The following is a 40,996-nucleotide window of genomic DNA, read 5'->3' on the forward strand; positions in this document are numbered from 1 at the left end:
TCATCCTCCAGCCATTTGTCCACCGTGCGCTCAATGCGCGCCAGGGCCGCCTGGATGGCTGCGTCGTACTGCGCATCGGTCAGGCCCGAGGGGGTATCGAGGGGGGACATGGTGACTTCCTTAGAATGAGAACATGATTCAAGAACCTCAAATTCTAGGCAGTACCGCCAAGACCGCGCGACTTGCTGGGCCATCTGGCCCGACAATGGGTGGGCGTTCGTTGCGCCAGACCCTCGCCCGGAGCCTGATGGGCGCCGCCGTGTGCGCATTTCTCAGCGCTTGCGGCCAGAAAGGCCCGCTCTACCTGCCCACGCCGGCCCAGGCCGCCTCAACCCCTTCTTCCAGCGTTTCAAAATGACCTTGCCCGGCTCTCCCTATCTGGCCTACAAAGAGGCCGATCTGTACATGGACAACGTCTCATTGCGAGACCTCGTTCGCCAGCATGGCAGCCCGCTGTATGTGTATTCACGCCCAGCCATGCTGGCTGCGTTGGCGCCTTATCAACGTGCGCTGAAGGGCCGCCAGCACCTGGTGTGCTACGCGGTCAAAGCCAACTCCAACCTGGCTGTGCTGCAGACATTTGCACAGGCCGGTTGCGGCTTTGACATCGTGTCCGCAGGTGAACTGGCGCGCGTGCTGGCCGCTGGCGGCGATGCTGGCAAGGTGGTGTTTTCCGGCGTGGGCAAGACCCGCGCCGAGATGAAATTGGCCATCGAAACCGGCGTGCGCTGCTTCAACGTGGAGAGCACAGCCGAACTCGAAGTGCTGTCGGAAGTAGCGGCTGGCCTGGGACAGCGTGCGCGCGTCAGTTTGCGCGTCAACCCCGATGTGGATGCAGGCACCCACCCCTACATCTCGACAGGCCTCAAAGGCAACAAGTTCGGCGTGGCACACGAGTTGGCGGTGAACACCTACAAGCGTGCGGCCGCCTTGCCCGGCATCGACGTGGTGGGCATCGACTGCCACATCGGTTCGCAGATCACCGAGGTGTCGCCTTATCTGGATGCGCTGGACCGCGTGCTGGATCTGGTTGAGGCCATCGAAGCAGGCGGCGTCCAGATCCACCATCTGGATTTGGGTGGCGGCCTGGGCATCACCTACACGGACGAAACGCCCCCCGGCGCCGACGAACTGATCGCGCAACTGCTGGCGAAGATCGACGCACGCGGCCATGGGCATCGCGAACTGGTGTTCGAGCCCGGCCGTTCGCTGGTGGGCAATGCCGGTGTGCTGCTGACCGAGGTGATGTACCTCAAGCCCGGCGAGAAGAAGAACTTCTGCATCGTGGACGCCGCCATGAACGACCTCATGCGCCCAGCGCTGTACGAGGCCTATATGGGCATCGTCAACACGCAGCAGCGCGACGGCGCCACGCAAACCTGGGATGTGGTGGGCCCGGTGTGCGAGTCGGGTGACTGGCTGGGGCGTGACCGCGCGCTGAATGTGCAGGCCGGCGACGTGCTGGCGGTGCTGTCGGCGGGCGCGTATGGCATGACCATGGCCAGCAACTACAACACCCGCGGCCGTGCGGCCGAGTTGATGGTGGATGGCGACCAGGTCTGGGTCGTGCGTGAACGCGAGGCTTTGGCCGACTTGTTCAAGCTGGAGAAGCTGCTGCCCGCTTGACGATCTGCCAACCACAAAGCAAGGCCCCGAAACAAAAAACCGCCCGAAGGCGGTTTTTTGTTGATTGCGTAGCAATCAGAACTGGTGACGGATACCCACAGCCACGACACGCGTGGTGGCATCGATGTTGGCGCCGGCAGCCGAGAAGAACGGCGTTTCCAGCGAGCCCAAGCCCGTCAGCAGAGGCAACGGGCCACCGGCAATGGGCTGACCCGCGCCCGTGGTAGCCAGCTGACCACGCTCATCCTTGGCATAACCCGCACGCAGATAGACCTTGGTGCGCTTGGAGAAGTTGTAGTCACCCATCAGCATCAGGGACGTGTCCTTGCCCTTGGTGAAATTGGCGAACTTCGAGTAGGCGTATTCAGCACCCACGGCAAACTGGCCAATCGGGTGCTTCACACCCAGTGCGATGGTGTTGATCTTGGGGCCCGCAGCATCACCTGGGTCGTTCTTGAACTCACCGCGATGGAAGATGGCAGCCAGTTGCGTGCCTGCACCGGGCACGGTGTACTTGGTACCCAGCGAATAAGCCAAATAATTGCGCAGATTAGCCAGCACAGTACCCGACGTACCAGAAACCAGCTGCGCATTGCCAAAACGGTTGGCGTGAACCGAGCCGTTGACCATCAAGGCGGGGTCCACCATGTAGTTCAGGTACAGACCAGCCGATTGCCCACGATTTTGCGTGTTGGCTGCTTCCGTACCGGCCGATGCACCACCCACGATCTGGCCGTTGGTGGTCCCAAAGGGCGAACCTGTCCGGTTCGAACTGATCTTCTGGTCAACACCAGCATTGGGCGAGTAGGACAAAGAACCGGTCAGGTCCCCCGCCTTCAGCCAATAACTGATCTGGTTGTCCTGGCGAACCTGCAGGTTGTTGACGATCAGGCCGGAGCCCATGATGTCAGCACCACCCAGTGCTTCAACCGTGGCGGTTGCGAAGGCGTAGAACATGGGGGCATATTGGCGACCCAGGCGAACTTCGCCGTAGGGCGTGGTCAGGCTGACAAAAGCTTGACGGCCCCACATGCGACTGTCCTGGCCGCTTTGTGCACCGGTATCCAACTGGAACTGACCTTCGAGTACGAAGCCACCCTTGTAGCCACCGCCGATGTCTTCAGTGCCTTTGAAACCCAGCGCGTTCACCGAGGAAATACTTGATGTGAGGCGGGTGACCGTGCTGGGAGCCGTCACCGCGGCGAGCGTAGTAGGAGAGGCCGCATACAGGGTGCCGGAGGCATCACCTTGCCCCTTGTGGACATTGTCAACTGCCACGTCGAGGTTGCCGTAGATGGTCAGGCTGGATTGAGCGAACGCGGCACCGACGCCGAAAGTGGCCAGAGCAACCGCGACGGCTTTGGTCAGGACGGTTTTTTGCATCATGAATCTCCTTGATTACCCCCTGAACCGGGGGGCGCAAGGAATTGTTGCTGAAAGCGCTTCAAAGGTCTGCAAGGTTTCTGCTATGTGTCGCCTATTGACGACAAAGAAATGCGCACCCCAGAAACGAAAAAAAGGGGCCGAAGCCCCTTTTGGAATCACGAGTCTGACCGAGATCAGAAAGCGTGACGGATACCAACGGCGATGCCGTGGGTGGTCTTGTCGGCAACGGAAACAGTGGGGCCGCCAGACACGCCGTACAAGGTACCGGTGTCGTTGTTCACGTTGGTGAACATGCCGTACACAGCGGTGCGCTTGGACAGGTCATAGATCGCCTTGATGGTGGTGATCTGGACGTTGTCGTCGCCAGCAGCGCTGCCTTCGGTGTTGCGAGCCGTCGACAGGCCAGCGATCACGGTGAAGTTAGGCGCGACAGGCACTGCAACCTTGGCACCCAGCAGCGTGAAACGCTTGCTGTTGAGGCCAGTCGTTTCAGCGTCGTAGTAACCGGTGACCTTGGCAGCGCCGAAGTCGTAGCCAGCGTACACCAGGGTGGCGTTAGCCTTGTCCTTGACAGCCGTGCCAGTGGATTCGTCCTTGGCGTTCAGGTAGCCCAGGCCGGCCGACAGGGGGCCAGCGGCGTACTTGACGCTCAGGCCGTAGGCCTTGCCTTCGCTGGAGCCAGCGACTTCACCAGCGGGGGTAGCAGAGCCACCAGTGCCGGTCGAGTACTGCAGCTGAGCGCTCAGGCCAGGAACCAGTGTTGGCAGCAGGTAGGTCACGGCGTTGCTGACGCGACGATAGCTGTCACCACCACGGGTGCCCAGGAGCTTCAGGTCGTCGTAGGCTTGTGCGCTCAGCACGTTGCCAGCGATGTCACCGATCGACGAATCGGTACGGCCCAGACGCAGTTCACCGAAACCGCCACCGATACCAACCCAAGCTTGGCGATCCCAGAAGGTCGAACCAGCAGCGCCGGTGTCCACGGTCACGGGAGCTTCCAGGTTGAAAGTGGCCTTCATGCCGCTACCCAGATCTTCGGTGCCCTTGAAACCCAGGCGCGAAGTGGCCAGGTTGCCAGAGGTCACGCGGGTGACAGTCTTGTCGCCCTTGACGCTTTCCAGCGAGGCGTCGACCACGCCGTACAGGGTCACGGAAGATTGAGCGAAAGAGGCAGAAGATGCGGCGATGGCAGCCAGAGCCAGCAGAGTCTTTTTCATTGACTTCTCCAAAGTTGAACCAGAGGCTTCAGCGGCTTGTTGTGTTGGCACGGATGTAAACAACTCGTGCTGCCTGACGACCCGGAAGTCGTTTGGCTCCCGCTGAAACTAGATGGCATTGCAGCAGACTTTTTCAGTTTTCGTGGTGACAGGGTTGTCATAAACCCCAATCCAAAAGGATTAACGTTGCCGCTACGCAACAACGCCTGGGGCGGGATAATCGCGACATGAGCATCCAGACCGACGACTTCAGCCCACCTCGCCGAAGCAAGAGCACCCCGGCGGCCTCTCCGTTCGAGGCCCCTGCGCGCATGGTCGAGCCCTCCGTGAGTTCGCCCAATGAAGACGCGATCGAGCGGGCGCTGCGACCCAAGGATCTGGATGAGTACGTCGGGCAGGCCAAGGCGCGCGAGCAGCTCGAAATCTTCATTGGTGCGGCGCGCAAGCGAGGCGAAGCGCTGGATCACGTGCTGCTGTTCGGCCCCCCGGGGCTGGGCAAGACAACGCTAAGTCACATCATCGCCACCGAACTGGGCGTCAACCTGCGGCAAACCTCGGGGCCGGTGCTGGAAAAACCCAAGGACCTGGCCGCCATCCTGACCAATCTGGAGCGGCACGATGTGCTGTTCATCGATGAAATCCACCGGCTCAGCCCCGTGGTGGAGGAGATCCTCTACCCGGCGCTGGAGGACTATCAGATCGACATCATGATTGGCGAAGGGCCGGCTGCGCGCTCGATCAAGCTGGATCTGCAGCCCTTTACGCTGGTGGGCGCGACAACACGCGCCGGCATGCTGACCAACCCGCTGCGCGACCGGTTCGGCATCGTGGCGCGGCTGGAGTTCTACTCGGCCGAGGAGTTGCAGCGCATCGTGACGAGGTCGGCCGGCCTGCTGGGTGCCCCCATTGATGCGGCAGGGGCGATGGAGGTGGCCAGGCGCTCGCGTGGTACACCACGCATTGCCAACCGGCTGCTGCGCCGGGTGCGGGACTATGCCGAGGTCAAGGGCGATGGCCGCATCACGCGCGAGATGGCCGACAAGGCCCTGGCCATGCTGGATGTGGACCCGCTGGGCTTCGATGTGATGGACCGCAAGCTGCTGGAGGCAATCCTGCACCGCTTCGATGGCGGCCCTGTCGGGCTGGACAACCTGGCTGCGGCCATTGGTGAAGAACGCGAGACCATCGAGGACGTGATCGAGCCTTATCTGATTCAGCAAGGCTTCCTGCAGCGCACGCCGCGTGGGCGCATTGCCACGGCGGCAGCGTTCAAGCACCTGGGTTTGCAGGCGCCGCAAGGCGGCGATTTGCTCGACTGACTGAGCCTCAGCGGCGGCGAAGCAGGTGGACGTATTCGTCGCGGCCTGCCACTTGCTGAGCTTGCTGATCAACCAGATCGTTGCCGGTCTGGCGGGCAAAGGCCTGGAAATCGCGCACCGAGCCTGGATCGGTGGCCAGCACCTTGAGCACCTCGCCGCTGTGCATGTCGGACAAAGCCTTCTTGGCCTTGAGGATGGGCAAAGGGCAAGTCAGGCCGCGGGCGTCGAGTTCTTTGTGGATGTCCATGGCAAGGTCCGTATCAAGGTCAGGCGGGGAAGACACCCGTCGACAGGTAACGATCGCCCCGGTCGCAAACGATGAAGACGATCGTGGCATGGCTGAGATTCTGCGCCAGTTGCAGCGCCGCCCAGCAAGCACCTGCCGCAGAGATGCCACAGAACAGGCCTTCTTCACGGGCCAGGCGACGCGCCATTTCCTCGGCATCGGTCTGGCTGACGTAGATGAGCTCGTCGACCCGGTTGGGCTCGTAGATCTTGGGCATGTAGGCTTCGGGCCACTTGCGGATACCCGGGATGCGGGAGCCTTCCTGAGGCTGGGCACCGACGATGCGCACCTCGCTGTTCTGCTCTTTCAGAAAGCGCGAGACGCCGGTGATGGTGCCGGTGGTGCCCATGGCGCTCACGAAGTGCGTGATCCGCCCTTGTGTGTCGACCCAGATCTCGGGGCCGGTGGTGTCGTAGTGAACCGCCGGGTTGTCGGGGTTGGCGAACTGGTCAAGCACGACGCCCTTGCCTTCGCGCACCATCTGGTCGGCCAGGTCGCGTGCGTACTCCATGCCGCCGCTCTTGGGCGTGAGGATGAGTTCGGCGCCGAAAGCCTTCATGGTTTGCGCCCGCTCGATGCTGAGGTCCTCCGGCATGATGAGGACCATGCGGTAGCCGCGGATGGCCGCCGCCATCGCCAAGGCAATGCCGGTGTTGCCGGACGTGGCCTCGATGAGCGTGTCGCCGGGTTTGATCTGGCCGCGCTCTTCGGCACGACGGATCATGTTGATGGCGGGGCGGTCCTTGACGGAGCCGGCGGGGTTGTTGCCTTCGAGCTTGGCCAGGATGACGTTGCCACGGGCATCGTTGTCCGCCCCGGGCACGCGTTGGAGTCGAACGAGCGGGGTCTTGCCGATGGCGTCTTCGAGCGTGGGGTAGTTCATGGCGGATATTGTCGCAGGCAGACAAAGACCAAACGCAGCCCAATGCTTTACAGCCGGGCTGGCTAGAACGTGCTGGGAAGGATAACAAGCGGGAACAGAACGTTCGCTTGTGTGGTGCCCCGGGCCGGACTCGAACCGGCACTCCTTGCGGAACCGGATTTTGAATCCGGCGCGTCTACCAATTTCACCACCAGGGCGTCCAGTGTGAAGACCGAAAGCATAGCACAGGCGCGCCAGGCACCAACAAGCCGGGCCGATGGCCGTTGCATGGTGCAAACGCGCGCCCACCACGGCCTCGATCACCTGAAAACAGGCTGATTTCCGGCCACTTCCGCCTGGGAAGGGTTTTATGTCAGGGGGGACACATGTCTACACATCAGCGCTACAGCCACTTCGAAGAATGGCCCTGACCTGCCGCGATGGGGTGGCAGGCGGCACCGCGGATCGCGATCAACAGATTGCTCACCTCCGTGGACAGACATGTGGTCAATGAAAGGAATCAACCATGACGACCATATCCAGTGGTATCTCAGGCATGAGCAATTGGGGCGGCATGCAGCCGTCTCGCATGGAAGGCCGGGGCGGGGGCAAGCCCTCGTTCTCCAGCATCGACACGGATGGCAGCGGCGGCCTGGACAAGACCGAACTGCAGGCCATGATCGACAAGGGGCCTCGTGGGGCACAGCGCGCACAACAGAGCACGCAAGGCAGCGAGAGCACCAGCAGCACCAGTGGCGTGTCGACGGACGACCTGTTCAGCAAGCTCGACAGCGATGGTGACGGCACCATCAGCCAGACCGAGCTGGACACGGGCATGAAGCCGCCCGGGCAGGACAGCCAGAGCAGCCAGAACGCCTTTGGTGGCATGGGCATGGACACGCAGGGCTTTGCGGCCATGATGGGCGCCGGGATGGGGGGGATGATGGGCGGCATGCCCCCTCCCCCACCGCCGGACGATGGCGACAGCTTCTCGCTGAGCCAGCTCGACAGCGATCAGGATGGCAGCATCACCAAGGCGGAGTTTGGCCTCAGTAGCTCGACCTCGTCGAGCAGCACATCGTCCAGCAGTTCAACGTCCGCCACGGATGAAACGCAGCAGGCGCTGTTCGACATGATCGACAGCGACAAGAGCGGTGACATCAGCAAGGCCGAAGCCAGCAGCTTCCAGGACAAGATGAAAGCCTTGTTCGAGACGATGCAGCAGATGGGCGCCCAGCAGTTTGACAGCAGCTCAAGCAGCCTGAGCGTGACAGCCTGATTCGCTGACGGCAGGGAAGGCGGCCATCACGCACCAGCCTGGCTTGCTGTCACAAGCTCCAGGCAATGGTGGATGGCCGCTGCGGCAGGTTCAGCGTGGCCACGGTTGGGGGCGTGCGCGCGATGACCTGACCGCGCCTGACCACCGCCAGCCGGGTGGCACGCAGGCGAATCGCTTCAACGGGATCGCGTGCTTGCAGGAGCACGAAGTCGGCGTGGCAACCGACGTCCAGCCCATACCCCTCCAGCCCGAGGATGCGCGCGGGTGTGGTGGTCACGGCCTCAAAGCACTGGCGCATGGCCGCTTGGCCCGTCATCTGGGCCACGTGCAGGCCCATGTGGGCCACTTCCAGCATGTCGCCGCTGCCCAGGCTGTACCAGGGGTCCATGACGCAGTCGTGCCCGAAGGCCACGTCGATGCCGGCCGCCAGCATCTCGGGCACGCGGGTCATGCCGCGCCGTTTGGGATAGGTGTCGTGGCGACCTTGCAAGGTGATGTTGATCAAGGGGTTGGCGATGGCCGCCACGCCGGCCTCCTTGATCAAGGGCAGCAGCTTGCTGACGTAGTAGTTGTCCATGCTGTGCATGGAAGTCAGGTGCGAGCCGGCAACGCGGCCGTGCAGGCCCAGGCGATGGCTCTGGCTGGCCAGGGTCTCGATGTGGCGAGACAAGGGGTCGTCGGATTCATCGCAATGCATGTCGACCCGCAGGCCGCGCTCCGCAGCCAGCTCGCACAGGATGCGCACCGACTCGGCGCCATCGGCCATGGTCCGCTCGAAATGCGGGATGCCACCCACGACGTCTACGCCCATGTCGAGTGCACGTGTCAACTGGGCCAGGGCACCGGGGCTACGCAACACGCCGTCTTGCGGGAAGGCGACCAGCTGCAGATCCAGATAGGGCTTGACCTGTTGTTTGACCTGCAATAGGGCCTCGACGGCCAGCAGGCGCGGATCACACACGTCCACATGCGAGCGGATGGCCAGCAGGCCTTTGGCCACGGCCCAGTCGCAATAGCGCAGCGCGCGCTCGATGATCGCGTCCTGGGTCAGGTGGGGCTTGAGCTCGCCCCACAGGGCAATGCCCTCCAGCAAGGTACCGGACTGGTTGACACGAGGCTGGCCGTAGCTGAGCGTCGAGTCCATGTGGAAGTGCGCGTCCACAAAGGGCGGGCTGACGAGGTGCCCGGCAGCGTCGATCTCTTGCGCCGCCGTGCCCGCGATGGCGGGATGCAGCGCGGTGATGCGGCCCTTGCTGATGCCGATGTCCTGATGGCTGCGGCCATCAGGCAAGGTGCAATGTCGAACAATGAGATCAAACAAGGCAGGCTCCTGGCAGTCCTGGCAGCGGCGCCCATGCGCCACGGTCAGCAGACTAGCAGGGATCAGACCAGATCAGACGGTGCCGAAGATGCGGTCACCGGCATCACCCAGGCCGGGCACGATGTAACCATGCTCGTTGAGGTGGCTGTCGAGCGAAGCGGTCACGATGTGCACGTCAGGGTGGTGCTTGAGCATATTGGCCACGCCCTCCGGTGCGGCCAGCAGGCTGATGAGCTTGATGCTGGCGCAGCCCGCTTCCTTGATGCGGTCGATGGCGGCCACGGCCGAATTGCCCGTGGCCAGCATGGGGTCGACCACGATGACCTGCCGCTCGGCGATGTCGGCCGGGACCTTGAAGTAGTACTCGACGGGCTCCAGCGTTTCAGGGTCGCGGTACAGGCCGATGTGGCCCACGCGCGCCAGCGGCAAGACGGCCAGGATGCCGTCGAGCATGCCGTTGCCCGCACGCAGGATGGAGACCAGGCACAGCTTCTTGCCACTGATCACCGGCGAGTCCATGGTGGTGATGGGCGTGGTGATGGCCTGCAGCTCGGTGGGCAGATCTCGCGTGGCCTCGTAGACCAGCATCTGGCTGACCTCACGCAAGAGGTTGCGGAAGCTGTCCGTGTTGGTGTCCGTGCTGCGCAACCAGGTGAGCTTGTGCTGCACCAGGGGGTGATGGACCACGGTGAGGTTGGGGAAATCTGCCGTCATCTTGTCTTCCTGTTGTCAAAACACGGTGCCGTCGCTGTCCAGGTGCATGGGGGGCGGGCCACCCGGGCGCTTGGCCAGGGCAATCTGCCGCCCGGCAGCCCAGCTGCCGCCTTCCAGCACACGGGCCAGCGGGAACTGCTCCTGGGTCAATCCGAGTTCACTCCGCACGGCCTCGGCCAGATGATCCAAGATGGCCACGGTCAGTGCACGCCATTCAACAATGGGCTCGGCATCCACGGCCCAACGTGTGGTGTGAAAGGCACGATCGCGCGCCTGCAACAAGCCCAGGTCCAGCAGCAGGCCACCATTGCGGTACTCCGGCAGGCCCGTGAGCTCATCGAGCCCGATCACGCTCAGGCCCGCGTCCTCCAGGGGTTCCAGCAACGAGTACGTCATCCACTGGCTGAGCTTGTGGAAGGGCAACCAGCCATCCGGCGCATCCGGATGCGGCCAGCAATCGCCCAGCGGCACACCACCGAGTTCATGCCGACCCGGCCAGATGTGGCCCAGCGTGTGCAGCAGCAGCGACAGCACATGGGCCGCACGCACCTGCCCTGTGGGCGACTGACGGAACAAGGTATCGATCAGGTGCCCGGGCCTGAGCAAGCCGGGCTCGTCCGGGCGACTGAAGACATCGGGGTGGGCCTTGAGGGCCAGCGCCAGTTGCCGCAGCAAATTGGCGCGCCCCTCCAGGCCGACGAGCGGGTTGTTGTCCGACACCTGAAAGGCCAGCGCCAGATCGGCTGTTTGCACGCGCTCGAGGCCTTTGGCGTCGGCCCGACAGGGCTGGTGGGGATCGCTTGAGAGCCCGCCATCGGCCCACCACCTGAGGCTGGCCACGCCCAGGCCTTCTGAGCGACTGAGCGTCTGCTTGCTGGGCACGTCCTTGTAGTGCCATGACGGGCCGGCACCGGCATCCAGCAGCACACTGGTGATGGCCAGGTCCACACGCGCACGAGCCCGCTCCAGCCTCGCGGGCATCGCATCCAGCCCGTGTTCATGGGCCACCGCCGACCAGCGGTCCACACCACCTGCCTCGAAATGCCGCCAGCGGCTGTGATACGGCACCTTGAGATCCGGGTAGCGCTGACGGATCACATTGCTCACATAGGCCGACACCACGGCCATGCGCTCGGGGTGCCAGGTGAAATGGCGCGCACGACCGGCCTGCGCCAGGGCCATGATCGCGGCGCTGTGCTGCCGAACGGCGCAGGCGCTCAACAGCTTGTCCGCCAGACTCGGTACAGGGGCATGCAGGGCGCTCATTCCATCAACCCCCGGCCCTTGGCCTGTGCCAGCTCGCTCGCGTCGGGCGTGTAGGTCGAGAAATAGCCCGCCGCCTTCTTGGCGTCCATTTCGACCTGGGCGTCTGCGGGGATCAGTGCATCCGGGATCGGCACGCGCTCGACCACCTCGATGCCTTGCTCGACCAGGGCCCCGTGCTTCATGTTGCTCATCGACGCCCAACGGTCGATGCGCTTGATGCCCAGCCAGTGGAAGACATCGGGCATGAGTTGCTGAAAGCGCATGTCCTGCACGCCGGCCACGCACTCGGTGCGCTCGAAATAGGTCTCGGCGCGGTCGCCCCCGTTCTGGCGCTTGCGGGCGTTGTAGACGAGGAACTTGGTGACCTCACCCAGCGCGCGCCCTTCCTTGCGGTTGTAGATGCACAGGCCCACGCCGCCTTGCTGCGCCATCTCGATGCACACCTCGATGCCATGGGCCAGATAGGGGCGGCAGGTGCAGATGTCGGAGCCAAACACATCGGAGCCATTGCATTCGTCGTGCACGCGGCAGGCGACCTTGGTCTCGGGCTTGCCCAACTGGCTGACGTCACCAAAGAAGTACAAGGTCATGCCCCCGATGGGCGGCAGAAACACCTTGAGATCAGGTCTGGTCACCAGCTCGGGGAACATGCCGGCGGTCTGCTCGAACAGGTGGCGCCGCAATGCGCTTTCCTTGATGCCGAAACGCTCGGCCAGGCCCGGCAGGTACCAGACCGGGTCGATGGCCGCCTTGGTGACCTTGACATCGCCATTGGCGTTGAGGATGTCGCCATCGGGCTTGAGCCGGCCGCTGGCGATGGCTGCCACCAGCTCGGGCATGTTGATGTGCGCTTTGGTGATCGCGATCGTGGGGCGCAGGTCGATGCCGGCATCCAGTTGGGTCTTGAATTCGCTGGCCACCAGGTGGCCCCATGGGTCCAGCGAGACGATCTTGCCCGGGTCCGCCCATTGTGGGTGCGGCCCGATGACCTCGGCGGGCATGGTGTTGGTGAGATCAGGCTTGTGATCGCGGTGCAGGGCCCCTGAGGCCACGGCCAGGGCGCGGTAGACGGAATAGGCTCCAGAGTGCGTGCCGATGACGTTGCGCACGCCAGGATTGGCCACACTGGCGACAAGCGGGCCGCGCTGTGCCGCGGTGGCCGCGCCCCACTGGATGCCCTGATGGGCCTCATCGCTCTTTTTTCGAGCAGGGTGCGACGTCAATACGATGTGGGCTGACATGGTCAAAGACCTCCGTCTCCAAAGTGCCCGCCGATCTGTCGCCAGGCTTGTCAACACATTAGCGAGTTGCGTGCCAACCTGCTGTGACGGATCACCGGAGATAGGCGGAATCAAAGGGTCTGTCCCGAGGACCAGGGCGCCATGGGGGCTTCCTCCCGGCCCTTATGATGTGCGCCTACCTCCACTGCTTATTTCAGAAAGCATGCCGCCGCTTCCCCCCATTACCCAGGCACTGATTCTGATCAACGTCGCCATGTTCTGCCTGGACGATGCCTTGAGTGGCGGTGCATTGCGGTTCTACCTTGAACTGTGGCCGCTGCAAAGTGGCCACTTCCTGCCCTGGCAGTTGGTGAGCTATGCCTTCCTGCATGGCTCGATCGGACACCTGTTCTTCAACATGCTGGCGCTGTGGATGTTCGGTGGTGAGCTGGAGCGCGTCTGGGGCACCCGGCGCTACCTGGAGTTCCTGCTGGCCAGTGTGGTGGCCGCGGGCGCAACCCAGTTGCTGATGTCCGCCCTGGGTGGTTGGGGTCACCCCATGGTGGGCGCCTCTGGCGGCATCTACGGCCTGCTGCTGGCCTACGCCATGATGTTCCCCAACCGGATCATCATGCCGCTGTTCCCGCCCATCCCCATGAAGGTCAAGTACTACGTGCTGGGCTTCGGTTTGCTGGAGTTGTTCCTGAGCTGGCAGGACACCACCTCGGGCATCGCGCACTTCGCGCACCTGGGCGGCATGCTGGGAGGCTGGCTGATGATCCGCTATTGGCGCGGGCAGCCCCCGTTCAAGTCGCGCCGGGGCCCTGGCCGCCGCTTTTGACCCTGGACGAGATGGCAATGCCCGCGGTGATCAGCACCAGGGCAATGGGGTGATACCACTGAGGATGCTGACCCAGCAGCAAGGCCGACCACAAGGCCGCAAAGATGGCTGTGAGGTTGCCAAAGAAGGCCGCCATGGTGGGGCCCACGGCCTGCACGCCCAAACCCCAGCAGCGATAAGCCAGGATGGACGGCCCGATGGCAATGAAGACCATCGCGCCCCAGGCCTGCCAGCTTGAAGGCCACAAGGGCGCCTGCCCAGGCCCTGACAGCCAGGCCTCTACCGCCGTGCAAGCCCCGGCCCACAGCAGACCGAACAAGACCTGAATCTGCAAGAAGGCCGCCCAGTCCCAGTCTGGTCGCTGCTGCCCCAGCATATTGGTTGGCGGTCTGGCCAGCATCCAGCTGTAAAACGCCCAGGCGAGGCTGGCCAGCAGCATCAACAGGTCGCCGGGCACGAGGCGCACATGCCGGAGCACCTCCCACTGGCCTTGTGCGATCACCAGCACCACACCCAGGGCAGACAGCAGCGCACCCAGCAGTTGCCGCGCATGCAGGCGCTGCCCATAAGCCAGCCAGCCAACCAGCATCATCCAGATGGGCACGCTGGAGCCGATCAGGGTGACGTTCAAGGGCGTCGAGGTCTGCAGTGCCAGGTACTGCATCGCGTTGTAGGTGCCCACCCCCAGCACGCCGATGGCGGCAAGGTAAACCCAGCGCTGGCGTATGGCCGCCATGTCCCGCCAGACGCGGGTCGACAAGGGCATCAGCATCAGCGCGACCATCAGCCAACGCAAGGCGTTCATCGCCACAGGCGGCAAGGTCCCGACCATGAGGCGGCCGACCACGGCATTGCCTGCCCACATCATGGGCGGCAACATCAGCAGGATGAGGATGCGGGGCTGAAGGTAGGCAGGACGCGTCAAGACAGGCTCAGGCAGGTGGTCGATCACCTGCCATTAGAACAGCCTGACCAGGGTGCGGATGCGGCGGGGGATGAGCGCGCAAACAAGCGTTCAGCGAGGCGCTCAGTCACGCGCCATGGTGGCCGCACGGTAGGCGTGCCACGACGCATGCCCCACCACCGGACCAACCACCAGCAAGCCCAGAAAGCCCGGCAGCATGGCCATGACGATGGCCAGCGTGATCAAGGCGCCCCACAGCAGCATGACGCCCGTCTGCGTGGTGACCAGGCGCATGCTGGCCAATGCGGCCGAGATCGCATCGGTGGATTTGTCCAGCATCATGGGCATGGAGATGACGCTGAAGGCAAAGATCAGGCCCGCAAACAAGGCCCCGACCGCCATGTAGGCGGCAAAGAAGATCAGGTACTCCTCGGTCATCATCGAGGACAGCGGGGCATTGAAATCCGGCACGCCATCAAAGCTGATCGCAAAGACGATCATGGCCGAGCGCCCCCACAGCATCTCCAGCACCAGCAGCACGCAGGCAAAGATGGCCAGCTGGCCACTGCTGATGCGCCAGGCAGTCAGCGAAGACCACATGCTGATCGGCTCGCCGCGACCCAGGCGCCGGCTGACCTCGTACAGGCCCAGGCACAGGAAAGGCCCCAGCAACAGGAAACCGGCAGACAGGGCCAGCGTGTACTCCGGTGCCTGATGGAAACAGGCCAACAGCAACCAGCCCATGAGGACGAAGCAGGCACCGTAGAACAGGCCGATCAGCGGGGCGCGCGTGAAGTCATGCCAGCCCAGCGACAGCCACTCGAAAGGGTCGCGCCAGCTCAGTTGGGCCAGCGGCATGTCCAGCACGCTGTTGCGACGTGCAGCCTCTGCCGGATCGGCATCGATGATCGAGGCCACATCGACCTGCCCTGGCGCAGACGCCAGCTTCATGCCAGGTGCCAGAGGCGCCTCGGCAATCGGCGTCAGGAAACGCGATGCCAGCTCAAGCTGGGACGATGGGGCGTCTTGTTGTGAGGGCTGCGAAGGCCACAGATGGGCCCTGCGCAGCGTCGGGCGACGACGGTGCGTACGGCGACGAGAAACCAGGACATGATGTGTCAGACGACCAGCCGTACCCATGCGTTCTCCTTCGAAGAACCTTCGATAGGAGAAAAGTACGCCTGGAATTGATCTGAGTCACTGGTGGAAACACGGGGAAAACAGACACCCCGGTGTGAACCACCCGCCTTTTTGTCGCCAAATGTATTTAACCGCGACGAACGCGCCGCAGTTCATCCAGGATCAGCAAACCGGCACCGATGGTGATGCCGCAATCGGCCACGTTGAAGGCCGGAAAGTGCCCGCCCGGGAACATGGGTGCCAGGAAGCCCCAGTGGAAATCCAGGAAGTCCACCACGTAGCCGTGCACCAGGCGGTCGATGACGTTGCCGATGGCGCCGCCCAGGATCAGTGCCATCGCCCAGGCAAACAGCTTCTGGCCACTGTGCTGGCGCAGCATGTAGATGATGAAGCCGGTCGCCACAAAGGCCAGGCCGACGAAGAACCAGCGCTGCCAGCCGCCGGCGTGGGCCAGGAAGGAGAAGGCCGCACCGCTGTTGTGCACGCGCACGACATTGAAGAAGGACAGCACGTGACGGCCATCCCCCAGCTGGAACATGCCCAGGATCAGCACCTTGGTGAACTGGTCCAGCAAGATGAGGATGAAGGCGATGCCCAACCAGGGCAGCAAACCCTGGTTGGCGCCCGAAGCGGACTTTCTGGTGGCCATGCGGGTACTCAGGCGTGTTCGCGGTGTTCACCTTCGCCATGCAGGTTGCTGTCGCAACGGCCGCAGATGGTGGGGTGCTCGGGGTTGATGCCGACGTCGTCGCGGTAGTGCCAGCAGCGCTCGCACTTCACGGCCTTGGACGGGTTGACTTCGATTTGCGTGGAGTGGCCTTCTGCCAGCTCGACGCTGGAGACGATCAGCACGAACTTGAGGTCATCGCCCAGGCTGCGCAGGTCGGCCAGCAGGCGCTGGTCATCGGCGCTGATGGTGACGAACAGATTGGCCTGCAGCGAGGCACCGACCTCACCGCGCGTGCGCACTTCTTCGATCTGGCGGTTGCACTCTTCGCGCAAAGCGCGGATGCGTGACCACTTGGCCAGCAGCTCGGTGTCCTTGTCGGCTTCGTGGAAGTCCCAGTAGGTTTCGGTGAAGATCGTGTCGCCCTTGTTCTGGCCACCGTTGAACACCTTCCAGGCCTCTTCGGCCGTGAAGCTCAGGAACGGCGCCATCCAGCGCAGCATGCCGTTCGTGATGTGCCACAGCGCGGTCTGCGCGGCGCGGCGGGCGTGGCTCTTGGCTGCCGAGGTGTAGAGGCGGTCCTTGAGCACGTCCAGATAGAACGCGCCCAGGTCTTCCGAGCAGTAGACCTGCAGCTTGGCCACCACCGGGTGGAACTCATAGCGCTCGTAGTGCGCCAGGATGTCTTCCTGCAGCTGCGAGGCGCGGGCCAGGGCGTAGCGGTCGATCTCCAGCAGCTCGGTGAGCGGCACGGCGTCCGTCTCCGGGTTGAAGTCGGAGGTGTTGGCCAGCAGGAAGCGCAAGGTGTTGCGGATGCGGCGGTAGCCGTCCACCACGCGGGCGAGGATCTTGTCGTCGATGCCCAGGTCACCGGAGTAGTCGGTCGACGCGGCCCACAGGCGGATGATCTCGGCACCCATCTTGGTACTGATCTCTTGCGGCGCCACCGTGTTGCCCACGGACTTGGACATCTTGCGGCCCTGGCCGTCCACGGTGAAGCCGTGCGTCAGCAGGCCCTTGTAAGGCGCGCGGCCATAGATGGCGCAAGCGGCCAGCAGCGAGCTGTGGAACCAGCCGCGGTGCTGGTCATGGCCTTCCAGGTAGAGGTCGGCTTCGTGCAGTTCGTCGTGGCCGGCATCGGGGTGGCTGCCTTGCGCCGGGTTGAGCACGTGGAAGAAGGAGGTGCCAGAGTCGAACCACACATCCAGGATGTCGGTGGACTTGCTGTACTCGGCGGCCTCGGCACCCAGCCACTCGGTGGGGTCCAGCTTCGACCAGGCTTCCACGCCACCGGCTTCGACCAGGTCAGCGGCCTTGTCCATGAAGGCCATGGTCTGCGGGTGCAACTCGCCCGTCACCTTGTGCAGGAAGAATGGCAGCGGCACGCCCCAGTTGCGCTGGCGGCTGATGCACCAGTCAGGGCGGTTGGCGATCATGTCGCGCAGGCGGGTGCGGCCGTTCTCGGGGTAGAAGGTGGTGTGGTCGATGGCGTCCAACGCGGTCTGGCGCAGGGTCTTGGCGGGCTTCTCGGTCGCAAACACGCCCTCGCCTTCGTCCATGCGCACGAACCATTGCGCGGCGGCACGGAAGATCACCGGCGTCTTGTGGCGCCAGCAGTGCGGGTAGCTGTGCACGATGTCCTTGGTGGCCAGCAGGCGGCCGTGCTCGCGCAGCGTCTCCAGCACCACCGGGGCGGCTTTCCAGATGTGCTGACCGCCAAACAAGGGCAGATCGGCTTCGTAGACGCCATTGCCCTGCACGGGGTTGAGGATGTCGTCGAACTTCAGGCCGTGGGCGATGCAGGAGTTGAAGTCGTCCACACCGTAGGCAGGCGCAGCGTGCACGATGCCAGTGCCGTCTTCCGCGCTGACGTACTCGGCCAGGTAGACGGGTGCTTCGCGGTCATAGCCCTTGTCCACATGGGCCAGCGGGTGCTTGAACTTCAGGCCTTCGAGCTTGGCGCCCGGTGCCGTGGCGATGATCTTGACCTGATCGGCCTCGAAGCCGTAACGCTGCGCGGCCTTTTCCACCAGGGATTCAGCCAGCACCAGCAGGCCCTTGGGCGTGTCCACCAGGGCGTAGCTCAACTCGGCGTGCACGTTGAGCGCCTGGTTGGCAGGGATGGTCCAGGCGGTCGTGGTCCAGATCACCGCGAAGGCGTCTTTGCCGAGCTGCTGCAGGCCAAAGGCGGCGGCCAGCTTGGCGGGCTCGGCACTCAGGAAGGCCACATCCAGGGTCTGGGACTTCTTGTCGGCGTATTCGATCTCGAACTCGGCCAGCGAAGAGCCGCAGTCAAAGCACCAGTACACGGGCTTGAGGCCACGGTAGACGTAACCGCGCTCCATGATCTTCTTGAGCGCGCGGATCTCGTTGGCTTCGTTGCCGAAGTCCATGGTGCGGTAGGGATGGGCCCAGTCGGCCAGCACGCCCAGGCGCTTGAAATCGGTGCGCTGGCCGTCGATCTGCTCGGCAGCGTAGACGCGCGCCTTGGCCTGCACGTCATCGCGGCCGAGGTTGCGGCCGAAGGTCTTTTCGATCTGGTTCTCGATGGGCAAGCCGTGGCAATCCCAGCCGGGCACGTAGATGGCGTCCATGCCCTTGAGCTGGCGCGCCTTGACGATCATGTCCTTGAGGACCTTGTTGACGGCGTGGCCGATGTGGATGTTGCCGTTGGCATAGGGTGGGCCGTCGTGCAGCACGAACTTGGGGGCACCCTGGCGGGCCGCGCGCAGCTTGTCGTACAGGCCCGTCTTCTCCCACTCGGCCACCCAGCCCGGCTCGCGCTTGGGCAGGTCACCCCGCATCGGGAAGGGGGTGTCGGGCATGTTCAGCGTGGCGCGGTACTGGCCTTGGCCTTCACCGGCAACATTGACTGCGGTGTTGGCGGAGGCGGCGGGCTTCTTGTCTTGACTCATGATCTCTCTCGGCAAAGGAACACGACAGGGCGGCCACATGTGGCCCCGTTGCCATCGGGTTCCTGGGAATCAGGTGAGCCGCGCACCACGCTCGCTGTCAGCAACGGCGGGGAAAGCGGCCAGGCTAGGTTGGGTCAGACGGTGGGCGTCAAATTCGATCGCGGGTGGTCTGACGGCGCTGTGCCTGGAAGAAGGACTTTGCATCGGCAATGTCCTTGTGGATGGCGGCCTGCAACGCGTCCAGCCCGTCGTAACGGGCTTCATCTCGGAGTTTGTGCAGGAGTTCCACGCGCACGATTTTACCGTAGCCCCCTTCCGCGCCCAGATTGGCGGGCCATTCAAAGCAATGGACCTCCAGCAAGACGCGGCCGGCGTCTTCCACGGTGGGGCGCACACCCAGGCTGGCCACGCCTTCCAGCGGGTGGTCTGCCAGGCCGTGGGTGCGGACCACGAAGATGCCGGTGGTGGCCGGTTTTTCGTGGCCGAAGCGCACGTTGAGCGTGCGGCAATCGAGGCTGCGGCCCAGTTTGGCACCGTGGATCACGTGGCCGCTGACGGTGTAGGGGCGCCCCAGCATCTGCTCGACACGGGCCATGTCACCGGCCGCCATCGCATCACGCACCACCGAGGACGACACACGGGTGCCGTGCACCTCGTAGCTCATCATGCGGGCCACATCAAAACCCAGGTCGTTGCCGGCGGCATCCAGCAAGTTGTAGTCGCCGGCGCGTTTGGCACCAAACCGGAAGTCGTCGCCCACCAGCACATACCGCGCGTTCAGGCCTTGGACCAGCACCTTGTGGATGAAGTCGTCCGGGCTCTGGCTGGCGAAGTGGCGGTCAAAGCGCAGGATCACGACCTGGTCCACCCCGCAGCGCTCCAGCTCGGACAATTTGTCGCGCAGCGTCGCGATGCGCGACGGCGCGATCTCCGGTTTGCCGGCCAGCTGGGCGAAATAGTCACGCGGGTGCGGCTCGAAGGTCAGCACGGTGCTGGGCACCCCTCTGTGCTGGGCTTCATTGCGCAACAGGGCCAGCATGGCCTGATGCCCCCGGTGCACACCGTCAAAGTTGCCAATGGTCAGTGCACAAGCCGGGGCGAGTGCCGCATGGTGAAAACCACGAAAGACTTGCATAGACCCAAATTATGCCCGGCGATCCCCCAGCCAGAGGGGCGGATGTGGTGGGATCCATGGATGCACGAAAAGTGATACTAGAATCACATAAAACGAAATGAGGGAGGAACTGCTGCCTTGCGGCAGCGGGCGCCTCGTGAACAAGAGCTCGGCGTGACTTAGACTGCGCCTTGATGTCCCACAAGCTTTTGCCGTCAAGCATCCACGCACGCGACGGCCTGACACTTCACCTGTCGCACTGGCCCGTGACCACACCGAAAGGCGTGGTTGTGTTCTTGCACGGGCTCACCGAGCATGGCCAACGCTACAAGGAGCTTGGGCAGCGCCTCAATGCGCTGGGGTGGTCGGTGCTTGCACCCGACATGCGCGGGCACGGCCTTTCGGGTGGCCCGCGGGGTGGGATGAGCCGCGACGACGACTTCCTGCACGACCTGGCTGCCGTGATCGACGTGGCCAGAAGCACGTACCCGCAAGGCCCGCTGGTGCTGTTTGGCCACAGCACGGGTGGCGCCCTGGCGACGCGCTTTGCCGCGGCGCAGGCCCTGCCCCGCGAAGACGTGGCCTGGGCGCGCCCCATCGACGGTTTGATGTTGTCGGTGCCGGCATTGCAGCCCACCATGAGCCTGGTGCAAAAGGCGCTGTTGTCCACCATGGGGCGGCTGATCCAGGACGTGGCCGTGCCCGTCGCGTTCAAGCCGGAGTGGAGCAGCTCCGACCCCGCCGTGATCGCCGAATTCAACCATGACCCGCTGACGCACACGAAGATCACGCCGCGCGTGGCCTTGTTCCTGGCGGGACTGGCCCCGGTGGTCATGCGACGCGCGCCCAGCTGGACGATCCGCACCCTGATGCTCTACACCCCGGACGACAGGCTGGTGGTGCCGCAGGGCTGCGAACGTTTCATGGCGGCGATGCCGGCCGACCTGGCTACCACACGGGCCTTCCCCGGCTTGCTGCATGACATGCTGAGAGAGCCTGATCGCGCCCGTGTCCACCTGGCCGTGTAACAATGGCTGGCCACCCACTTTCCCGCATGAACAAGGACCTCGCCCCAACCCGGCGCCGTACTGGCCGCCCTTCCAAGCAGGATATGGAGCCGGGGCAGGACGCCAAGACCATGCTGTTGCAGGCCGCTGGCGCCGAGTTCGTCGAGTCGGGCTATGAGCACACCACCTCCAACCGCATCGCCCACCGGGCGGGCTTCGCACCGCAGACCTTCTACCGTTGGTACAAGGACAAGCTGGAGGTGTTCATCCAGGTGTTTGAAGCCTGGACCGATGCCGAGCTGGAGCAACTCGACGCCCTGCTGACCGAGCAGACCGGCAGCCGCCAGATTGCCGAGGCCTTTGTGGCCAACTACCGCGGCTTCGCCCTGTTCAAACGCAGCCTCCAGCAACTCGCCGCCACGACGCCCGAAGTCCGGCAGGCGCGTGCAGCGTGCCGCCTCAAGCAGATCCAGCAAGTCAAACGCTGGAACCCGGCCCTGCAAAACGATGAGTTAATCGCGGCGCTGCTGGTTGCGGTCGAGCAACTCTGCCAGTCACTGGCAGAGGGCGAGTTCGAGGACATGGGTTTGACAGGCGACGCGGCTTACCAGCAGCTGTCCGACCTGATCGATCGCCTTCGCCCGCCGGTCTCTGCTGCCTGAGCAGCGCCCTCAGGACAGCTCAGCGTCCCCTCAAGGCAGCACCAGCTTGGGGTCTTCCAGCCAGCGCCACTGCCCAGGCGCCAGGTCATCGGACAAGGTCAGGCGGCCGATCTGGCTGCGATGCAGGCCTTCAACGCGGTTGCTCACCGCCGCCACCATGCGCTTGACCTGGTGGTACTTGCCTTGCAGCAGCGTCAGACGCAGATGGCAGGTTTCACCCTCCCCCACGGCCTCGGCCGCATCGGCCTTGACCGGCAGGGGGTCGTCGTCCAGCACCACGCCTTTGAGCAGCTTCTCGCACATGGCCGGCGTCACGGGGTACTTGCACGTCACCTCGTAGACCTTGGGCACATGGTGCTTGGGCGAGGTGAGTTTGTGCAGCAAGGGGCCGTCGTCGGTCATCAGCAACAGGCCCGTGGTGTCCTGGTCCAGCCGGCCGACGGGTTGCAGGCCACGGCGTCGCAAAGGCACGGGCAGCAGGTTGTGGACGCCTGGCCATGCGCCCGGCTTGAGCGAGCATTCGTAGCCGGCCGGCTTGTGCAGCACGATGAGCGCCTTGACGTGGGTCACCCAGGGCATGCCGTCCACCACCAGCTCCAGCCGGTCTTCCGGGAAGACCGCGTCGGGGTCGTCCACCACCTCGCCCCGGACCTGCACCAGGCCGTGCAGGATCAGGCCTTCGCACTCGCGGCGGGCACCAAAGCCTTGGGCAAACAGAATCTGGGCCAGGTGCTCATGACCGGCCGGCAAACGGGAACGTGGGGGCATGGTAAAAAACGAATCCGACTGACGCGGCCAGCTACTGGCCAAAGCGACATTGTGCTGCCATCATGGCCGCGCTGGCCATCAGCACGAATCAGCACGAATCAGCATGAAGGGTTCAGGCATGAAAGTTCACCATCTGAATTGCGGATCGATGTGCCCGCTGGGGCGCCGGTTGCTCAATGGCGAAGGCGGCTGGCTGGCCCCTGCACACATGTGCTGCCACTGTCTGCTGATCGAGGGCCGTAATGGCCTGATCCTGGTGGACACTGGCCTGGGCACGGCCGACGTGAGCAAGCCCGCGCGCCTGGGGCTGGGCTTCAATGCCGTGGTCAGGCCCAAGCTGGTGATGTCGGAGACGGCGCTCTACCAGATCCGCGAGTTGGGCCTGGACCCGCGCGATGTGCGCCACATCGTGCCCACCCACCTGGATCTGGACCACGTTGGTGCGCTGAGCGACTTTCCGCAGGCCGAGGTGCATGTCTACGCCAAGGAGCTGCAAGCCGCACTGACACGGCCCAGCATGAAGGAAAAGAGCCGCTACATCCCCGCGCAATGGGCGCACGGCCCGAAATGGTCGCCGCACAACGTGGAGGGCGAGCGCTGGATGGGTTTTGAAGCCGCCCGCGCCTTGCCAGACACCGATGAAGAGGTGTTGCTGGTGCCGCTCACCGGCCACACACAAGGCCACTGCGGGGTGGCCGTACGAGGTGACGACGGCTGGCTGCTGCACTGCGGTGACGCCTACTTCTTCAGGGGCGAAATGGACCTGGACGAGCCCCACTGCCCGCTGGGCTTGCGGCTCTTCCAGAGCATCGTGCAGATGGACGGGGCGAGTCGCATGGCCAACCAGTTGCGCCTGCGTGAACTCAAGCAGCAGCACCGCCAGGACGTCACGCTGTTTTGCGCCCATGACCCGGTCGAGCTGGCGCAATTGAGCGGCCAGGCCCGCGAACGCCAGGGGCCGCGCGCGCAATATGCAGCCTGATTCCGCGGCGTGAGCCCCGATATCCCCCGCAATCAATAGCGCTTGGTCAGGGTCAGGGTGTCGTTCTCGCGCTTCATCTGAAACCGCGTCAGGAAGGAGTTGCCCAGCAGGATGTGCGGCATGGCCTGGGGCAAAACGGCCGCATCCACATTGAAGACCTCGACATCCTGGATGCGCACCGAAGTCAGGCTCACGCGGTAACCCACCACCATGCCATTGGCGGTGCTGCCATAGAACTTGGCGCCATCTTCAAATTTGATGCCCATGCGACGGGCCTCGTCGGCCCCCATGGCCACGGACGTCGCCCCGGTGTCCACCATGAAGCGCGTGGACTTGCCGTTGACTTGGCCCTGGGTGACAAAGTGCCCCCCTGATACGGCCGACAGCACGATCTGCGTGCCGTTGGCGCCGCCGCCAGAGCCGCCAATGCTCACGGGGGCCTCGCCCAGGCGCACGGTCTGGCGCTTGCCCGCCACCTCGATGGCGGCCTGGTCCGCGCTCACGCTGAGAACCTTGACGCCTTGATAGGTGTCGCCAGCCGCCAGCGCCTTGGGCGCCCCGCCGTTGATCACCAGCAAGGCCTTGCTGCCCATGCCACCGGTCATGGCCACGCTCTGCGCCAGCGCTGACAGCGGCATCACACCGCCACCCAGCGCCAAGGTCAAAGCGATGGCAAGGCGCACCTTCAACTGCCTGGATTCCATCTGCACAGCCTGATCTCCCTGTTTTGTTGTCAGCTGCATACCGAAACCGCGCTGAAACCGCCCGAGGGCAGGCTCAATCGCGGAAGTTGTTGAACGTCAGCGGCGCTTCCGTCAGGTCCTTCTTCATCAGGGCCATGGCCGCCTGCAGGTCATCGCGCTTGGCGCCCTGCACACGCACGGTATCACCCTGGATGCTGGCGTTAACCTTCAATTTGCTGTCCTTGATCAGCTTCGTGATTTTTTTAGCCAACTCGGCCTCGATGCCGGCCTTGAGCTTGATGACCTGCTTGACCTTGTCGCCGCCGATTTTTTCGGCCTTGCCGATGTCCAGGAAACGGATGTCGACCTGGCGCTTGGTGAGCTTGTTGTTGAGGATGTCGCGCACCTGGTCGAGCTGGAAGTCGCTGTCACCCAGGATGGTGATTTCTTTCTCTTTTTCCTTGAATTCGATGTTGGCGCTGGTGCCTTTGAAATCAAAGCGCGTGCCGATTTCCTTGGTGGTCTGGTCTACTGCATTGCGAACTTCGACCAGATTGGGATCGAGCACGGTGTCAAAACTGGGCATGAATTTCTCCTTTGTCTGCGAAAATTCTGCCATGCACACGCCCACCGCAGTCCCATCCCCCTCTTCTCTCGTGATCGAACGAGGGGCGAGCCTGCGTGCTTTCAACACTTTTGGCCTGCCCGCCAACGCCAAAATACTGGTGCGCCTGGCCTCCGAGGCCGATGTCAAGAAGGTGGTCAATGACCCGGAACTGGGCCGTGCGCCCAAGTTCATCCTGGGCGGCGGCAGCAACCTGGTGCTCACGCAGGACGTGGACCTGTGCGTGCTCAAGATCGAGATCAAGGGCCGCCGCCTGGTGGAAACGCGCGACGACGCCTGGATCGTGGAGGTTGGCGCTGGCGAGTCCTGGCACGAGACGGTGCAGTGGTGCCTGGACCAGGGCCTGCCCGGCCTGGAGAACATGGCGCTGATCCCCGGCACGGTGGGCGCCGCGCCGGTGCAGAACATCGGCGCTTATGGTGTGGAACTCAAAGACCGCTTCGAATCGCTGGATGCGGTGGACATGATCACCGGCCGGACCGTCACGCTGGATGCCGAGACATGCCGCTTTGGCTACCGCGACAGCGTGTTCAAGCAACGCCTGGGTGGCAAGAGCGTGATCACCAAGGTGCGCCTGCGCCTGCCCCGCCCGTGGCAGCCGGTGCTGGGCTATATGGAACTGGAGCGCAAGATCGCCGAGACGGCCAATATCCGCCCGGATGCTCGCCAGATCTTCGACTGGATCTGCGAGGTGCGCCGAGCCAAGCTGCCCGACCCCGCCGTGATCGGCAACGCCGGCAGCTTCTTCAAGAACCCGGTGGTGTCGGCAGAGCAGTGCCGCGACATCATTGGCCGTGACCCCGAGATCGTCCACTACCCGATGGACGACGGCACGTACAAGCTGGCCGCGGGCTGGCTGATCGACGCCTGCGGCTGGAAGGGCAAGTCCATCGGGCGCGCCGGCGTGTACGAACGCCAGGCCTTGGTGCTGGTCAACCGCGGCGGCGCGAGTGGGGCCGAGGTCGTCACCCTGGCGCGCGCGATCCAGGAAAGCGTCTACGGGCGCTTCGGCATCCGGCTGGAACCCGAGCCTGTCGTGGTCTGAGGCCGTGGCACCAAGCTCACCGCATCGGCAAGGTCAGCTCGGCGCGCAAACCGCCTTCTGGCCGGTTCAACAAGCGGATGCGGCCACCATGCCGGTGCACCAGTTCGCGTGCGATGTACAAGCCCAGCCCCACCCCGCCGGTGTCACGGCTGCGTGAATTGTCCAGCCGCACAAAGGGTTTGAACACGGCCTCCAACTGATCAGGCGCGATGCCTGGCCCGCGGTCATCGACGGTGATGATGACCTCGCCGGGCTGACCAGCTTGACGCGAGATGCGGATGTCGGCTGCATGCCCATAACGCAGGGCGTTGTGGACCAGGTTGTTCAACACGCGCTTGAACGACACGGGCTGCACGCTCAAAGTCACCTGCTCACCGCTGGCCGTGACGGGCTCACCTGCCTCCTGCAAGTCGTCGGCCATGGCCTGGACCATGGCGAGCAGGTCCACGCTGCGGGGCGCCTCCTGGCGGCGCTCCTCGTTCATCACGTCCAGCACGGACTCGATCATGGCGTTGATGTCGTTCACGTCGTCCACGCAGCGCTCGGCCACGGGGTCGGGGCGCAGGCTCTCCAGGCGCATGCGCAGGCGTGTCAGCGGTGTGCGCAGGTCGTGCGACACGGCCGCCATCATCAGGCCACGCTGCTCGAACTGGTCGTGCAGGCCTTTGGCCATCTGGTTGAACACATGGGCTGTCTGGCGAACCTCCAGCGGGCCGCGCTGTTCGTCCAGAACGGGCAACGCCCCGCCCCGGCTCACGGCCTGCTCCAGGTCCTGGGAGGCCTGGGTCAGCCGGCGCATGGGCGCGGTCAACCAGCGTGAACCCAGCCAGGCGGCCAGCCCCATGACAAGCACGCGCGCGGCATAGTCCAGCCACAGGGAGGGCGGCGCATGGTGCGGCAGGGCGGCCTGAGACGGGCCGGGATCGTGGTCCGGCCGCAGCTCGTCCATGGGCGCATGGAAAGGCGCCGTATCGGCATCCACAAAGGGCGGACGATCGTGCGGAGGCGGCCCCAGATGCGGACGGTCCTGATCAGGCCCACCGGGAGGCACCCCGTGCAGGCCCATGATGGGCGGCAGGCTGGGCAGGAACCAGCCCGGATGCAGGCCCGGTCCACCATCACGGTGCCCAGGCTCGTTGACCTGCGGGTGCGCCAGCCAGAAGCCCAGCAGGTGGCTCAGGACCAGGGTCACCCATAGCAACAGGAACAGCCGCTTGCCCAGCGTGTCGGCCCACCACCGCTTGCTCATGCCTGAACCTGCGTGGCAAACAGGTAGCCCTCGCCCCGCATGGTGCGGATCAGGCCGCCTGCCTGCCCGGCATCACGCAGCTTGTGGCGCAGGCGCGATACCGTCAGGTCCACGCTGCGGTCGCTGAGCGTGGCCCCGGGCGATTTGCTCATCTCCAGCAACCGGTCGCGCGACAGCACTTGCCCCGCATGGTCCACCAGCACGGACAGCAGCCGGAACTCGGCGCTGGAGAGGTCCACCATCACCTCGTCGGGCGAGGTCAAGCGCCTTTTCACCCGGTCGAAGGTCCAGCCCTGAAAGCGCGCCACCGGCATCGACCCTTTGATCTCCTGGACGGGTGTCCCGCGGGTGCGCCGCATCACCGCATGGATGCGCGCCACCAGCTCGCGCGGCTCGAAAGGTTTGCCCAGGTAGTCGTCGGCCCCCAGCTCCAGCCCGATGACGCGGCTGACGGGGTCACCCTGCGCCGTGAGCATGATGATGGGGATGACGCTGCTGCCACGGATCTCACGGCAGATGTTCAGCCCCTGCCCATCGGGCAGCATCAGGTCCAGCAGCATGACATCGAAGCTGCGTGTCTTGAGCGCCGCGCGCATGGCCTGGGCCGTGCCCACGGCCGTCACTTCCATGCCGTAGCCGCCCAGGTAGCCCTCCAGCAGCGTGCGAATCTCGACGTCATCTTCAACCAGCAAACAGGCAATCACGGCGTCCCCAACCTCATCCAGAGCCAAATTGCAGGGCAGGATAGCGAGATGCCCCGGCGCCGTGTGGCCGCGCAACCCGACTTCACACGACTTCACCGCCCAGCAACAAACCACCCTTGCTAGGGAGAGGCGAAAACCGACGTGCGACCTATACTGCGGCCATCGAATTTCGGAGGTCTGCCCATGCGTTCTGCTACCCACGTGCGCGCCGTGTCGCGCTGGTCCATCTCCCTGCTGAGCGCAGCGGTCGTTTCGGCCCTGCTCGCAGGCTGTGCCTCGACGGCGCCCACGCTGGGCGACAACAAAGGCGTGGTCAGCGGTGCGGCCGGTGGCGAAAGCGCCGATGGCCAGAATTCCCAGCTGGAAAACTGCCCGGAAACCCTGGGCACCCTGGCCATCGAGGAAGACACGAACGCCCCCTGGTATTACCAGTTGCGCGACCACCAGCTGGGCTCGACCGTGCCCGTGCTGCGCCTGATGATCCAGCAAAGCAACTGCTTCGTGATCGTCGAGCGCGGCAAGAGCCTCAACAACATGATGCGCGAGCGTGAGTTCGCCCGCGGCGAAGAAAGCCGTGCCGGCAGCAACTTCCAGAAGGGGCAGATGGTCGCGGCTGACTACACCATGAGCCCTGCCATCCAGTTCTCGGGCAAGACCGGTGGCGGCAGCGCCTTCGGTGGCGGCGGGGCGCTGGGCATGCTGGGCGCCATCGCGGGCAGCGTGGGCCGCAATGAGGCTTCCACCACCCTGCTGCTGATCGACAACCGTTCGGGCGTGCAGATTGCGGCGGCCGAAGGCACGGCCAAGAACTTCGACTTCGGCATGTTCGGTGCGGCCTTTGGCGGCGGCGGCTTTGGTGGCGGTGGTGGTTATGCCAAGACCCCGCAAGGCAAGGTGATCGTGGCGGCCTTTGCCGACTCGTACAACCAGATGGTCAAGGCCCTGCGCCGCTACAAGGCGCAGACGGTCAAGGGCGGCCTGGGTACCGGTGGCCGCCTGGGTGTTCAAGGTGGTGACACGGCCGCGTCCAAGGAGCTTGACGCCAAGCCCGCCACCAAGCCCACGACCAAGAAGAAGTAAGGTGGCGAGGATGACCGTGATGCGCCGTCTCGCTCACCTGGCTGTGGCCGCGCTGGCCCTGTGCGCGGCGGCGCAGGCTGGCGCCGCCGAGTTCAACCTGTTCCTGAACTGCTCGGGCAAGCTCAGTGCCAATGGCAAGGGCAAGGCCGCCACGCTGGATCTCGCCATGCGGGACAGCAACGAGACCGCCTTGATCCAGCGCTCCAATGTGCTGCCCGTGGGTGAACGCCTGAAGTACAAGGCCTCGCCCATGGTCTATTCCATGGTCTACAAGCTGCCGCAGCCAGGCACCCATTACTACAACGACTGGGTGCACGGCCAATGGGTGGTGTGGCAGCCCAACCTCAAGCGCCTGGCCACCATCCGCCTGTCGGTGGACCGCCAGACGGCCGAGCTCGAAGGCGAGTTGCTGGACTTCAATGACGACTCGCTGGGCACCATCGCCATGAGCTGCAAGCCCATGACGGCAGACGACATGCCGGAGCCCAAGTTCTGACCGGACCAGCCCCGGCCTGAGGTGCTGGACGCCCCAAAGACAAAAGGCCGCACGGGTGTGCGGCCTTTTCTTTTGCCTGGCGCTTCAACCGAAGTGGCAGATGTAGTGGTAAGGCTCGCCTTCCACCTTGATCTCGAACGAGGAGTTGCCAGGCACGTTGTAGCTTTCGCCCGGGCCGTAGCTCTTCCATTCGGTCTCGCCCTTGAGCTTGATGCTGCAGCGGCCCGCCACGGTTTCCATGATCTCGGGCGCGCCGGTGTTGAAGGTCAAGGCTGCAGGCAGGATCACGCCAACGGACTTGCGAACGCCGTCAGCCAGGGTCACGGTGTGCGAGACGCACTTGCCGTCGAAGTACACATTGGCTTGTGTGGCAACGGTGCCGGCCAGAGTGGTGGTGGTCATGAGAGGGTCTCCAAAAACGTAGAAGGCCGAGGCTCGCGCCCCGGCCTGTCAGACATGCTTACTTGGCAGCGGCCTTCTTGGCTGCCGGCTTTTTGGCCACAGGCTTCTTGGCAGCCTTTTTGGCGGCAGGCTTGGCAGCAGCAGCACGCGCCGCCTTCACATTGGCACCAATGCGCAAGCGCAGGGCGTTGAGCTTGATGAAACCAGCCGCATCAGCCTGATTGTAGGCGCCGCCGTCATCGTCGAAGGTCGAAATCTTGGCGTCGAACAGGCTGTCGGTCTTGGACTCGCGGCCCACGACCAGGATGGTGCCCTTGTACAGCTTGAGCTTGACGGTGCCGTTGACGGTTTCCTGGCTCTTGTCGATCAGGCCTTGCAGCAGTTCGCGCTCGGGGCTGAACCAGTAGCCGTTGTAGATCATGCGGGCGTAACGCGGCATCAGGTCATCCTTCAGCGCCAGGACTTCGCGGTCCAGGGTGATGGATTCGATGGCGCGGTGGCCGCTCAGCAAGATGGTGCCGCCAGGGGTTTCGTAGCAGCCGCGGCTCTTCATGCCAACGTAGCGGTTCTCGACCTTGTCCAGACGGCCGATGCCATGCTTGCCGCCGATTTCGTTCAGCTTGGTCAGCACGGTGGCGGGCGACATCTTCACGCCGTCGATGGCGACCACGTCACCCTTGGCGTAGGTCAGCTCGATGATTTGCGGCTTGTTGGGCGCCTTCTCGGGCGACACCGTCAGGCGCCACATATTGGCTTCGGGTTCGAAGTTCGGGTCTTCCAGCACGCCGCCTTCGTAGCTGATGTGCAGCAGGTTGGCGTCCATCGAGTAAGGGGCGCCGCCCTTGCGCTTCTTGAAGTCCACGGGGATGCCGTGCTTGTCGGCGTAGGCCAGCAGCTTCTCGCGGCTCAGCAAGTCCCACTCACGCCACGGTGCGATCACCTTGACGCCGGGCAGCAGTGCATAGGCACCCAGCTCGAAACGAACCTGGTCGTTGCCCTTGCCGGTGGCGCCGTGGGAGATGGCATCACCCTTGGTCTTCTTGGCGATCTCGATCAGGCGCTTGGCGATCAGGGGGCGGGCGATGGAGGTGCCCAGCAGGTATTCGCCTTCGTACAGCGCATTGGCGCGGAACATGGGGAACACGAAGTCGCGCACGAACTCTTCGCGCAGGTCTTCGATGAAGATGTTCTCGGGCTTGATGCCCATCTTCAGGGCCTTGGCGCGTGCGGGCTCGATTTCTTCGCCCTGGCCGATGTCAGCCGTGAAGGTGACCACTTCGCAGTGGTATTCGTCCTGCAGCCACTTCAGGATGATGGACGTGTCCAGACCGCCGGAGTAGGCCAGGACAACTTTCTTGACTTTCTGAGTGCCGGCAGCAGATGCCTTGGTGGCAGCCACGGGAGCGGCAGCAGGCGCAGTTGCGGTTGCAGCGGCCTTGGAAACCTTGGCCGGCTTGGCGGCGCGGGCTGGCTTGGCAGTTTTGGACATGGTCGAATCGGTGGATAGAGACGAAACCGGGCATTTTACGCTCTGAGGCTGTGCCTGCGGCTGCCCGGCAGGTTTACGCCGGTTTGAGGCGTCTTTACGCAAACTTCACGCGTCAGTGGTCGACCCATCCCGGTGCCGGGTCGTTGAGTCTGCAGGCGTGCCATCTGGTGCGCCCAGGTCACCAGGAGATCACCATGCACACCCGATTCCCGCTCACCCACCGCACCAGTGCCCTGGCCATGGGCTCCCTGCTGGTGGCGACCGCTGCCAGCGCCGGCCCGCGTGTGGGCGACATGGTGGGCAGCCCCAGCACCACCTCGCTGACCGTGCAGGCCAAGGTCGTGTCGGCCACGCCGGTGATTGGCCAGGTGCCCGTGCCCCGACAGGTCTGTTACGACGAATTGCGCCAGGAGCCGCCACGCTCGTCTGGTGCCGGGGCCCTGATGGGCGCCATCGCGGGCGGCGCCATGGGCAATGCGATCGGCAAAGGCTCTGGCCGTGCCTTGACCACGGGGCTGGGCATCTTTGGCGGCGCCATCGTGGGCAACCATGTGGAGAACGACGGGCGGCCGGGCAGCGCCAGCACCGTGCGCCGTTGTGAACAGCAGTCTGCTTACGAAAACCGTGTGGTGGCCTACAGCGTGGTCTATGAGTACGCGGGCCAGCGTTTCAGCACGCAAATGGCGCAGGAGCCCGGTGCATCCATTCCGCTTCAGGTGACGCTGACACCGGCTGTGGCCGCCCCTGCCACCGTGGCACCCGTCAGTTACGCACCGGCCCCCGATCCGTATGACGACGACGAATCAGACGATCGGGGCTGGCGCCGCCGTCGCCATTGGGATTGAACGGCCCGCGCTGAAGCTTCAGGCCTGCGCACGCAGGCTGGCTTGGGCGAGGGGTGGCGGCTCGGACAATCGGCAGGCGTCCCGCCCTGCCGCCTTGGCCGCATACAGTGCCTCGTCGGCACGTTGCAAGGTCCGGTCGATCGGTTCGGCAGGCAGGTGTTCAGCGACACCAGCGGAGAAGGTGACCTGCAAGTCCGGCATCTCGGGGCACAAGTGCGTGCCCGCCAGCGCCGAGCGCATCCGGGCCATGGCCTGAACGCCGTTCGCGCCGGGATCGGCCCCAACCAGCAGGACCAGGAACTCCTCGCCACCCCATCGGCACAGCACGTCGCTGTCCCTCAAGTGGGCCTTGGCAGCCTGTGCGAACCCCACCAGCACCTCATCCCCCACGGCATGGCCATGGGTGTCATTGACCGCCTTGAAGTGGTCCAGGTCGATCAGCGCCACACTGAAGGACCGGCCGCTGCGTTGATGCCGCACGCACTCGCGCTCCAGCAGCACCTGCATGTACTGGCGGTTGAACAAACCGGTCAGCGGGTCGCGCATCATGATCTGGCTGAGGCGCTCGGTCGCCTCTTGCAACGCCTTCTTTTCGGCGCGCACTTTCTCGCGGATGAGGCTGAAGCGGTGGGCCTGCAAGCTCAGGATCCACAGCACCAGACAGGTCATGGCCACTTCCAGACTCTCCTTGCGCGCGTTGAAGTCAGGTGCATCGCCTAACGCTCGCGCAGCCAGCACAGCCAGCATCATGGCCAGGTAGAAGCGCCCAACCCAGAGTGTCTGCTTCGGGCGGAGATTGGAAAAGCCAAAGACCAGGCTCACGCACACCATCTGCAAGGTGCTGGGGCTGGTTGAGGGCATCAGGCCGTAGCCGATGATGACCCCTGCCCCACCCCACAGCACCTGTGGCAACACAAAGGCGGGGTCACGCCAATGGGCCGTCAGGCCCAGGCGCAACAAGGTGTAGGTCACGACGATGGCCAACGTGTTGTGCGCCACAAAACTGTAGCCCGCCACCCGGGGCAACACACCCGACGGGATCAGGTAGAACAGAAAGCCGGCAATGGAGCTCAGGTAGACACACATGCCGAACATGCTCATGTACATGGCAGGACGCAGCCTGGGGTTGCTGCCCCACAGCAGCGTGAGCAGGCGTGCACGCCAGCCCGGAGCCTGTGCGGTGTCGGTTTCTTCAGGATCGGGCTGCTCATCGAGCTTGCCCGCCACCATGGCCGTCCATGGCGACGCTTCGTTCAGGTTCAACTCAAGGCTGGCCGCGCCCGCCTGCCCACGGCGCTCGCGCGGCGGTGAGCCGGTGGGCGCCACGACAGCTTGCAGCACAGGGCCATGCACGACCACCCTGTCTCGCCCCTGGGCCTTGGCCTCGTACAGCGCCTTGTCGGCCAACTCCAGGGTGTGCTCGCTGCTGTCCTGGCGCTGGTGCTCGCAAACGCCGGCCGAGAATCTCACCTGCAAGCCACTCGCGTACTGTGCCCAGTCGTGGGCGTGACAAGCCTGCCTGAGGCGCTCCAGTGCGGACCAGGCCTGGCTCTTGTTGGTCTCGGACTGCAGCAACAGGAACTCTTCGCCGCCCCAGCGGGCGAACATGTCTGCGCTATCGGGAAAGACCTCGCGCGCGATCTGTGCAAACGCGCGCAACACGGCGTCCCCGGTTGCATGACCATGCTCGTCATTGATCCGTTTGAAGAAGTCCAGGTCAAGCAGGGCCACGGTGAAGGGCCGACCACTGCGCCTGCTTCGGCGCACCTCGTCGTCCAGCAGCGTGAGCATGTGGCGGCGGTTGTAGACCCCGGTGAGGCCATCGCGGATGGACAACTGGTGCAGGTGCGCGAGTGTCTCGGTCATCTGCTGCTTCTGCCGGGTGTGCCGCGCCCTCGTCGTGCGCGCCTGAGCCGACACAAGATACAGCACGGGCAACACCACGGCCAGGATCAGCAAGGTGAACAGCTCTCGCCCCCAGTCAAGCGACACCAGGTGCCAATAGTGCCTGGACACCGTGGCCAGCATGGGCAGGACAATGCACAAGCCCATCGCCAGGTGAGCCTGTCGTCTGGGCAGGCGCCACAGGTCGAACACCACGATCACGCTCAACCAGAGCAAGGCGGTGCTGCGCAGGTCATCCAGCAAGGCATAACCGATGGCCACCATCGCGATGCTGAAGGACGACTGGGTGAAGGCCAGCATCGGGTCCTGCGTGTGCACGGCCAGCCCGAAATGCACCGCCACGAAGATGGCAGCCAAGGCCAGCGCGATCGAGCCGCTGAGCAGGTAGACCACCCCTGGCTTGACGGACCCCATATAAGCCCCCAGCCACAACAACAGCAGCACCCCCACGTAGGACGGCACGGCCAGCCAGAAGCGCTTGCGCCCGTGAGCGCGCAAGGCCTGATGGTCATCCCTCACCGCGCCGGGCAGGTCGTCAGACGGCGGGGACGAAGGGGTTGCGGTCATGCGGGAGGGGCAAGGCGGGGCATGGGGTGTTTTCGTCCGATCGAGGTGGGCACTTGAGCGCCCCAAAACCGCTGCCAGCCTCTCTTAGCTTGCTTGCGACACCGAAAAGCCGTGAGTTCATCACGCTTTTCACAGCGTTTAACTCGCTACGGAACACGCAATATCCGAACGTGCACCCCATGATGACGTTGGGGTACCGCGTGGTGTACTGGGTGGGGGTTTGTCCATGTCCGCGTCAGTTGAGGCGATGCGCCGTGCAGGGCACGGCCGGAGGGCTGCATGAAGCGCAAGGCCCCGTCTCTGCTCGCTTTGTTCGGACGCCCTGCCAAAGCAGCGGTCGAGGCGCGCTTTGATGGCCGGCTGGAAGAGCTGGAGCCCCGCATCCTGTTCAGCGCTGACGCCACCGCGCTGCTTGTCGACCCCACGGCCACACCGGCTGCCGACCTGAGCGGGGCGATCCAGCAGGTGCTGCCACCGGCGACGCCGACGCCGACGCAAGCTCAGACACCCGCCGCGCAAACCGCACTAGCTGAACAGGGTGCCCAGGCCCGCACCGCCACCGGCAGCACCGAGCTGGTGTTTGTGGACGCACGGGTGCCTGACGCCCAGGCGCTCATGTCGCAGATCCTGGCGCAGCAGGATGGCACGCACACCCTGGAAATCCATTGGCTGAACGCCGACCGCGACGGTGTGGCGCAGATCACCGAGGTCTTGCAGGGGCGCCATGACGTGTCGGCCCTGCACCTGATCAGCCACGGCTCGGACGGCAATGTGCAATTGGGCAACACCTGGCTCAATGAAGCCACCCTGCCCAGCCACCTGCAGGCCTTGAGCAGCTGGCAAAGCGCCCTCACCGCCGACGCCGACATCCTGATCTATGGCTGCGACGTGGCCCAGACCGCTGCAGGCCAGCATTTCGTGGACGACCTGTCCTTGCTGACCGGTGCCGATGTGGCCGCCAGTGACAACAAGACCGGCGCGGCCACATTGGGCGGCGACTGGTCGCTGGAATACCAGGCTGGCGTGATCCAGTCCTTCCTGTTCCAGCCAAGCGCGACCTTCCCGCAGTGGAACCACGTGCTGGCCTCCCTCACCCTGCAGGATGGCAGCAACAGCTATACCGGCACCACCGATACCTATCTGCACACCAGCATGGGTATCGCAGACAACACCGACTTCAGCACCTCCACGACCTTGCTGGCAGGGGAAGACGGCACGGGCGGACAGGCCCAGACCCTGATCCGCTTTGACAACCTGGTCGGCACGGGCGCCAACCAGATCGCGACGGGGTCGACCATCACGGCCGTGACCTTGACCCTGCAGATCACGACCGCCAGCACTTTCACCAACCCGACCTTCGACTTCCACCGCATGCTGGTGTCCTGGTCGGACACCTCGACCTGGGACTCGATGGGATCGGGCATCTCGCTGGGCACGGAGGCCTCCAACACCACGGATGGCAGCATCACCGAGAGCGGCACCGGCAGCTACACCATCGCCTCCAATGCCAATATGGTGGCGACGGTGCAGGGCTGGATCAACAACCCGTCATCCAACTATGGCTGGTACACCGACAACGGCAGCTATTCGGCTCGGATTGCCTGGGGATCGGCAGAAAACGGCACGCTCGCTTATCGCCCCAAGCTGACGATCACCTACACGCCGCCTACGCCCCCCTCGATGGACCTGGACGCCAACAACAGCTCGGGTGCGGCGGGCAACAACTACAGCGGCGCCTTTGTCGAAAACAGCCCGGCTGTCAAGGTGGCAGACAGCGATGCCACGATCACCGCCGGCGGCTCCAGCTCGTTCACGGGCATGACGGTGACGCTGGGCGCCGTGCCGGATGGTGCGGCCGAATCCTTGGCCGCCACGACCACGGGCACCAACATCACGGCCTCGTATTCGGCTGGCGTATTGACGCTCTCTGGCACGGACACGGCGGCCAACTACCAGTCCGTCCTGCGCAGCATCACGTACAACAACACCTCGGACACACCCAACACAAGCGCGCGCGGCCTCACGATCGTGCTGACCGATGCCAATGGGCAGACGGCCAGCGCGACGTCGTCGCTGTCGGTCACCGCCACGAATGATGCACCGGTCATCACCAGCAATGGCGGCGGGGCCACGGCCAGCATCAGCGTGGCCGAGACGCTGACCGCCGTGACCACGGTGACCTCCACCGATCCGGAAGGCACCGCGCGCAGCTATTCGATCGTGGCCGGTGGCGACGGCGCCAAGTTCAGCATCAACGCCAGCACAGGCGTGCTGACTTTTGTCAGTGCACCAGACTTCGAGAGCCCGACTGACAGCAACACCGACAACGTCTATGTGGTCACGGTACAGGCCAGCGATGGCAGCCTGACCGATACACAGACCATCAGCGTGACCGTCACCGATGTGTCGTCGGCACTGGTGGTCACCACGACCGCCGACACCAACGACAGCGGGCTGGGCAGCAGCTTCACCGCCGAACAACTCAATGCCGTCAACGCAGGCAGCGATGGCAAGATTTCCTTGCGGGAAGCCATCATCGCGGCCAACAACACGAGCGGCACCGACACCATCTCGTTTGCCATCACCGGCGCCACCGGCAGTTATGGCGAGTACACGATCACGGCCGCCAGTGCGCTGCCCACGATCACGCAGGCCGTCAACATCAATGCCGCCACGCAAAGCGGCTATGTGGCCGGTGGCGTGCACACCGTTGTGCTGGACGGCAACGATGCCGCGGCCTTTGGGCTGGACCTTACCAACACAGCCGATGGCAGCACCATCCGTGGGTTGGTGATCCGCAACTTCACGTCTTACGGCATCTACGTCGAATCGGGATCGGACAACAACACCATCGTGGGCAACTTCATCGGCAGCTTCAATGCCGATGGCAGCAACAAGGGCGTCGGCTTTGGCAATGCCACGGCCGGCATCGTCACCTACGGCGCCAATACGTTGATTGGCGGCACCACGGCGGCAGACCGCAATGTGATCTCCGGCAACCCGGGTGGCTACAACATCTACATGGCCACGGGCGCCAATGGCACGACCATCTCGGGCAACTACATCGGCCTGAACGCGGCGGGCACATCGGTGTTCAGCACCACCAACCCGAACTACGGGATCATGATCGAGACTTCCGCCACCAATGTGACGATTGGTGGCACGGCTTCTGGTTCGGGCAACGTGATCTCGGGCCATGTACGCGAGGGCATCTGGGTCACCACCACCGGTGCGGTCACCATCCAGGGCAACTACATCGGCACCGATGTGACCGGCACGGTGGACCTGGGCAACACGCGCTATGGCATCTACCTGGACGACACGGGGACGGCCACCATTGGCGGCACAAGCGCTGGCGCCGGCAACCTGATATCGGGCAATGACCTAGGCGGCGTCTACGCGTCTAACAACAGCGTCACCGTGCTGGGCAACATCATTGGCCTGAACGCAGCGGGCACGGCCAAACTGGCCAATGCGGGGTCGGGCATCGAAGTGCGCACCAGCGCGGCCTCGACCATCGGTGGCAATGGCAGCGGCTACCGCAACATCATCTCGGGCAACACGGCCTACGGCATTGATGTCGAGACCAGCAATGCCCATGTCATCAAGGGCAACTACATCGGCGTGGGCGCGGACGGCGTCACCTTGCTGGGCAACACCCAGGCTGGCATCTACATCAGCGCCACGGGCACCATCGTGGGCGGCAAGACAGCGGGTGACGGCAACATCATTGCGGGCAATGGTGGCGCAGGCATCGCGGTGGCCGGTGGCAATGGCAACCTGTTCTACCGCAACTCGATCTACAGCAACACCGGTATTGGCGTCGACCTGGGTAATGATGGCGTGACCGCCAACGACTACAACGATGGTGATGGTGGCCCCAACTACCAGACCAACTACCCTGTCATCACCTCGGTGGTGACCAATGGCACCAGTACCACCATCACCGGATCGATCGATTGGTATCAGGGCCCCGACACCATCTACATCGAGCTGTACGCCAGCACCAGCAAGGATGCGACGGGGTATGGGCAAGGCAAGACCTACCTGGGCGCCGCACAGGTCACCACGACCAGCGGAACGGGCGATGCCACCTTCTCGCTGACCGTGACCGGCGTGAGCGTGGGCGACTGGGTCAGCGCCATCGCCAACGTGGAGACTTCCTTCATTGGTGCTTCGGAGTTCTCTAAAGCAGTGCAGGCTGTTGCCCCCGCCAATGCGCCGCGCGGCCGCGTGATCTGGAACAACAACGACCGCTTCTACCAAAGCTATGCGGACTGGAGCACAACCGGCTTCAGCGGCATCGGCACGGATGGCCTGAGCTTCAGCGACGACATCTCGATGATCACGGCGGCGGAAGCCCCCACGCGCAACGAGATCCTGTTCATCGGGTCGGCAGACGCATCGGGCAAGATCCTGGCGGGCATCTGGAACGGCAGCACGTGGTCATCGGTCATCTCCATACCTGTCGCCAGCCCGGGCGCTTCGGCACAGAACTACGACAGCTTCGCGATCACCTATGACCCGATCAGCGGCGATGCCATGATGGTCTGGGACAACGGCAACACCGGCACCACAGGCCTGTCGTATGCGACCTGGAACGGCACCAGCTGGTCGGCCATCAACACCATCACCGCACCCGTCAGCGGCGAGCCGTTGCACATGAAACTGGCCGCCAAGCCCAATAGCCACGAGATGATGCTGGCGGTGGAGACCAGCGCGGCCTCGAACAACCAGTACGCCATCGTCTGGAACGGCAGCAGCTGGGGCAATGCCCAGGCGCTGGGCACCAACACCAACGAGCAGTACTTCGAGCTGAACGTCGCTTACGAACAGCAAAGCGGCAAGGCGATGGTGGTGTACGACAACTCGGCGTCGAACTCGTCCAACGTCCAGTACCGCACCTGGAATGGCAGCAGCTGGAGCAGCGAGGGCACGATCACGGCACCTGCGGGTGTCACCGCGACCTCTGACCTCTACAACACGGCCATCGCGTCCGACCCTGGCAGCAACCGCATTGCCATCGCAGCCAAGGACGCCGCCAACGAGACCTGGCTGGCGGTGTGGGATGGCAGCAGTTGGGGCTCGACACAACTGGCAACCACCTCGGGCGTGGACACGCCTGATCACCACGCCACCATGGCCGTCGCGTTCGAGAGCCAATCGGGCGACCTGCTGGCTGTATATGGCAAGTCAGCCGGCCCGAACGTCTACTACCGCACATGGACCAGTGGCGGCGGCTGGTCTGCCGAGAACACCGGGCCCAGCGTAGGCGGCACGGACGTCCCCTACATCAGCAAGCTGTATGCGGACCCGTACTCCAACACCATCATGCTGGGCGTGCAGGACAACGCCTATGACCTGAACTTCGTGGCCTGGGATGGCAGCGCCTGGGGCGCGGTCACGGAGCTGGACAACAACACCGTCTTCTACTACCGCGAGAACTTCACCTATGTGTGGTTCCAGAACGCGCCGGTGATCGCCAACCTGTCGGGCGACACGCTGGCCTTCACCGAAGACCAGTCCGCCCAGGTGATCGACCAGGGCACCAGTGCCACGGTCAACCTGGGTGACCAGACGCTCTACAACGGCGGCAACCTCACGGTGTCGTTCACCGCGGGCAGCACCAACGCAGAAGATGTGCTGGCCATCCGCAACCAGGGCACCGGCGCCGGACAGATCGGAGTCAGCGGTGGCAACGTGACCTACGCTGGCACCACGATCGGCACCTACACGGGCGGCAGCGCTGGCGCCAGCCTGGTGATCACGTTCAACAGCAACGCCACCGATGCGGCCGTCACCGCGCTGGTGAAGAACATCACCTACCAGAACACCAATACATCTGCGCCGTCCACCAGCACGCGCACCGTGCGTTTCGTGGCCACCAATTCGCAAGGGCAGGCCAGCGCCAACAACGATGTGTCGGTCACGGTCACGTCTGTCAACGATGCCCCGACCAACACGGTGCCCGCCGCACAAAGCGTCAACGAAGACACCACGCTGGTGTTCTCGTCGGGCAATGGCAACCTGGTGTCGATCGCCGATGTGGATGCGGGCAGCAGTTCGGTGCAGGTCACGCTCACCGTCACCAACGGCACGCTGACCCTGTCAGGCACCACGGGCCTGAGCTTCACCACGGGTGACGGCACGGCCGACTCCACCATGACCTTCACCGGCACGGTCAGCGCCATCAACACGGCCCTGGCCGGCATGGGCTACAGCCCGACTGCCAACTACAACGGCTCGGCCTCGCTGACCATCCTCACCTCCGACCTGGGCAACACCGGCAGTGGCGGCACGCTCACCGACACGGACGTGGTGAGCATCACCGTCAACGCCGTCAATGATGCGCCCATCAACAGCGTGCCCACGGCGCAAACCACCAACGAAGACACCAACCTGACCTTCTC

Annotated in this window: 35 protein-coding genes and 1 tRNA gene (1 of these 36 running past the window's edge); 13 read left to right on the plus strand and 23 right to left on the minus strand. The window is 64.2% G+C overall.

Annotation, left to right across the window (positions count from 1 at the left end; all coding sequences use genetic code 11):
• Positions 1–110 carry the 5' portion of an iron donor protein CyaY gene (gene cyaY / locus HY019_RS16215; protein ID WP_290694121.1) on the minus strand. Its footprint begins 247 nt before the window's first position, so only the first 110 of its 357 coding nucleotides appear in the window; it begins with the start codon at positions 108–110; its stop codon lies beyond the left edge, outside the window.
• Between the two features lie 137 nt (positions 111–247).
• On the opposite strand from cyaY, the gene HY019_RS16220 reads away from it, so the two are divergent.
• Both HY019_RS16220 and lysA read left to right on the plus strand, forming a co-directional pair.
• Positions 248–358: a lipoprotein gene (locus HY019_RS16220; protein ID WP_290694264.1), complete on the plus strand. Its 111-nt coding sequence runs from the start codon at positions 248–250 to the stop codon at positions 356–358.
• Entirely contained in the window at positions 355–1,626 is a 1,272-nt protein-coding gene (lysA, locus tag HY019_RS16225; protein WP_290694123.1) for a diaminopimelate decarboxylase, read from the plus strand. Before HY019_RS16220 ends, lysA begins: the two co-directional genes overlap by 4 nt.
• Positions 1,627–1,701: 75 nt before the next feature.
• Here lysA and HY019_RS16230 read toward each other — a convergent pair whose 3' ends face one another.
• Positions 1,702–3,009: a porin gene (locus tag HY019_RS16230; protein ID WP_290694125.1), complete on the minus strand. Its 1,308-nt coding sequence runs from the start codon at positions 3,007–3,009 to the stop codon at positions 1,702–1,704.
• Positions 3,010–3,185: 176 nt separating this feature from the next.
• The gene (locus HY019_RS16235) at positions 3,186–4,229 is read right to left on the minus strand and encodes a porin (RefSeq protein WP_290694127.1); all 1,044 of its coding nucleotides are present in this window, start codon (positions 4,227–4,229) and stop codon (positions 3,186–3,188) included.
• 227 nt (positions 4,230–4,456) lie between these two features.
• Between HY019_RS16235 and ruvB the strand changes: the two genes are divergently transcribed.
• Positions 4,457–5,548 (plus strand): Holliday junction branch migration DNA helicase RuvB, encoded by a 1,092-nt coding sequence (gene ruvB / locus HY019_RS16240; RefSeq protein ID WP_290694129.1) that lies wholly within the window; start codon positions 4,457–4,459, stop codon positions 5,546–5,548.
• A 7-nt stretch (positions 5,549–5,555) separates the two neighbouring features.
• Here the strand turns inward: ruvB and HY019_RS16245 are convergent, their stop codons facing one another.
• The 3 genes from HY019_RS16245 to HY019_RS16255 all read right to left on the minus strand — a co-directional run bounded on the left by HY019_RS16245 (position 5,556) and on the right by HY019_RS16255 (position 6,914).
• Complete coding sequence (locus tag HY019_RS16245; protein ID WP_290694131.1) at positions 5,556–5,795, minus strand: sulfurtransferase TusA family protein; 240 nt, start codon at positions 5,793–5,795, stop codon at positions 5,556–5,558.
• Positions 5,796–5,814: 19 nt separating this feature from the next.
• Positions 5,815–6,717, minus strand: a complete 903-nt coding sequence (gene cysM, locus HY019_RS16250; RefSeq protein WP_290694133.1) for a cysteine synthase CysM — start codon at positions 6,715–6,717, stop codon at positions 5,815–5,817.
• Positions 6,718–6,829: 112 nt separating this feature from the next.
• Positions 6,830–6,914 (minus strand) — tRNA-Leu (locus HY019_RS16255).
• A 308-nt stretch (positions 6,915–7,222) separates the two neighbouring features.
• Between HY019_RS16255 and HY019_RS16260 the strand changes: the two genes are divergently transcribed.
• The gene (locus HY019_RS16260) at positions 7,223–7,975 is read left to right on the plus strand and encodes an EF-hand domain-containing protein (protein WP_290694135.1); all 753 of its coding nucleotides are present in this window, start codon (positions 7,223–7,225) and stop codon (positions 7,973–7,975) included.
• Positions 7,976–8,024: 49 nt separating this feature from the next.
• Here HY019_RS16260 and HY019_RS16265 read toward each other — a convergent pair whose 3' ends face one another.
• The 4 genes from HY019_RS16265 to HY019_RS16280 all read right to left on the minus strand — a co-directional run bounded on the left by HY019_RS16265 (position 8,025) and on the right by HY019_RS16280 (position 12,517).
• Positions 8,025–9,296 (minus strand): amidohydrolase family protein, encoded by a 1,272-nt coding sequence (locus tag HY019_RS16265; protein WP_290694137.1) that lies wholly within the window; start codon positions 9,294–9,296, stop codon positions 8,025–8,027.
• Positions 9,297–9,368: 72 nt separating this feature from the next.
• Positions 9,369–10,010 (minus strand): uracil phosphoribosyltransferase, encoded by a 642-nt coding sequence (gene upp / locus HY019_RS16270; protein ID WP_290694139.1) that lies wholly within the window; start codon positions 10,008–10,010, stop codon positions 9,369–9,371.
• A gap of 15 nt (positions 10,011–10,025) precedes the next feature.
• Complete coding sequence (locus HY019_RS16275; RefSeq protein WP_290694140.1) at positions 10,026–11,276, minus strand: DUF1688 family protein; 1,251 nt, start codon at positions 11,274–11,276, stop codon at positions 10,026–10,028.
• The gene (locus tag HY019_RS16280; protein WP_290694142.1) at positions 11,273–12,517 is read right to left on the minus strand and encodes a GTP cyclohydrolase II; all 1,245 of its coding nucleotides are present in this window, start codon (positions 12,515–12,517) and stop codon (positions 11,273–11,275) included. The genes HY019_RS16275 and HY019_RS16280 overlap by 4 nt, the downstream gene beginning before the upstream one ends.
• A 202-nt stretch (positions 12,518–12,719) precedes the next feature.
• On the opposite strand from HY019_RS16280, the gene HY019_RS16285 reads away from it, so the two are divergent.
• On the plus strand, positions 12,720–13,337 hold the full coding sequence (locus tag HY019_RS16285) for a rhomboid family intramembrane serine protease (RefSeq protein WP_290694144.1): 618 nt from the start codon (positions 12,720–12,722) through the stop codon (positions 13,335–13,337).
• On the opposite strand, the gene HY019_RS16290 is transcribed toward HY019_RS16285, so the two are convergent.
• The 5 genes from HY019_RS16290 to HY019_RS16310 form a co-directional block, all read right to left on the minus strand.
• Entirely contained in the window at positions 13,303–14,262 is a 960-nt protein-coding gene (locus tag HY019_RS16290; protein WP_290694146.1) for a DMT family transporter, read from the minus strand. The genes HY019_RS16285 and HY019_RS16290 overlap by 35 nt on opposite strands.
• Before the next feature lie 102 nt (positions 14,263–14,364).
• Positions 14,365–15,381, minus strand: coding sequence for a DUF2189 domain-containing protein (locus HY019_RS16295; RefSeq protein WP_290694148.1), 1,017 nt, complete (start codon positions 15,379–15,381; stop codon positions 14,365–14,367).
• A gap of 127 nt (positions 15,382–15,508) precedes the next feature.
• Positions 15,509–16,030 (minus strand): signal peptidase II, encoded by a 522-nt coding sequence (gene lspA / locus HY019_RS16300; protein ID WP_290694150.1) that lies wholly within the window; start codon positions 16,028–16,030, stop codon positions 15,509–15,511.
• 8 nt (positions 16,031–16,038) lie between these two features.
• Entirely contained in the window at positions 16,039–18,963 is a 2,925-nt protein-coding gene (gene ileS / locus HY019_RS16305; RefSeq protein ID WP_290694152.1) for an isoleucine--tRNA ligase, read from the minus strand.
• 148 nt (positions 18,964–19,111) lie between these two features.
• Positions 19,112–20,098: a bifunctional riboflavin kinase/FAD synthetase gene (locus tag HY019_RS16310; RefSeq protein WP_290694154.1), complete on the minus strand. Its 987-nt coding sequence runs from the start codon at positions 20,096–20,098 to the stop codon at positions 19,112–19,114.
• A 173-nt stretch (positions 20,099–20,271) separates the two neighbouring features.
• Here HY019_RS16310 and HY019_RS16315 point away from each other — a divergent pair, with 173 nt between their 5' ends.
• Positions 20,272–21,105 carry an alpha/beta hydrolase gene (locus HY019_RS16315; protein ID WP_290694156.1) on the plus strand — a complete coding sequence of 278 codons (834 nt, stop codon included), beginning with the start codon at positions 20,272–20,274 and terminating at the stop codon, positions 21,103–21,105.
• Positions 21,106–21,131: 26 nt separating this feature from the next.
• A complete protein-coding gene (locus HY019_RS16320; protein ID WP_290694158.1) occupies positions 21,132–21,746 on the plus strand; it encodes a TetR/AcrR family transcriptional regulator in 615 nt (204 codons plus the stop codon).
• Positions 21,747–21,776: 30 nt separating this feature from the next.
• Here the strand turns inward: HY019_RS16320 and HY019_RS16325 are convergent, their stop codons facing one another.
• Positions 21,777–22,514 carry a 16S rRNA pseudouridine(516) synthase gene (locus tag HY019_RS16325; protein ID WP_290694160.1) on the minus strand — a complete coding sequence of 246 codons (738 nt, stop codon included), beginning with the start codon at positions 22,512–22,514 and terminating at the stop codon, positions 21,777–21,779.
• A 118-nt stretch (positions 22,515–22,632) separates the two neighbouring features.
• Between HY019_RS16325 and HY019_RS16330 the strand changes: the two genes are divergently transcribed.
• Positions 22,633–23,496, plus strand: coding sequence for an MBL fold metallo-hydrolase (locus tag HY019_RS16330; protein ID WP_290694162.1), 864 nt, complete (start codon positions 22,633–22,635; stop codon positions 23,494–23,496).
• A gap of 32 nt (positions 23,497–23,528) precedes the next feature.
• On the opposite strand, the gene HY019_RS16335 is transcribed toward HY019_RS16330, so the two are convergent.
• Positions 23,529–24,200: a TIGR02281 family clan AA aspartic protease gene (locus HY019_RS16335; RefSeq protein WP_290694163.1), complete on the minus strand. Its 672-nt coding sequence runs from the start codon at positions 24,198–24,200 to the stop codon at positions 23,529–23,531.
• A gap of 73 nt (positions 24,201–24,273) precedes the next feature.
• Positions 24,274–24,765 carry a YajQ family cyclic di-GMP-binding protein gene (locus tag HY019_RS16340; RefSeq protein ID WP_290694165.1) on the minus strand — a complete coding sequence of 164 codons (492 nt, stop codon included), beginning with the start codon at positions 24,763–24,765 and terminating at the stop codon, positions 24,274–24,276.
• A gap of 31 nt (positions 24,766–24,796) precedes the next feature.
• Here HY019_RS16340 and murB point away from each other — a divergent pair, with 31 nt between their 5' ends.
• A complete protein-coding gene (gene murB / locus HY019_RS16345) occupies positions 24,797–25,849 on the plus strand; it encodes a UDP-N-acetylmuramate dehydrogenase (protein ID WP_290694167.1) in 1,053 nt (350 codons plus the stop codon).
• A gap of 16 nt (positions 25,850–25,865) precedes the next feature.
• Here the strand turns inward: murB and HY019_RS16350 are convergent, their stop codons facing one another.
• Positions 25,866–27,098: an ATP-binding protein gene (locus tag HY019_RS16350; RefSeq protein WP_290694169.1), complete on the minus strand. Its 1,233-nt coding sequence runs from the start codon at positions 27,096–27,098 to the stop codon at positions 25,866–25,868.
• The gene (locus HY019_RS16355; protein WP_290694171.1) at positions 27,095–27,790 is read right to left on the minus strand and encodes a response regulator transcription factor; all 696 of its coding nucleotides are present in this window, start codon (positions 27,788–27,790) and stop codon (positions 27,095–27,097) included. Before HY019_RS16355 ends, HY019_RS16350 begins: the two co-directional genes overlap by 4 nt.
• Before the next feature lie 195 nt (positions 27,791–27,985).
• Here HY019_RS16355 and HY019_RS16360 point away from each other — a divergent pair, with 195 nt between their 5' ends.
• Positions 27,986–28,882: a CsgG/HfaB family protein gene (locus HY019_RS16360; protein WP_290694173.1), complete on the plus strand. Its 897-nt coding sequence runs from the start codon at positions 27,986–27,988 to the stop codon at positions 28,880–28,882.
• 19 nt (positions 28,883–28,901) lie between these two features.
• Positions 28,902–29,378 carry a hypothetical protein gene (locus HY019_RS16365; RefSeq protein WP_290694175.1) on the plus strand — a complete coding sequence of 159 codons (477 nt, stop codon included), beginning with the start codon at positions 28,902–28,904 and terminating at the stop codon, positions 29,376–29,378.
• A gap of 84 nt (positions 29,379–29,462) precedes the next feature.
• Here HY019_RS16365 and HY019_RS16370 read toward each other — a convergent pair whose 3' ends face one another.
• Together HY019_RS16370 and HY019_RS16375 are read right to left on the minus strand one after the other, a co-directional pair.
• Positions 29,463–29,780, minus strand: coding sequence for a pyrimidine/purine nucleoside phosphorylase (locus HY019_RS16370; RefSeq protein ID WP_035039303.1), 318 nt, complete (start codon positions 29,778–29,780; stop codon positions 29,463–29,465).
• A gap of 58 nt (positions 29,781–29,838) precedes the next feature.
• The gene (locus HY019_RS16375; protein ID WP_290694178.1) at positions 29,839–31,269 is read right to left on the minus strand and encodes an argininosuccinate synthase; all 1,431 of its coding nucleotides are present in this window, start codon (positions 31,267–31,269) and stop codon (positions 29,839–29,841) included.
• Between the two features lie 194 nt (positions 31,270–31,463).
• On the opposite strand from HY019_RS16375, the gene HY019_RS16380 reads away from it, so the two are divergent.
• Positions 31,464–32,114 carry a hypothetical protein gene (locus HY019_RS16380; protein WP_290694179.1) on the plus strand — a complete coding sequence of 217 codons (651 nt, stop codon included), beginning with the start codon at positions 31,464–31,466 and terminating at the stop codon, positions 32,112–32,114.
• 18 nt (positions 32,115–32,132) lie between these two features.
• Here HY019_RS16380 and HY019_RS16385 read toward each other — a convergent pair whose 3' ends face one another.
• On the minus strand, positions 32,133–34,586 hold the full coding sequence (locus HY019_RS16385) for a GGDEF domain-containing protein (protein ID WP_290694180.1): 2,454 nt from the start codon (positions 34,584–34,586) through the stop codon (positions 32,133–32,135).
• 279 nt (positions 34,587–34,865) lie between these two features.
• On the opposite strand from HY019_RS16385, the gene HY019_RS16390 reads away from it, so the two are divergent.
• Positions 34,866–40,996: DUF4347 domain-containing protein (locus tag HY019_RS16390; protein ID WP_290694181.1), on the plus strand; the 6,131-nt coding region annotated here is incomplete at its 3' end.

It is taken from the genome of Aquabacterium sp., assembly GCF_016195855.1.
GTDB lineage: Bacteria > Pseudomonadota > Gammaproteobacteria > Burkholderiales > Burkholderiaceae_C > Aquabacterium.

What these genes read in the sequence shown, in the direction of transcription:
- HY019_RS16220 (WP_290694264.1), top strand. Translation starts at nt 248, where the DNA reads ATGGGCGCCGCCGTGTGCGCATTTCTCAGCGCTTGCGGCCAGAAAGGC.
- lysA (WP_290694123.1), top strand. Translation starts at nt 355, where the DNA reads ATGACCTTGCCCGGCTCTCCCTATCTGGCCTACAAAGAGGCCGATCTG.
- HY019_RS16230 (WP_290694125.1), bottom strand. Translation starts at nt 3,009, where the DNA reads ATGCAAAAAACCGTCCTGACCAAAGCCGTCGCGGTTGCTCTGGCCACT.
- HY019_RS16235 (WP_290694127.1), bottom strand. Translation starts at nt 4,229, where the DNA reads ATGAAAAAGACTCTGCTGGCTCTGGCTGCCATCGCCGCATCTTCTGCC.
- ruvB (WP_290694129.1), top strand. Translation starts at nt 4,457, where the DNA reads ATGAGCATCCAGACCGACGACTTCAGCCCACCTCGCCGAAGCAAGAGC.
- HY019_RS16245 (WP_290694131.1), bottom strand. Translation starts at nt 5,795, where the DNA reads ATGGACATCCACAAAGAACTCGACGCCCGCGGCCTGACTTGCCCTTTG.
- cysM (WP_290694133.1), bottom strand. Translation starts at nt 6,717, where the DNA reads ATGAACTACCCCACGCTCGAAGACGCCATCGGCAAGACCCCGCTCGTT.
- HY019_RS16260 (WP_290694135.1), top strand. Translation starts at nt 7,223, where the DNA reads ATGACGACCATATCCAGTGGTATCTCAGGCATGAGCAATTGGGGCGGC.
- upp (WP_290694139.1), bottom strand. Translation starts at nt 10,010, where the DNA reads ATGACGGCAGATTTCCCCAACCTCACCGTGGTCCATCACCCCCTGGTG.
- HY019_RS16275 (WP_290694140.1), bottom strand. Translation starts at nt 11,276, where the DNA reads ATGAGCGCCCTGCATGCCCCTGTACCGAGTCTGGCGGACAAGCTGTTG.
- HY019_RS16280 (WP_290694142.1), bottom strand. Translation starts at nt 12,517, where the DNA reads ATGTCAGCCCACATCGTATTGACGTCGCACCCTGCTCGAAAAAAGAGC.
- HY019_RS16285 (WP_290694144.1), top strand. Translation starts at nt 12,720, where the DNA reads ATGCCGCCGCTTCCCCCCATTACCCAGGCACTGATTCTGATCAACGTC.
- HY019_RS16295 (WP_290694148.1), bottom strand. Translation starts at nt 15,381, where the DNA reads ATGGGTACGGCTGGTCGTCTGACACATCATGTCCTGGTTTCTCGTCGC.
- lspA (WP_290694150.1), bottom strand. Translation starts at nt 16,030, where the DNA reads ATGGCCACCAGAAAGTCCGCTTCGGGCGCCAACCAGGGTTTGCTGCCC.
- ileS (WP_290694152.1), bottom strand. Translation starts at nt 18,963, where the DNA reads ATGAGTCAAGACAAGAAGCCCGCCGCCTCCGCCAACACCGCAGTCAAT.
- HY019_RS16310 (WP_290694154.1), bottom strand. Translation starts at nt 20,098, where the DNA reads ATGCAAGTCTTTCGTGGTTTTCACCATGCGGCACTCGCCCCGGCTTGT.
- HY019_RS16315 (WP_290694156.1), top strand. Translation starts at nt 20,272, where the DNA reads ATGTCCCACAAGCTTTTGCCGTCAAGCATCCACGCACGCGACGGCCTG.
- HY019_RS16320 (WP_290694158.1), top strand. Translation starts at nt 21,132, where the DNA reads ATGAACAAGGACCTCGCCCCAACCCGGCGCCGTACTGGCCGCCCTTCC.
- HY019_RS16325 (WP_290694160.1), bottom strand. Translation starts at nt 22,514, where the DNA reads ATGCCCCCACGTTCCCGTTTGCCGGCCGGTCATGAGCACCTGGCCCAG.
- HY019_RS16330 (WP_290694162.1), top strand. Translation starts at nt 22,633, where the DNA reads ATGAAAGTTCACCATCTGAATTGCGGATCGATGTGCCCGCTGGGGCGC.
- HY019_RS16335 (WP_290694163.1), bottom strand. Translation starts at nt 24,200, where the DNA reads ATGGAATCCAGGCAGTTGAAGGTGCGCCTTGCCATCGCTTTGACCTTG.
- HY019_RS16340 (WP_290694165.1), bottom strand. Translation starts at nt 24,765, where the DNA reads ATGCCCAGTTTTGACACCGTGCTCGATCCCAATCTGGTCGAAGTTCGC.
- murB (WP_290694167.1), top strand. Translation starts at nt 24,797, where the DNA reads ATGCACACGCCCACCGCAGTCCCATCCCCCTCTTCTCTCGTGATCGAA.
- HY019_RS16350 (WP_290694169.1), bottom strand. Translation starts at nt 27,098, where the DNA reads ATGAGCAAGCGGTGGTGGGCCGACACGCTGGGCAAGCGGCTGTTCCTG.
- HY019_RS16360 (WP_290694173.1), top strand. Translation starts at nt 27,986, where the DNA reads ATGCGTTCTGCTACCCACGTGCGCGCCGTGTCGCGCTGGTCCATCTCC.
- HY019_RS16365 (WP_290694175.1), top strand. Translation starts at nt 28,902, where the DNA reads ATGCGCCGTCTCGCTCACCTGGCTGTGGCCGCGCTGGCCCTGTGCGCG.
- HY019_RS16370 (WP_035039303.1), bottom strand. Translation starts at nt 29,780, where the DNA reads ATGACCACCACCACTCTGGCCGGCACCGTTGCCACACAAGCCAATGTG.
- HY019_RS16375 (WP_290694178.1), bottom strand. Translation starts at nt 31,269, where the DNA reads ATGTCCAAAACTGCCAAGCCAGCCCGCGCCGCCAAGCCGGCCAAGGTT.
- HY019_RS16380 (WP_290694179.1), top strand. Translation starts at nt 31,464, where the DNA reads ATGCACACCCGATTCCCGCTCACCCACCGCACCAGTGCCCTGGCCATG.
- HY019_RS16385 (WP_290694180.1), bottom strand. Translation starts at nt 34,586, where the DNA reads ATGACCGCAACCCCTTCGTCCCCGCCGTCTGACGACCTGCCCGGCGCG.